The 57,671-nt window shown below is 67.4% G+C and carries 52 protein-coding genes and 1 pseudogene (1 of these 53 running past the window's edge); 20 read left to right on the forward strand and 33 right to left on the reverse strand.

The features are described 5' to 3' along the window. The 3 genes from IEY68_RS19365 to IEY68_RS19375 all read right to left on the reverse strand — a co-directional run. Positions 1-2,370 (reverse strand): WXG100-like domain-containing protein (locus tag IEY68_RS19365; RefSeq protein ID WP_505784238.1); only part of this gene is annotated, 2,370 nt, incomplete at its 3' end. Continuing rightward, entirely contained in the window at positions 2,328-2,681 is a 354-nt protein-coding gene (locus tag IEY68_RS19370) for a hypothetical protein (protein WP_189094389.1), read from the reverse strand. The genes IEY68_RS19365 and IEY68_RS19370, both read right to left, overlap by 43 nt. 484 nt (positions 2,682-3,165) lie before the next feature. Beyond that, positions 3,166-3,345: a hypothetical protein gene (locus IEY68_RS19375; RefSeq protein ID WP_062998133.1), complete on the reverse strand. Its 180-nt coding sequence runs from the start codon at positions 3,343-3,345 to the stop codon at positions 3,166-3,168. Between the two features lie 139 nt (positions 3,346-3,484). Here IEY68_RS19375 and IEY68_RS19380 point away from each other — a divergent pair, with 139 nt between their 5' ends. Further along, complete coding sequence (locus IEY68_RS19380; RefSeq protein ID WP_062998135.1) at positions 3,485-4,195, forward strand: helix-turn-helix domain-containing protein; 711 nt, start codon at positions 3,485-3,487, stop codon at positions 4,193-4,195. On the opposite strand, the gene IEY68_RS19385 is transcribed toward IEY68_RS19380, so the two are convergent. The 3 genes from IEY68_RS19385 to IEY68_RS19395 form a co-directional block, all read right to left on the reverse strand. Next, positions 4,177-4,752 (reverse strand): dihydrofolate reductase family protein, encoded by a 576-nt coding sequence (locus tag IEY68_RS19385; protein ID WP_062998171.1) that lies wholly within the window; start codon positions 4,750-4,752, stop codon positions 4,177-4,179. The genes IEY68_RS19380 and IEY68_RS19385 overlap by 19 nt on opposite strands. 113 nt (positions 4,753-4,865) lie before the next feature. Continuing rightward, positions 4,866-5,270 carry a hypothetical protein gene (locus IEY68_RS19390; RefSeq protein WP_062998137.1) on the reverse strand — a complete coding sequence of 135 codons (405 nt, stop codon included), beginning with the start codon at positions 5,268-5,270 and terminating at the stop codon, positions 4,866-4,868. Continuing rightward, positions 5,267-6,031 (reverse strand): SDR family oxidoreductase, encoded by a 765-nt coding sequence (locus IEY68_RS19395; RefSeq protein WP_062998174.1) that lies wholly within the window; start codon positions 6,029-6,031, stop codon positions 5,267-5,269. Before IEY68_RS19395 ends, IEY68_RS19390 begins: the two co-directional genes overlap by 4 nt. A 300-nt stretch (positions 6,032-6,331) precedes the next feature. Here IEY68_RS19395 and IEY68_RS19400 point away from each other — a divergent pair, with 300 nt between their 5' ends. The 5 genes from IEY68_RS19400 (at position 6,332) to IEY68_RS19420 (ending at position 9,411) form a co-directional block, all read left to right on the forward strand. Then, positions 6,332-6,568, forward strand: coding sequence for a FitA-like ribbon-helix-helix domain-containing protein (locus IEY68_RS19400; protein ID WP_062998139.1), 237 nt, complete (start codon positions 6,332-6,334; stop codon positions 6,566-6,568). After that, a complete protein-coding gene (locus tag IEY68_RS19405; protein ID WP_062998141.1) occupies positions 6,565-6,969 on the forward strand; it encodes a type II toxin-antitoxin system VapC family toxin in 405 nt (134 codons plus the stop codon). The genes IEY68_RS19400 and IEY68_RS19405 overlap by 4 nt, the downstream gene beginning before the upstream one ends. Positions 6,970-7,092: 123 nt before the next feature. Then, positions 7,093-7,599: a DsbA family protein gene (locus tag IEY68_RS19410; RefSeq protein ID WP_062998143.1), complete on the forward strand. Its 507-nt coding sequence runs from the start codon at positions 7,093-7,095 to the stop codon at positions 7,597-7,599. 109 nt (positions 7,600-7,708) lie between these two features. Next, complete coding sequence (locus IEY68_RS19415) at positions 7,709-8,653, forward strand: ATP-binding cassette domain-containing protein (protein ID WP_062998145.1); 945 nt, start codon at positions 7,709-7,711, stop codon at positions 8,651-8,653. After that, a complete protein-coding gene (locus tag IEY68_RS19420; protein WP_062998147.1) occupies positions 8,650-9,411 on the forward strand; it encodes an ABC transporter permease in 762 nt (253 codons plus the stop codon). The genes IEY68_RS19415 and IEY68_RS19420 overlap by 4 nt, the downstream gene beginning before the upstream one ends. Here the strand turns inward: IEY68_RS19420 and IEY68_RS19425 are convergent. Next, on the reverse strand, positions 9,395-12,565 hold the full coding sequence (locus tag IEY68_RS19425; protein WP_062998176.1) for an AfsR/SARP family transcriptional regulator: 3,171 nt from the start codon (positions 12,563-12,565) through the stop codon (positions 9,395-9,397). The two genes, IEY68_RS19420 and IEY68_RS19425, sit on opposite strands and share 17 nt — an antisense overlap. Positions 12,566-12,779: 214 nt before the next feature. Between IEY68_RS19425 and IEY68_RS19430 the strand changes: the two genes are divergently transcribed. The 3 genes from IEY68_RS19430 to IEY68_RS19440 all read left to right on the forward strand — a co-directional run bounded on the left by IEY68_RS19430 (position 12,780) and on the right by IEY68_RS19440 (position 14,986). Continuing rightward, entirely contained in the window at positions 12,780-12,977 is a 198-nt protein-coding gene (locus tag IEY68_RS19430; protein WP_062998149.1) for a ferredoxin, read from the forward strand. A 53-nt stretch (positions 12,978-13,030) separates the two neighbouring features. Continuing rightward, positions 13,031-14,257, forward strand: a complete 1,227-nt coding sequence (locus IEY68_RS19435) for a cytochrome P450 (RefSeq protein WP_062998151.1) — start codon at positions 13,031-13,033, stop codon at positions 14,255-14,257. Positions 14,258-14,341: 84 nt separating this feature from the next. Further along, positions 14,342-14,986 (forward strand): DUF4097 family beta strand repeat-containing protein, encoded by a 645-nt coding sequence (locus IEY68_RS19440; protein WP_062998178.1) that lies wholly within the window; start codon positions 14,342-14,344, stop codon positions 14,984-14,986. Positions 14,987-15,163: 177 nt separating this feature from the next. Here IEY68_RS19440 and IEY68_RS19445 read toward each other — a convergent pair whose 3' ends face one another. Both IEY68_RS19445 and IEY68_RS36335 read right to left on the reverse strand, forming a co-directional pair. Continuing rightward, positions 15,164-15,469 carry a hypothetical protein gene (locus tag IEY68_RS19445; RefSeq protein WP_189094390.1) on the reverse strand — a complete coding sequence of 102 codons (306 nt, stop codon included), beginning with the start codon at positions 15,467-15,469 and terminating at the stop codon, positions 15,164-15,166. Between the two features lie 352 nt (positions 15,470-15,821). Continuing rightward, positions 15,822-16,229, reverse strand: a complete 408-nt coding sequence (locus IEY68_RS36335; protein ID WP_062998155.1) for a hypothetical protein — start codon at positions 16,227-16,229, stop codon at positions 15,822-15,824. An 859-nt stretch (positions 16,230-17,088) separates the two neighbouring features. On the opposite strand from IEY68_RS36335, the gene egtD reads away from it, so the two are divergent. Further along, positions 17,089-18,063 carry an L-histidine N(alpha)-methyltransferase gene (gene egtD, locus IEY68_RS19455; RefSeq protein WP_062998159.1) on the forward strand — a complete coding sequence of 325 codons (975 nt, stop codon included), beginning with the start codon at positions 17,089-17,091 and terminating at the stop codon, positions 18,061-18,063. Between the two features lie 124 nt (positions 18,064-18,187). Here the strand turns inward: egtD and IEY68_RS19460 are convergent, their stop codons facing one another. The 6 genes and pseudogenes from IEY68_RS19460 to IEY68_RS19485 all read right to left on the reverse strand — a co-directional run bounded on the left by IEY68_RS19460 (position 18,188) and on the right by IEY68_RS19485 (position 25,687). Continuing rightward, on the reverse strand, positions 18,188-19,462 hold the full coding sequence (locus tag IEY68_RS19460) for an MFS transporter (protein WP_062998161.1): 1,275 nt from the start codon (positions 19,460-19,462) through the stop codon (positions 18,188-18,190). Between the two features lie 316 nt (positions 19,463-19,778). After that, positions 19,779-20,711, reverse strand: a complete 933-nt coding sequence (locus IEY68_RS19465) for an aldose 1-epimerase family protein (RefSeq protein WP_062998165.1) — start codon at positions 20,709-20,711, stop codon at positions 19,779-19,781. Positions 20,712-20,783: 72 nt separating this feature from the next. Next, positions 20,784-21,071 carry a DUF1330 domain-containing protein gene (locus IEY68_RS19470; protein WP_062998167.1) on the reverse strand — a complete coding sequence of 96 codons (288 nt, stop codon included), beginning with the start codon at positions 21,069-21,071 and terminating at the stop codon, positions 20,784-20,786. 118 nt (positions 21,072-21,189) lie between these two features. After that, positions 21,190-22,200: an adenylate/guanylate cyclase domain-containing protein gene (locus tag IEY68_RS19475; protein WP_062998169.1), complete on the reverse strand. Its 1,011-nt coding sequence runs from the start codon at positions 22,198-22,200 to the stop codon at positions 21,190-21,192. A gap of 593 nt (positions 22,201-22,793) precedes the next feature. Then, a pseudogene (locus IEY68_RS19480) lies at positions 22,794-24,854 on the reverse strand (CocE/NonD family hydrolase); the annotation flags it as partial. Positions 24,855-25,096: 242 nt separating this feature from the next. Next, positions 25,097-25,687, reverse strand: a complete 591-nt coding sequence (locus IEY68_RS19485; RefSeq protein ID WP_058853867.1) for a class I SAM-dependent methyltransferase — start codon at positions 25,685-25,687, stop codon at positions 25,097-25,099. A 92-nt stretch (positions 25,688-25,779) separates the two neighbouring features. Between IEY68_RS19485 and IEY68_RS19490 the strand changes: the two genes are divergently transcribed. Together IEY68_RS19490 and IEY68_RS19495 are read left to right on the forward strand one after the other, a co-directional pair. Further along, on the forward strand, positions 25,780-26,361 hold the full coding sequence (locus IEY68_RS19490) for a helix-turn-helix domain-containing protein (protein ID WP_058853866.1): 582 nt from the start codon (positions 25,780-25,782) through the stop codon (positions 26,359-26,361). 245 nt (positions 26,362-26,606) lie between these two features. Continuing rightward, positions 26,607-27,149 (forward strand): C40 family peptidase, encoded by a 543-nt coding sequence (locus IEY68_RS19495; protein ID WP_058853865.1) that lies wholly within the window; start codon positions 26,607-26,609, stop codon positions 27,147-27,149. A 121-nt stretch (positions 27,150-27,270) separates the two neighbouring features. Here the strand turns inward: IEY68_RS19495 and IEY68_RS19500 are convergent, their stop codons facing one another. Then, on the reverse strand, positions 27,271-28,437 hold the full coding sequence (locus IEY68_RS19500) for a thiolase family protein (protein WP_058853864.1): 1,167 nt from the start codon (positions 28,435-28,437) through the stop codon (positions 27,271-27,273). Positions 28,438-29,091: 654 nt separating this feature from the next. Between IEY68_RS19500 and IEY68_RS19505 the strand changes: the two genes are divergently transcribed. After that, a complete protein-coding gene (locus IEY68_RS19505) occupies positions 29,092-30,006 on the forward strand; it encodes an MBL fold metallo-hydrolase (RefSeq protein ID WP_058853863.1) in 915 nt (304 codons plus the stop codon). Between the two features lie 332 nt (positions 30,007-30,338). Next, complete coding sequence (locus IEY68_RS19510) at positions 30,339-31,205, forward strand: EamA family transporter (protein ID WP_058853862.1); 867 nt, start codon at positions 30,339-30,341, stop codon at positions 31,203-31,205. Positions 31,206-31,291: 86 nt separating this feature from the next. On the opposite strand, the gene IEY68_RS19515 is transcribed toward IEY68_RS19510, so the two are convergent. From IEY68_RS19515 to IEY68_RS19550, 8 genes are all read right to left on the reverse strand, one after another. Further along, a complete protein-coding gene (locus tag IEY68_RS19515) occupies positions 31,292-32,032 on the reverse strand; it encodes an inositol monophosphatase family protein (protein ID WP_373292992.1) in 741 nt (246 codons plus the stop codon). A gap of 56 nt (positions 32,033-32,088) precedes the next feature. Continuing rightward, positions 32,089-32,943, reverse strand: a complete 855-nt coding sequence (locus IEY68_RS19520; protein WP_058853860.1) for a DUF5919 domain-containing protein — start codon at positions 32,941-32,943, stop codon at positions 32,089-32,091. A gap of 21 nt (positions 32,944-32,964) precedes the next feature. Then, entirely contained in the window at positions 32,965-33,315 is a 351-nt protein-coding gene (locus IEY68_RS19525) for a hypothetical protein (protein ID WP_156426074.1), read from the reverse strand. A gap of 219 nt (positions 33,316-33,534) precedes the next feature. Beyond that, positions 33,535-34,299 carry a respiratory nitrate reductase subunit gamma gene (gene narI, locus IEY68_RS19530; protein ID WP_229718874.1) on the reverse strand — a complete coding sequence of 255 codons (765 nt, stop codon included), beginning with the start codon at positions 34,297-34,299 and terminating at the stop codon, positions 33,535-33,537. After that, a complete protein-coding gene (narJ, locus tag IEY68_RS19535) occupies positions 34,296-35,042 on the reverse strand; it encodes a nitrate reductase molybdenum cofactor assembly chaperone (RefSeq protein WP_063916282.1) in 747 nt (248 codons plus the stop codon). The genes narI and narJ overlap by 4 nt, the downstream gene beginning before the upstream one ends. Further along, positions 35,039-36,715: a nitrate reductase subunit beta gene (gene narH / locus IEY68_RS19540; RefSeq protein ID WP_058853858.1), complete on the reverse strand. Its 1,677-nt coding sequence runs from the start codon at positions 36,713-36,715 to the stop codon at positions 35,039-35,041. The genes narJ and narH overlap by 4 nt, the downstream gene beginning before the upstream one ends. Then, on the reverse strand, positions 36,715-40,410 hold the full coding sequence (locus IEY68_RS19545; protein WP_058853857.1) for a nitrate reductase subunit alpha: 3,696 nt from the start codon (positions 40,408-40,410) through the stop codon (positions 36,715-36,717). The genes narH and IEY68_RS19545 overlap by 1 nt, the downstream gene beginning before the upstream one ends. A 202-nt stretch (positions 40,411-40,612) precedes the next feature. Continuing rightward, entirely contained in the window at positions 40,613-41,848 is a 1,236-nt protein-coding gene (locus tag IEY68_RS19550; RefSeq protein WP_229718875.1) for a nitrate/nitrite transporter, read from the reverse strand. A gap of 306 nt (positions 41,849-42,154) precedes the next feature. Here IEY68_RS19550 and IEY68_RS19555 point away from each other — a divergent pair, with 306 nt between their 5' ends. Together IEY68_RS19555 and IEY68_RS19560 are read left to right on the forward strand one after the other, a co-directional pair. Next, on the forward strand, positions 42,155-42,901 hold the full coding sequence (locus tag IEY68_RS19555) for an RluA family pseudouridine synthase (RefSeq protein WP_058853856.1): 747 nt from the start codon (positions 42,155-42,157) through the stop codon (positions 42,899-42,901). A gap of 389 nt (positions 42,902-43,290) precedes the next feature. After that, entirely contained in the window at positions 43,291-44,067 is a 777-nt protein-coding gene (locus tag IEY68_RS19560) for a metallophosphoesterase (protein ID WP_058853855.1), read from the forward strand. Positions 44,068-44,072: 5 nt separating this feature from the next. Here the strand turns inward: IEY68_RS19560 and IEY68_RS19565 are convergent, their stop codons facing one another. Both IEY68_RS19565 and IEY68_RS19570 read right to left on the reverse strand, forming a co-directional pair. Further along, complete coding sequence (locus IEY68_RS19565) at positions 44,073-45,125, reverse strand: AraC family transcriptional regulator (protein ID WP_058853854.1); 1,053 nt, start codon at positions 45,123-45,125, stop codon at positions 44,073-44,075. Positions 45,126-45,166: 41 nt separating this feature from the next. Then, a complete protein-coding gene (locus tag IEY68_RS19570; RefSeq protein ID WP_229718876.1) occupies positions 45,167-46,081 on the reverse strand; it encodes a cation diffusion facilitator family transporter in 915 nt (304 codons plus the stop codon). 212 nt (positions 46,082-46,293) lie between these two features. On the opposite strand from IEY68_RS19570, the gene IEY68_RS19575 reads away from it, so the two are divergent. Then, positions 46,294-48,408: an ABC transporter ATP-binding protein gene (locus tag IEY68_RS19575; protein ID WP_189094406.1), complete on the forward strand. Its 2,115-nt coding sequence runs from the start codon at positions 46,294-46,296 to the stop codon at positions 48,406-48,408. Next, the gene (locus IEY68_RS19580) at positions 48,405-49,139 is read left to right on the forward strand and encodes a CbiQ family ECF transporter T component (protein WP_058853852.1); all 735 of its coding nucleotides are present in this window, start codon (positions 48,405-48,407) and stop codon (positions 49,137-49,139) included. The genes IEY68_RS19575 and IEY68_RS19580 overlap by 4 nt, the downstream gene beginning before the upstream one ends. Before the next feature lie 150 nt (positions 49,140-49,289). Here IEY68_RS19580 and IEY68_RS19585 read toward each other — a convergent pair whose 3' ends face one another. From IEY68_RS19585 to IEY68_RS19610, 6 genes are all read right to left on the reverse strand, one after another. After that, positions 49,290-49,472, reverse strand: a complete 183-nt coding sequence (locus tag IEY68_RS19585) for an antitoxin (RefSeq protein WP_058853851.1) — start codon at positions 49,470-49,472, stop codon at positions 49,290-49,292. Between the two features lie 83 nt (positions 49,473-49,555). Continuing rightward, positions 49,556-51,778 carry an ATP-dependent DNA ligase gene (locus IEY68_RS19590; protein ID WP_058853850.1) on the reverse strand — a complete coding sequence of 741 codons (2,223 nt, stop codon included), beginning with the start codon at positions 51,776-51,778 and terminating at the stop codon, positions 49,556-49,558. 50 nt (positions 51,779-51,828) lie between these two features. Continuing rightward, positions 51,829-52,068 (reverse strand): antitoxin, encoded by a 240-nt coding sequence (locus IEY68_RS19595; RefSeq protein ID WP_058853849.1) that lies wholly within the window; start codon positions 52,066-52,068, stop codon positions 51,829-51,831. A gap of 34 nt (positions 52,069-52,102) precedes the next feature. Continuing rightward, the gene (locus IEY68_RS19600; protein ID WP_156426073.1) at positions 52,103-53,251 is read right to left on the reverse strand and encodes an MBL fold metallo-hydrolase; all 1,149 of its coding nucleotides are present in this window, start codon (positions 53,249-53,251) and stop codon (positions 52,103-52,105) included. Beyond that, positions 53,248-53,973, reverse strand: coding sequence for an enoyl-CoA hydratase (locus IEY68_RS19605; RefSeq protein WP_058853848.1), 726 nt, complete (start codon positions 53,971-53,973; stop codon positions 53,248-53,250). The genes IEY68_RS19600 and IEY68_RS19605 overlap by 4 nt, the downstream gene beginning before the upstream one ends. 405 nt (positions 53,974-54,378) lie before the next feature. Beyond that, a complete protein-coding gene (locus IEY68_RS19610) occupies positions 54,379-55,233 on the reverse strand; it encodes an aldo/keto reductase (protein ID WP_058853847.1) in 855 nt (284 codons plus the stop codon). A 117-nt stretch (positions 55,234-55,350) separates the two neighbouring features. Here IEY68_RS19610 and IEY68_RS19615 point away from each other — a divergent pair, with 117 nt between their 5' ends. Further along, a complete protein-coding gene (locus tag IEY68_RS19615) occupies positions 55,351-55,629 on the forward strand; it encodes a helix-turn-helix transcriptional regulator (protein ID WP_062998219.1) in 279 nt (92 codons plus the stop codon). Then, positions 55,626-56,174, forward strand: coding sequence for a hypothetical protein (locus tag IEY68_RS19620; RefSeq protein ID WP_058853845.1), 549 nt, complete (start codon positions 55,626-55,628; stop codon positions 56,172-56,174). The genes IEY68_RS19615 and IEY68_RS19620 overlap by 4 nt, the downstream gene beginning before the upstream one ends. A gap of 123 nt (positions 56,175-56,297) precedes the next feature. Here the strand turns inward: IEY68_RS19620 and IEY68_RS19625 are convergent, their stop codons facing one another. Next, positions 56,298-57,671, reverse strand: the 3' portion of a protein-coding gene (locus tag IEY68_RS19625; protein ID WP_058853844.1) for a carboxyl transferase domain-containing protein. Its footprint extends 177 nt past the window's final position; only the last 1,374 of its 1,551 coding nucleotides appear in the window; its start codon lies off the right edge, out of view; the stop codon is at positions 56,298-56,300.

The following is a 57,671-nucleotide window of genomic DNA, read 5'->3' on the forward strand; positions in this document are numbered from 1 at the left end:
GATCACCGCGGCCTCCGCCCGATACCGCGCCGCCAACTCAGCCGCGTCCGGCCCCGGATCCTGCCCAGGCGCGGAGGCTCCGGAATCCGACTCATGCCGCGCACCGGCCGATTCGGACTCCGGCGGCACCCGTGAACCAGCGGCAGGATCATCAGCGGTATCAGTATCGGTTTTCGGAGTACCGCCTTCCTCGGCCGCCGGCCTCCCGGACTCGTCGACGGCCGCGGGCGGTTTCGCCACCGAATCCTCGGCCACCTTCGCGGCCACACCGGTCTCGATATCGCCGCTCGACGGCTCCGGTCTCCGCACCGGCGGTGCTCCGGACACATCGGCCGAGACCGGCTTATCCGGATACGCCGACGGCTTTCCGACCGGCTCCGCCCTGTTCGGCGGCGGCTTCGTGTCCTCCGGCGCTTTGGCAGGCATCGTTTCCGCAACATTTCGCGCCGACACCGCCGGTTCGGCCCCCGCCGCGGACGTCTTCACCGCCGCACCGGCGCGCTCCGGGATCACGGCACCGTCGAACTCGGATCGCCGAGGTGCGACCGCACCTTCCGACGACTCCGCGGACTTACCCGCCGCGACCGGCGCATCCTCCCCGTCGGCCGGCAGGCGCGCGGTGGCGATCTCGGGTTTGGGTGCAGCCGAGTTCTCCGGCGTTTCCGCGGGCTTGCCGACCGCGACCAGCGCCTCCTCTCCTCCGGTGGACATGCGCGCAGACCCGCCATCCGGTGACAGCACTGTCCCGCCCACGTCACGTCCACCGGTCGTGTTCGTCTCGGCAGCCATCGAGCCGATCGGCTTGTCCGGCTTCGGTCCAGGACCTTCGGCGAAATGCGCGCGCACACCGGACAGCTCGTCGGCATTCGCACCGACCGCGGCCGCGGACCTGTCCGGCTTGCCGGCCATCGGCTGATCGAGCGATTCGCCCTCGCCCAGCCGCTGAAGCAGACGAGCATGCAATTCCCCGACCGGCTGCGGGCCGAGGTCGCCGACCACCCGAGCAGGTTCGGAACCAGCGCTCGGCTCCATCGCCTGCGCCAGTCGAGCCCCGGCGTCCACCGAGCGACCATTCGATACCGGCACGGATCCGGCGTACGGCGCCAGTGCGTCCGATTTCGCGGCACTGACGTTGTCGGGCGGCACGATATTCTTCGGCTGCCAGTCGACGGAGTTGTTCTGCCGGGTTGTGGGATCCCGCAGCAGCGCCGACAGCAGTTCGTTGAGCTTCTGCTGTTGGCTCTTGGGTTGGGTGTTCGCATCCACAGCCGGGAGCGGACCATATGCGTCGAGCGCCTCACTGAGGGGCCGGCCGACACTGCCTGCCGGGTCACCGGATTCCGGACGGCTCGGTGTCACCCCACCATGAATGTCACCGGACTCGGGGACGGAACCATGAGACACCGCAGGTGGGGCCGCCGCGCGCAGACTCGCCACACTGTGACCCGCCGCCCCGAGAAACCCGCCGGCCACCGCGGGCAGCAGAGATTCGGTGAAACCCTCGACCGTGAATTTCTCCCCCGACAGCCCTATCGCCACTCCGGTCCCGAAAAGCCCGCCGACCAGACCACCGGCCCCACCGGTGAGCAACGCGCCACCGAGCTGGATCATCACCCGCTGTCCCGTAGTGGTGGCGAGTTCCGCACGCGCGAGAGTGGCCGGGGTCACCCAGCGGTCACCCACCCATTTACCCGCCACCGCACCCGCCGCACCACCGGCGCCGCCCGCGATCGCCGCGATCCGGGCTTCCTTCCAGTTCACCTCATCGCGCTGATCATGGGTGACCTGCTTCCACTGCACGGCCAGGTTGATGCCACCGCCCTGCACGGCACCGATAGCCGCCGCCTTACCGGCCAGGACGAAGGTTCCACGCTGCGCGGCCGCCCGCGCGCTCATACCGGCGAAGTACTCCAACAACTTGCGTGAGGCGATCCCCAATGCCGTCCGGGTCCGCATCGTGGCGACATAGGCCTCGATCGCGCCACCTGCCCCGAACATGATCGCGGCATGCAGCAGCGTCCACGCCAAGATCACCGCGAACCCGATCACGGTCCACTTCTGCACCTCGAAGGCATTCGCACCGTCATAGAGCTGCTCGGCTTGACTATCGAAATGATCGGCCTGGGCACGGAACTTCTCCGCCAGCCCCCGATACTGTCCCTCCAGCCGATCGCCGGACTCACCCCTGATCGCAGAATGCCGGCGGTCGGCCTTGGCGTCGAAGTACTCCGCCAACACACGGCACCGCTCGGCCGTATCCGACAGATGATCCGCCTCGCGACGCATGGCATCTTCTCGGGCTTCGGGGAAGTGCCCGGCGACAACCTCTAGTACGGAAGGCGGTAGCCACGGCGGCAACTGCAGTGACAAACTTCACCCCTGCCCGTCAACCCCGTTCCGGTAAGCGACCCGGACTTCGAGACCTCGAACGAATCGATACCTACCCGCGCTGGGCAGATCTCGGCATCGGGAAGGCGTTGCTCTCTCCGGCGTTCGGCCTCGTGGAGGAACGGCGCTCTCAGCTCCGCCGCCGTCCGCGCAACTTCGTCTTCGTCGGCAATCCGGTCCAGTTCCTCCGCGAAGGCGTTCATCTCGCCAGAATCGAGCCACAGTGGCCGAGTCACCCGCTCGCCCTTTCCGCGCAGCAGCCAATTCCGATCAGTGTGCGCGAGGTTGCGCACCAGTGCATCCCAAACCCTTCCTGCTATTGGCAAGAGGGCGCGGACACTGCGCGGCTATGCTCCGGCCTCTGTACGCCGACGTACCGTTCATCGACGCCGGCACATCATCGGCAGGTGGAGAAACACGAACGCTTATGCGAACAGAGTGAGCACCGTGACCTCTGCTCGTGACAGGTTCGATATGAGTCGGCTCGGCGTCGGTTTGCCCGTGGTCAGTCCAGCAGGTTGAAATACTCAGGTGAACCGAGCCGGGCTGTCCTTGCCGACCTCAGTCTTTCCACGAGGTCAGCGGGCTATCAGGTGCAAGACGCAGCCGCCGACCCGGGTTCGGCACGGCTGGAACAAGGGGTGACCGAAGTCGAAACGATCATTGCCGGGCGCCGCACCTGACCACGGATCCGGTCACAATTCGACCGCTGCGACCGGCGCGTGCTTTCGCGTCGCCCCCGATGAGCCGGGGAGACGCGCGGCCGCATTCGCGACGTCAGTACGGGTAGTCCCGGAACGTCATGACGCCGCCGACCAGGACGGCCACCACTGTGAGGATGTAGACCGTGACACGGAACCACATCGGCCCGACGTAGCTGACCGCCAGCGATGCACCGAGCGCGGCGAGAATCATCACCACCCCGTAGAAGGGTGTGCGCTGCTCCCTGTCAACCATTCCCCCAGTGTCCTCCGGCGGCGCCGCGGGTGGCAATCCCGGATCGGTGCAGGCCGGTGCGTTTATTCCGTCCTCCTGCGGCCACCGCAGGCACGAATATGCGGATTGCCGGGTCCCAGCGCGGCCTAGTATCCGAATGGTGGGACTGCTGTTCGAGACGCGCGGATCCGATTCACCGTGGGTCGAATCCGTGTGGACGTGCCGCAGCGAGCACGTCTCGGAGATGACTTCGGTCGCGTCCGAGACCTGGGGGCTGGTGTTCTGGGAGCAGGAGGGGCGACCATACGCGGCGATCACCGGTCCGGAGAGCCGCACCGGCAGCGCGCCGGTGCCCGAGGGTGCCGGTTTCGTCGGTATCCAGTTCGCGGTCGGGACATCGCTGCGTGCGACGGCGATGGCGGCTCTGGTGGACGGCGGGATCGTGCTACCCGATGTGACCGGCCGAAGTTTCTGGCTCGATGGTGCCCAGCGGGAGACACCGCGGCCCGACGATGCCGAGGCGCTCGTCGAGCGGCTCGTCCGTGAGGTAGTCGTGATCCGCGATCCGCTGGTCGCGACGACGCTGCGAGGGGTGCCGTCAGAGGTGACCGAGCGGACACTCGAGCGCCGTTTCCGGGCGGCGACAGGGCTTACGCGGGGTGCTGTCCGGCAGATCGGGCGCGCCCGCACCGCCGCGATTCTGCTGACCTCCGGTGAGACACCCGGCGAGGTCGTCGACAAGCTCGGGTACTACGACGAGCCCCATCTCGCCCGTGCGCTGCGCCGATACGTCGGGCGGACGGCCCAGCAGTTGCGCACCCGGGACGGTGGCGCGATCGCGCTCGATCCCGGTCAGCGCACGACGTCGTAGACGAGTTTGGTCACGCCGTTGGAGTAGGTCGCCGAATCACGCACCCGCAGCGTCTGCTTATCACGATCCGCGCGGCTGAACAGGCTCTTGCCCGCGCCCAGCAACACCGGGAACACGAGCAGGTTGTACCGGTCGATCAGGTCGGCGTCCGCCAGGCGGCGGGCCAGCTCGGCACTGCCGTGGATGTAGATCGCGCCGCCCTCGGTCTGCTTCAGTGTCGCGACATCCTCTTCCGAGCGCAGGATCGTGATCGGACCCCACCCGTCGATCAGAGCGTCGTCGGTCAGGCTCGAAGAAACGACGTACTTGGGCAGGTCCTTGTATGCGGCGTGATCGTCGGAATCGCGCCATATCGGGGCGAACACTTCGTAGCTGCGGCGGCCGAACATCAACGCGGTCGTATCGGCGAGTTCCTCTCCTTTGAGCGAGAACGCCTCGGGCACGAACTCGGTGTCCATCACCCAGCCACCGCTGCGGTGTCCCTCGGCCTGTCCGCCCGGCGAGTCCACGACGCCGTCCAGCGATACGAAGCCCGTGTAGACGAGTTCGCGTGTCATCAGTTCCTCCTGGGTGTCGGGCACCGGATCATGCCTGTGGTCAGCCTAGGAACCGCTTCCGGCGCTGTCTTGTACGAAACCGACACGACCCCCTTGGGCACACCGACTCTCGATCAGTCCGGCGGTCCCGGCGTCGTCCGCAGGGCGAGCACGAGCAGTCCTGCCGGCAGGACCACCGCGAGACCGAGGAACGTGAGCAGTAACGCGGCGGTCCGAGGCGCCAGGTGGCCGACCATGGCGACATGCACGAGGAAGTGCGGGACGGCCCAGACCGAATACATGATCAGCGCGGTGCGAGCGAGCCAGGGAATCGTGCGGATCGTGGCCGCGCCCAGGACCACGGCACTGGCCAGAGTCATGGCGCCGTAGTCACGCATCAGGTGCTCGTTGTAGGCCATACCCATACCGACGACCTCGAGGGCGAAGAAACTCACCGGGAAGAACAGCGCCCACACACCGACCACGAGCTGGGCCGCGGTGAGGAACCCCAGGCCCGCGCGGAGCCATCCGATCGTCACCGGCCGTGTTCCCGATCGGCGAGGAATTCCTCGAAGGTGATCCGCCCGTCCGCATGGTCGGGTGTGAGATGAAGTCCGGCACGGAAATCGCGCATCGCTCTGCCCGGCAGGGGAACAGACAAGATGGGTCGGCGGCGCCCGACAGCCCGCAGATACGCGCGGCCCAGGTCGGTGGCGGCGCGGATCTGCGGGCCACCCAGGTCCGGTACCCGTTGGCTCGCGGGGCCCTCCGCGAGCATGACGAGGCGGGGGGCAACCTCGGTCACATCGACCGGCTGGAACGACACCTCGGACGGCATCGCGAGGAACGGCAACAACCGCTGGGCGTCGCATATCTGGGCGATCAGATCGTGGAATTGCGTGGCCCGCAGGATCGTCCACGGTAGTTCTGATCGCTGGATCAGGTCTTCGCACTCCGCTTTCACGCGGTAGTAGCCGAGCGCATGGTCGTCGATTCCGACGATCGACAGATACACCAGGTGCGGTCGCCCGGACGCCTGTGCGGCCTGGATCAGGGCACGCGTCGCGGTCACATCACCGCGACCGTTGGTCGTGGCCAGATGGACGATCACATCGTTACCGGCGACCGCCTCGCCCAGCCCGTTTCCGGTGCTCAGGTCCCCGACCGCCCAGCGGTGGGCCTGCGGCGCACGTTCGGAACGTGTCAATACCCGCACGTCGTGTCCCGCGTCGAGCAACCGGGGCACCAGTACGCCTCCGAGCCGGCCGGTGCCGCCGGTGACCAGTATCCGTTTCGTCATCAGTACCTCCGTCGTGAGGAACGAGTTCGCCTCGCACGACCGGGAACCGGACAGCCTTCCCGAACAGCCGATCCCGAACTTCGAAGAACCTGAGCTTATCCGGCCGGCGATGATCCGGATGTCGCCGCACGAACTCCGCGACCCGGTGCCGCCCTCCGACGGGTGGCTCATCGACACATCCTCCGACGACGCTACCGGCTTCTGCGCCTATCGGGCGTTCACCCACGGTCCCCCTCGTCGGCCCGCGTTCGGGTATCGAAGCATGAACATGCGCATGACATGCGCATGTAAGCTGAGGCCATGAGCGTAGCTATCCAGATCAAGGACGTCCCCGAGGAGGTCCGTGATGCCATTGCCCGACGAGCCGCCGCCCGGGGACAGTCCACCCAGACCTACCTCCGTGCCCTGCTGGAACGGGAATTTCGCGCCGAACGCAACAGGCAGCTGATCGAGAGCCTGGTAGGACGACGTTCACTGGCCATGGATGCCGACGCCGTTGTCGCGGAGGTCCGCGCCGGCCGTGAGGACGACGAATGATCGTCGTCGATGCCAACGTCATGGTGATGGCGCTTGCCGGACCCTCCGACCGCGGGGAGGCGGCGCGATCGGCGCTGTTCGCGGACGACGAGTGGGCCGCGCCCGCCCATATGCCCCTGGAGGTCGTGCGCACCCTCCACAAGGCCGCGCTGACCAACCAGCTCGCCACCGCCGACGCCGAGGCCGCCTTCCGCGCAATGGCTGCTATGCAGATCACCTATGTCGAGACAGATTCGCTTCTGCTGCACACCGTATGGAAGCTGCGCCACAATGTGTCCATTTATGATGCCGCGTATCTCGCGGTCGCCGCCCTGCACGATGCACCGCTGATCACTTTCGACTCGCGGCTCGCGAAGGGAGCACTTCAGGTGGTGCCCGAGGTCGACGTCACCGTCCTCTAGGCAGCGTCTCAAAGTGATAGATGGTTGGGGATCGCCGCTGTGCGGCGATCCCCAACTCATGTGGTGAGAAGAATTGCCTGCGTTGGTGTGTCGATGGCCCGATGCGAGCGAGGTCTCCGGTAAATGGTGACCGTCCGGGTGGTCATGGACCTGCAGTGCCCCGCCTGCAAAGCCTTTGAAACGGCCAACGGCAAGGTGCTGGAGAACGCGGTCCGCGACGGTACCGCCGCAGTCGAATACAGCGTCATCACCTTCCTCGACCGCGCCAGTACCACCGAGTACTCCTCCCGAGCCGGCAACGCAGCGTTCTGCGTCGCGAACTCCGGCGTGGACGACTACCAGGCCTGGCTCTCGGATATGTTCGCCGAACAGCCCGAAGAGGGCGGCGACGGCCTGCCCGACAGCGCGTTGATCGATATCGCCGAATCCGCGGGCTACACCGATTCCGCTGTGGCCCAGTGCATCACCGACCGTCGGTACGACACCTACCTGCGCACGAAGACCGATGAGGTGTTGAACAGCGGCGTGAACTCGACCCCGACCGTCACCGTAGACGGCGAGCAGATCACCGACGCCGACACTCTCATGAGCCCGAACGGTCTCGCCGCCGTCATCGACGCCGCGCGCTGAGCAACCGTCACGAGTAGGCGCGGTCACGCCGGACCGGCCGAATGCTGTGTCAGTAGCCGTGTCAGCTCGGCGTCAGGCCCGTATCAGCCGCCCGGCCGACAGTACTTCCATGAGCAATACAGCCATCGCGGCCTCGGGGCTGCGGAAAGCGTACGGGGACAGGACCGTCCTCGACGGAATCGATCTGAGTATCGGTGCCGGCACGATCTTCTCCCTGCTCGGCCCCAACGGCGCGGGCAAGACGACCACGGTGAACGTGCTGACCACCCTGTTGCAGGCCGATGGCGGAACGGCGCAGGTCGCCGGGCACGACATCAGCACCGAGACCGAGGCGGTGCGGGCGTCGATCGGGGTCACCGGGCAGTTCGCGGCAGTGGACGATCTACTGACGGGTGCAGAGAACCTGGAGCTGATGGCGGATATCCACCGGTTGAAGGGCGCCGAGCGTAAGCGGGTGATCGGGGAACTGCTGGAGCGGTTCGATCTCACGGATTCGGCGCGGAAGCGGGCGGCGACCTATTCCGGCGGTATGCGCCGGAAACTGGATCTGGCGATGACGCTGGTGACCCGGCCGGAGATCGTTTTCCTGGACGAGCCGACCACGGGGCTGGATCCGCGGAGCCGGCGCACCATGTGGGAGATCGTGCGAGATCTGACGGATTCGGGTGTAACCATCTTCCTCACCACCCAGTACCTGGAGGAAGCCGATCAGCTGGCCGACCGGATCGCAGTGCTCGACCAGGGCCGGATCGTCGCGGAGGGCACTCCCGACGAACTCAAGCGCCGGGTACCGGGCAGCTATATCCAGCTGCGGTTCGCCCAGGTCGCGGAACTGGATACAGCGGCGCGGATCCTACCCGGCTCCGCCCGCGACGACGAAGCGCTGACCTTGCGGGTACCCGGCGATGGTGGCTCGAAATCGCTTCGCCACCTGCTGGATCGGTTGGATGAGCATTCGCTCGAGGCCGCCGCCGTCTCGGTCCACACCCCCGATCTCGATGATGTCTTCCTTTCTCTCACCGGCCATGCGACCACGGAGGTCACCGCACCATGAGCACCATCACCGCACCGCTGGCCGATTCGTCGATCATGCTGCGCCGCAACTTCAAACACATCGCCCGAAATCCGGTCACCGTGTTCAACGCGGCCTTCATGCCGGTCATGATGATGTTGACCTTCGTGTACGTGTTCGGCAGCGCGTTCGCTGTCGGCGGCAACTACATCGACTACGCGACACCGGGAATGCTGCTGCTGGCCATCAGTTACGGGTTGTCGGGCACCGCGGTGGCGGTGAGCTCGGATCTGTCGAAGGGCATCATCAACCGGTTCAAGGTCATGGACGTCTCGCGCAGCGCGGTGCTGACCGGCCATGTCGTGGCGACCATCCTGACCAATGCGGTGGCCGTGGTGGCCATCGTCGGCGTGGCCTTCGCGCTCGGGTTCCGGCCGCCGGCGACCGCGGTCGACTGGCTCGGCGCGATCGGCGTCCTGGCGGCGACATCGTTCGCGGCGTCCTGGCTCACGGTCGCGCTGGGTATGGCCGCGAAAACGCCGGAATCCGCGGGTATGGGCGTGGTGCCGCTGATCATGCTGCCCTTCCTCAGTACCGCGATCGTGCCGGCCGAGAAAATGGGTCAGGGTGTCCGGCAGTTCGCGCAGTATCAGCCGTTCACGCCGATCATCGAATCGCTGCGCGGCTTTCTCACCGGTAACCCGTCGGGCGGCTACACGGCCGCGGCACTGGCCTGGTGTGCCGGATTCGCCCTGGTGGGGTACCTGTGGTCGCGTGCCACGTTCAGTAAGCGAGCGTAGTCGCGGCCAGTTCCTGCCAGTCCGCCTGCGCACCCTCCCGCATCGCCTCGGTGAAGTCCGCTTCACCGAGGCGATCTCGTGCTGTCCGCTCCACCCGGGCCGCGTCCGGCTGGGAACGGTCGGCCAACCCGTGGACGGCGGCACTCACCGCGAGCAGCCGCGCGGCTTCGGCGTTGTGGTCGCCGCGCAGCGCCAGATCCGCGATCCCGACGATCACCTGGGCGACCAGGATCGCGTGCCCCGCCTCGGTCGCCGCACGGAAAGCCGCGGCATGGTGTTCCCGGGCCTCCCGGAGATCGGTGGCGAGGTAACCGAGCAGCGTGTGGATCGCCGCGGCGAGTTGCGGCATCTCGGCTTCGCTGCCCAACAGGTTTGTCGCTACACCGATCTGCTCGTAGGCCTGCGCGGTATCACCGCGCCACCGAGCCAGTTCCGCTTGCGCCAAGGCCAGTTCGGCCAGTGCGACCGGCCAGGCGACCCGGCCCGCGTACCGTTGTGCCTCGGCCACGGCGGCCGCACTCGCCTCGGTATCGCCTGCCAGCCAGTACAACTGGGCCTGCCGCGAAAGCAATCCGACGATATCTTCCGCCGCACCGATCTCGGTGACCACGGCGATCGCCTGCCGGAAGAGTTCGCAGGCGGCGGCGAATTCACCGCAGCTGGCGAGCCGGTTGGCCCGTTCGGTCAGCGCGAACGATATTCCCCACCGCTCGCCGAGGGCCCGGAACTCGGCCAGCGCGCCCACGAGATACGTGTCCACCTCCGGGCCGTCGCGCCCCAGCACGATCCGCATCTTGCCCATCTGGAGCCGGGCCAGGGCACGCACCCAGGGGTCGTCATCGGTGAGCAGCGGTTCGAAGGCGGTCGGCATCGCTTCCGGCCCGTGCAACAGGCTTTCCAGCGCGGGCACGAACGCCAACGCCGGATGGCCGGCCCCGTCACCCCGGCTGAACCGGTACGCCTTGCGGATCCACTCCTCCAGCTGGTTCGCGTCATTGCGCCCGGAACTCAGGAAATGCACGACCAGCGCGTACACCAGAGCCCGGGTGTCGTCGTCCACATCGGCGGGTAGGTCGGCGACCGCGGTGACGAATTCCAGCCCCTCGGCCTTGTACCCGCCGAGCCACCAGTACCAGCCGCAGGCCGCGGCGAGCCGCAACGCTCCGGTGGCGTCGCCGACCGCGAGCGCGCCGCGCATCGCGCCGGCGATGTTCTCGTGCTCGGCCCCGAGAACGGCGAGCCACTCCAATTGTTCGGCGCGACGCAGATGCGGTTCGGCGGTTGCGGCGAGGCCGGTGAAATACGCGAGATGCGCCCCGCGCGCCGGATCCGACTCCCCGGATTCCGCGAGCCGCTCCTCGGCGTACTGCCGAATCGTGCCGAGCATCCGATACCGCGGCCCGCTCTCCCCCACGGTGACCAGCAGCGATTTCTCGGTCAGCGTGGTCAGCAACTCGAGCACCTCCCACTGCTCGACCGCCGGAGTCTTCCCGCCACCCTGTCCTTCGGGGCCAGGATCCGCGCAGACCTGCTCGGCCGCCTCGAGACTCGCGCCACCGGAGAACACCGCCAGCCTGCGAAGGACCATCCGTTCGGCGTCGCTGAGCAACTCCCAGCTCCAGTCGACCACCGCGCGCAAGGTCCGGTGCTGCGGAATCGCGGTGCGGCTGCCGCCGGTCAGCAGGCGGAACCTATCGTCGAGGCGGTCGGCGAGCTGATCGAGGGACATGGTCCGCAGCCTGGCCGCCGCCAGTTCGATCGCCAGTGGTATCCCGTCGAGCGCCCGGCAAACGCGAGCCATGGTCGCCGGTGCGCGGTCATCGGCGGCGAGATCCTTACGCACCGCACCGGCACGGTCGCGCAGCAATCGCACGGCCGGGGAGGCCTCGATTTCGGCGGGTTCCGCGTTCTCGGCGGGCAGCGCCAGCGGCTCGACCTGCCACAACGCCTCACCGGTGATACCGAGCGACTCCCGGCTCGTAGCGAGGATCCGCAGCCGCGGGCACTCCCCGAGTACCCGGTGGGCGAATGTCGCCACGGATTCGATCACATGCTCGCAGTTGTCCAGGATCAGCAGTGTTTCGCGATCGCGGAGCGCCGCGACGAGCCGATCCATGGGTTCCGCGTTCGGGGCCCCACCGAGCAGCGCGTCCCGGAAGCCGAGCGCGGCGATCGCTGATTGCGCTACATCACCGTTCGCACCGACCGACGCCAGCTCGACCAGCCAGGCCCCGTCCGGCAGGTCGTCGAGCAGGGTCTGCGCGGTTTCCAGGGCCAGCCTGGTCTTTCCCGAGCCGCCGGGCCCGGTCAGCGTGGTGAGTCGATGGTTCGCGATGAGGTCGCGCACAGCGGCGATATCGGCGTATCTGCCGATATATCCGGTCAGCTCGGCCCGCAGGTTGGTTCTGCGCTCGGCGTTCTCCGCTCCCACTTCACCGCGCAACAGCGCGACATGCAGCGCGGACAATTCCGGTGAGGGATCCACACCCAGCGTCTCGGCGAGCGCCTCCCGTGCGTTCTGGTACACCATCAGCGCCTCGGAACCGCGGCCCGCGGCGGCGAGCGCACGCATCAGCGCGACGACGAGTCGCTCCCGCACCGGGTACCGGGCCACCAGATCGGTCAGTTCGCCCACCTGCTGCGCACCCCGGCCGAGGTGGAGCTCCGACTCGTACAGGTCTTCGGCCGCGGCCAGGCGAAGCCCCTCGAATCGGGTGACCACGGCATCGACGGCCTCGCTGTCGCGCATATCCACGTCCTGCGCGGGCGCACCCCGCCACAGGCCGAGGGCTTCGCGCAGCAGCCGGACCCGGTGCGCGTCGTCACCGCCGCGGGCTCGGTCGAGGAGCTGTTCGAAGCGCACCGCGTCGACCGCGTGGGGTTCCATTGTGAGTCGGTATCCACCCGCCTGTCCCTCGAGCGACCCCTCCGGCAGCAGCCGGCGCAGCCGCGAGACCAGCGCCTGCAAGGCGTTCGCCGCGTCGGCGGGTGGCTGCTCACCCCAGATCCAGTCGACCAACGCCGACTTCGGGACCGTGCGCCCTGGTTCGAGTGCCAGGGCGATCAGCAGTGCCCGTAACCGGATACCCGGTACCTCGACAGGTCCCCCGTCGTCTGCTCGGATGTCGAGCGGTCCAAGCAACGCGATTCGCACCGGACCATTCTGCCGCAGTCGGTCGCCGGACCGCCGGGTCACCTCTCCGCGAGCGGCGGTCATGCCGTTGAACAGGACGAACACGGTGTCAGCGGATATGTCAGCGCGGTATCAGGCCGGTATCAGGCCACCCGGCGAAAGTTCTCGTATGCACAGCTCAGCACTCGCGAGGCCCGGCCCGGCCGGACCGCCCGCCCGATCGGAAGGGAAGCCGTTGGAACTCAGGGTCGACCGGGAGCGCTGCATCGGCGCCGGTATGTGCGCGCTGATCGCGCCAGAGGTGTTCGACCAGGACGACTCGGACGGCCGGGTACGGCTGCTCGACCCCGCACCACCGGCCCCCCAGCACTCGACAGCCCGCGAAGCCGCCCACAGCTGCCCGGCGGCGGCGATCAGCCTTCTCGACCGATAACCCCGGTGTTCCGCAGCCCGGACACCGACCGACCACCACGAACAGGAAATACGATGAGCGACACCGCCTCCGTCCCCCGCGGCCTTCCCACCGACCGTGACGCCGGCCCCTTCGACCCGCCCCGCGAGATCACCCGGCTGCGTGAGGTCCGCCCGGTCAGTCCGCTGATCTTCCCCGACGGCCATGAGGGCTGGCTCGTCACCGGCTACGAGGCGGCCCGTGCTCTTCTGGCCGATACCCGCTTCAGCTCCCGTCAGGACATCGGCGTCCTCCACGCGCTGGACGCGAGTCCCGGTATGCCCGTCCAAACCGAGCCGTCCCCGCAGATCCCGGGTCTGTTCATCGCCATGGATCCGCCGGACCACACCCGGCTGCGGCGCAAACTCATCGGGGCTTTCACCGTTCGGCGCATGAAGGAGCTCGAAGAGCACATCGCCGAGATCGTCGAACGGCGACTCGACGACATGGAGCGGATGGCACCCCCGGTGGACCTGGTGCAGGCGTTCGCGCTGCCGGTGCCGTCGCTGGTGATCTGTGAACTGCTCGGCGTCCCCTACGCCGACCGGGACACCTTCCAGACCAACTCCGCCAAGTTCCTGCTCAGGGACCAGCCGCTGGAAGAGAAAATGGGCGCCTACGGCGCGATGATGGGCTATCTGGCCGAGCTGGCCACGGCCAAACGCGCCGAGCCCGGCGACGACATCCTGTCCGACCTCGCCCGCGACGAGGACCTCGGCATCGAGGAACTCACCGGTATCTCGTTCCTGCTGCTGCTCGCCGGCCACGAGACCACCGCCAATGTACTGGCGCTGGGCACTTTCGCACTCCTGGAGAACCCCGGTCAGCTGGCCGAACTGCGCGCGAACCCGGAACTGATGCCGGACGCGGTCGAAGAACTCATGCGCTATCTGTCGGTCGCCGATATCTTCTACCGCTACGCCACCGAGGACATCGAACTCGGCGGCGAAACGATCCCCGAGGGATCCACCGTCGTCGTCTCGCTGCTGGCCGCCAACCATGACCCGCTGCGCTTCGACAACCCGGACGCCCTCGATATCCACCGCAAGGCCCGCGGTCACCTGTCCTTCGGTCACGGTGTGCACCAGTGCCTCGGTCAGCAACTGGCCCGAGTCGAGATGCGTGCCGGTTTCGCGGGACTGGTGCGCCGCTTCCCGACCCTGCGGCTCGCCGTCGCCCCCGGCGATGTGCCACTCCGGACCGATATGAACATCTACGGCGTCCACGCACTCCCGGTCACCTGGACCGAATCGGCCCGTTAGACCGTCCGCGGCCGCGCGAACCGCCCGGCCGCGTGAATCCAACCCCCACAACCGAACCCCGTTTCACACCCGATGGAGACAGCCATGCCCACCTACCAGACACCGGACCCGATCGCCGTCACCGTCGACGTACTCTCCGGCGAAGTCGTCGTCATCGCCTCCGAACGCACCGATACCGTCGTCACGGTCCGGCCCTCCGACGCGTCCAAGAAGGGCGATACGCGGGCCGCCCAGCAGACCCGGGTCGCTTTCGCCGCCGGCGCCCTGACCGTGACGACGCCGAAGGACTGGCGGACCTACACGCCCTTCGGCGGCAATCCGTCGATCGAGGTGACCATCGAGGTACCCACCGGTTCCCGGTTGAAGGGCACCGCCGCGGTGGGCCGGTTGCTCGGCACCGGTGGACTGGGCCGGTGCGAGCTGGAAGTGGCCGCGGGCGACATCATCGTGGAAGACCCGCGTGATTCGGTGATCGCGAAAGTCGCCCAGGGCGATATCCGCGTCCGTGAAGCAGCACGCGGCGAGCTGCGACTGGAGACGTCGACGGGCGAATTGGAGGTGGGGATCAGCGCGGGCAGCGCGGCACAGCTGGAATTGAACGCCCTGGACGGCACCGTGCGCAACGAGATGCAGCCGGGCGACAAGTCGTTGTACAACGGGGAAACGGTGCGCGTGCGGGCACGTAATTCGTGCGGCGACATCGTCATCCGGCACACCGCCGCCGTCTGATCGAACGCTGCGCCTCGGCGGCGGGCGGTCGGGCGGGCCGATCGAATCGTCTGCTGGTCAGGAGGAGAACCGTGGAGGAGGGTGGTCGAGGAACTGTCGCGGCGCGGGGGGTGCTACGCCGACTTCTGGATTGTTTCCGCCGCACCGGGCGTGGGGGATCAATCCGGCGGTAGGGGCCTAGTCGGCCGGGCGGATCGACGGCCGACAGCCCCGGGTCATCATGACGTGCTCGGCGAGTTCCTCGATGTTCATCATCTCCGGATGGCTGTAATAGATCAGCTCGAACCGGCTGTGCCGCCAAGATGCCGGATCCAATCGGCCGGCATCACTCGTATCGCACAGCGCTTCGAGCCGGCTCAGATCGAACGGCTCCTTACCGCGGGCGTGTGCGTCCGCCTTGACGGCTGCCAAGCGTTCTGTACGTGTCAGATCCGCCCTGCCCCACACCCCCGCCGCAAAACGGCGTGCTTCTTCGAGGTCCACTGACGCTCTCCTACCTGCCCGCGGGCCCGGTCCAGCCGGAAGGCTGGTTTAACCACGAGAAGTTCTGGGTACGAGTCTAGGCCGTCAACCACCGGTCTGCATCGCCGAATCCCTTGTGTGCTCCGAAACCCCTCGCACACTGGGCATTCTACGAATCGGCGACGGTTGTGCCGACGAATTCGGCACAACCGGCCGAGAAGCCTCTTCCTCGGGCTGGGAAGCGGGTTTCTCATCGCCGTTCGACGCGGACCTCGTTCCACGGGGGCGGCCCGTCGAGCAGCGGCGCGCGGTCACCGCTGCGATCGCGTTCGAGCAGGATGGAACCGGCATCGCGGGTCAGCCACATACTCGGCTACCGCAGACCGTCGCGGACCACATCCCGGGTCATCGCGGCATCCATCATCGAGCAGGCGTGCAACCGTGAGTCGGCGTGACATGCCGCACCGACCGTCATAACCGTTCCTTCCGGCGCAGCGGTGACCTCCGTGCCGGGAGCACCCGCCGGAGGGATCCCATTATCGGACGGCCGGTCTCGCCCGATCCAGCAAGAATGTTCCCCACGCCCGGTGGCGGCGCTCGGAGTGAGACCGCGCCGGCTGTCCGAGCCGTCGACGGTCAGCCCACTACCCCCGAACTCGATCACGACGGTGACCGCCGGGATATCGGCGACCCGCAGGTTCAACCCGTTGTCGCCACGGTGCCGGAAGCCGATCATCGCGGCGCGCCCCGCCCGGCACTCGCCGGGCGGCCGAATTCCCATTCGGCCTCGGAATCGCTGTCGAACCCACTCGCCGCCACGTACCCGGGCTAACCGGGCATTACGCAGGCGAGGAGCCGGTAACCGGACACTCCGGACACGGGGGCAACGTCGTGGACCGGCGGGTCGGCAACCGTGAGCCGACCCGCCGGTCGCGGGCAGTCGGCGGGCGCGCGCCGGGTGCACCCGAAGTCCACCCGGGCCTCCGAGCCGCCGAAAGGGTCCAGTTCATCGCGGTAGTAGCGCTGATCCGTATCGCGCACGGGGTCGACCGGTCCCAGTGGCGCGGGGCAAGCGCTTATCGACGGCGGCATCACAGCGGCGCCCGGAGAATCCCGGCGAGAAAAGCGGCATCCGTCTCTCCTGTCCAGGAACGGTGGTGGCAGTCGGCGTCGCCATATCGAATGTTGCCGACAAATAGCCAATATCCCGCCATCGCTTTCGGGTGTCAAGCAGCGGCCAGGTTGCAGAACGGCTACAGCTCGACCGGACATCATTCTTTAGTGGTCATATAGAAGTGAATCACCCCTATCGCAGCTCGCAGCAAGGGCGGCGCATCGAATTTGCTCAAGGGATGCGGGAGAGCTTTTTCGGGTGGTGACGGAATAGATTCCGACCAAGCGTCATGCCGAGTGACCCTTATCACAGACAGTGGCCTGGACGCACGGCGGTATCGACCCTCCGGAACATCGGTATTCCACCTGTCCCGGCGGGCGGCCGGCGCCGACCCTGCGGTCCCGGACCCGGGCCTTCTACATCCCGAAATGCGGAAAGTGCGGATATTCCGCTCGAGATGGCGGATGTCCCGCCGTCGCGGTTGCCATACGTTTTCCGGCGACAGCCGCGGAAAGAGAGGGATCCAATGGCTATCGCACCTACATTCGATATTCAGCTCACGGAGGCCGATTTCCGCGAGCAGTTGCGCACCGATGTGCTCTGGGGATTGTCCGGTCGCCGGAAATGGTTACCACCCAAATGGTTCTACGACGCCCGCGGTAGCAAACTGTTCGACCTCATGGCCGGACTGCCGGAGTACTACCCGACCCGCACCGAACGGGCACTTCTGCGCGTCTCCGTCGATGAGATCGCGCGCCGTGCCTCGAGTGCGACCGAATTGGTCGAACTGGGTTCACGCTCCTCGGTGAAGACGCGACTGCTGCTGAACGCGCTCACCACCCACGGGTCGCTGTGCTCCTACATACCCCAGGACACCTCGGAAAACGGGTTGCGCGCCGCGGCCGATTGGACCAGCCGCGAATTCCCGCATCTGTCCGTACACGGGATCGTCGGCGATTTCACCACCGTGCACCCGGCCCTGCCGCACGGCGGCCGCCGTCTGGTCGCGTTGCTCGGCGGCGCCCTGGGCAATCTGCCACCCTTCGAACGCACCGCGTTCCTCGGTGAACTACACCAGGCCCTCAGGCCAGGCGAACAGTTGCTGGTCGGCGTCGGGCTGGTCACCGATCCCGCTGTCATGATCCCCGCCTACGACGACGCCGCGGGGGTCACCGCGGAGTTCAACCGCAATGTGCTGCACGTGGTGAACGACCGTCTCGGCGCCGATTTCGATCCCATCGAATTCGCCCATATGGCGGTATGGGATCCCGATCTCGAATGGATCGAAATGCGGCTGGCCGCAACCAAACCGATGCGCGTCACGATTCCGGACCTGGATCTCGTAGTCGATTTCGCCGCCGGTGAGCAGATGCGTACCGAGATCTCGGCGAAGTTCCGGCTGCCCGCTTTCCGTACCGAACTCGCCGCGGCCGGTTTCCGGCTGCGCCACGCGTGGACAGATCCCGAACACCGATTCGCGCTGGTGCTCGCCGACAGATGAACCTCCCGCCGGCCCGGCATCGACGCGCCGGACGAATTGCTACGGCCGCGTGGCGGTTCCGCCGCTCCGGGCCGGTCGGGATCGCCCGCATCCCGCTGACCGATTCCGCGGCATTCGGATCCTGCTACCCGGTAACGGTGTGGATCTGCTCCGGACGCTTCCCTGCCGGTGCACTCTCACCCCGGCCGGGACCGCGCCCGCGGAAGCGTCCGATCACCGCGACGGTTGCCGAAACCACGCCGATCACGATGCCCATGCCGAGGAAGGCGCCGGAATACCCGGTCGTGCCGACGAACCAGCCGAGAGTTGTGGCCCCGAGCCCGAGCCCACCGTCGTAGGCGATATTCCAGAGCGTGCTCGCGGTAGCACTGCGGGCCGGTCCGAGGCGCTGCACAGTGAGTACGAACGAATCGTTCTGGCAGGCCCCGAATCCGGCCCCCAGCAGGGTGGTCCCGCCGAACAGCAGGACATGGTGACCGGTTGCCAGCGCAACGGCGGTCAGCACCGACCCGGCCGCGCAGCACAGCACCGATACCAGGAGCAGGTGCCCGGCACCGAGCCGACCGCCCGCCGGCCCGGCCCCCAGCCGAGCCGCGACCAGCGCGATCGATGCGGAGAGCAGCGCCCACGAGGCGGCACCGGCATCCGGTAGGGCGACCGGGAGGAAGGTGGTGACCGCGCCGAACGAACCGGCGGTCAAGGCGAAGAGCGCGATCGGTGCCGCGATATTTCCGGCCTCGGCCGTAGTGGCGAAGCGGAAGGTCGCACGGTGTCCCCGCGGTAGCAGCACCGCCAGCGCCGCGCCGGTCAGGCAAGCGAGCGTCGAGCCCCAGAAAACTATCGGAAAGCCCCAGGTCCGGGCAATCCAGACCCCACCGGCGAGAGCACCGAGGTTCGGCAGCGCGGCCGCGACGCCGAACAGGGAAGCCCGGGAGGACAATTGGCGCGGCGTGGACAGATCGGCGACGAGGGTGGCGCCCGCGATCACCACCAGGGCCAGCCCGATCCCCCGGACCACGGTGATCACCAGAACCGGGCCGATATCGGCGGACAGCAGGTACAGCGGTGTCGGCGCCCCGAGCAGGACCGCGCCGCCCACGATCATGGTCCGCAACGCGAGCATCCGGAAGAGCCACGGCGCGGCCAGCTGGGCCGCCACGGTCGCCGCCATCATGACGCCGGTCGTCGCCCCCACCGCGACACCGTTCGCACCGCCCGCGGCGGACCACAGCGGGACGACCGACAACAGTGCGGCGTAGTCGACGAAGGCGAGGAACGTCACCGCCAGCAGCACCGCGAAGGCGCCCGGCCCCGTGGTCCGGACGGGCGGATCACCGGTGTCCGAGGCTTCCCCGGGTAAACCTCTCGCGGCATCGGCCGGACCGGTCGGTGTGGTCATCGCGTCACCCCTCTCCGGCACCGGGTCGCCGGAGCGCCCGTGGCCGTTGAAACCGAGATCGGACCGGCGAACTGAACGTGCTCGACGGCCCGTACTGCCCGACTGCGATATCCGCCTCGTGACCCACCCGCACCGCCACCGCAGCCCCGCGTTCGATATCGTCGCGCAGGAGATACGCCGGACCCGGCAGCGCCTGTGTGGGCACGATCAACTCACCCGATGGCAGCCGGAGCCGAGCCGTTCCGCGACTCGCTACCACCGGCGAACGAAGGTGGACCGGCCGGCGATCAGGCGCTTCGCACCGCGCCGAGCCTCCTCATCGGCCGGACGAGGACCCGGACGTATAGCGGATCCGCCATCGGCCCTCCCAGCGTTCCCCGGGTGCCAGGTGCCGCAATCCGCGACCGGAGTTCAGAGCGTTCGGCGGGGCGGTCATCGGCTCCAGTGCGACCGCGAGACCTCGGCCGTCCGGGCGCGGGAACTCCCGGGGCGTGAAGACCTGCAGGTATTCCCATCCGGCGTCCTGGACGAGTTCGACCGTCGCGCCGTCGGGTGCGGTCAGCCGGGCCGCCGCCGCGGGCGTCACCCCACCGAACGGCGTGTCCAGGTCCAGATCCGCGAGCGGCACTCCGGCACGCAGGTCGTAACGAGTGCCCTCGACCGGATGTTCGGCCACCGGATTCATCCGGGCGTCGATCTCGTAATAGGTGCTCGCGGCCACCGTGAGCACCAGATCCTCGATCGGGTTCGCGCCGATCCGGAAGTACGGGTGCGCACCCACCGCATACGGCGCGGACCGTGCGCTGTGGTTGACCACTCCGTGGGTCACGGTGAGCCCGTCGGAGTGCAATTCGTAGCGCACCCAGGTGTCGAGCAGGAACGGCCAACCGTGCTGGGGCGGTATCAGCGCACCCAGTGTCACCGCACCGGCGGACTGCTGCCGCACCTCGTATTCGGTGTTGCGCAGCAGACCGTGGATCGCGTTCGAACGCGCCACCTCCGTGATATCGAGTTGCTGCGGCAACCCGTCGAGAATCCAGATACCGTCGCGGACCCGGTTGGGCCAGGGTGCCAGGACGATACCGGCGCCCATCGGCGGTGCGGTATCCACCGGAACCGGTTCGGTGACGGCGACACCGTCGACAGTCAGACCACGCAGTACAGCGGCCACCGTGCCGATCTCGGCGCGGGCAACAGGGGTCTCCAGAACGATCGAACGGCCGGTCGGGGTGCGGTCGGAGAGGGTCACCTCGCCAGCCTAGGTTCCCGATGCGACCACAATTCGCAACGCGGCCACCGAGTCGCCCGCGCGGAGCGGCCCCTACAGCCCGTTGACGATCACCGCGTTGCAGTCCGCGGCCGCCTGCCGCAGCGGGATCGCCGCCTGGTATTCCTCGGACTCGTACCAGGCGCGGGCAGCTTCGGGAGACTCGAATTCCAGTACCACCGTCTGGGTGGCGGGCCATTCGCCTTCGAGGACCTCGAACTCGGTATCGATTGCCAGGACCTTCACCCCGGCGGCCATCGCCTTACCGGCCGCTTTGCCGTATTCGGCCATCCCCGCCGGGTCCTTGATCAGCTCGGTCACGATGACATAACCCTTGGCCATACCGGATCTCCTTTTCACGCATGAACCGCAACCGGCTCCTCGACGACCCTACCCAAATGATCATTTACGTTGTCAGAAATCTCATATGCTGAAACCAAGAATTATGATCCGTGGGCGGTCAGGATTCGGCTTTACCGTTGCGCCGGAGCAGATGCGGCCGCAGCCGGTTGAACCCCCGCACCCGCACACTGCGCAGGTGCCGGATGTTCAACTCCTTCTCACCGTCCAGTTCCGCCGCGGCGCCGTCGTCCACCAGGATCGTGCCCGGCCGGGCGACACCGGTGAGCCGGGCGGCGATGTTCACCACCGAGCCGTACAGGTCTCCGAAACGCTGCAACACCGGTCCGTAGGCGAGAGCCACCCGTAGTTCCGGCGTGGTGCCCACGGTCATGGTGGATTCCTGAAGCGCCAGCGCGATCCGGGCTGCGGCCAGCGGCGATTCGGCCGCGAACATCACCTCGTCACCGACATTCTTGATGACCCAGCCGCCGTTCTCGGCGATGGCGTCGTTGGTGGTGGATTCGAAGGCCTCCAGCAGCGTGGACAGTTCGTCGGGATGCAGGTGCCGGGTGAGCCGGGTGTAGCCGACCATATCCGCGAAGCCGACGGCCAGCACGCGGGTCGAATCCGCGGCCGGTCCCGACTCTTCCAGGTTCCGCGAGAGCGCCGCGTCGAGATGACGCCGCCAAGCGTAGGACAGCAGGCTCTCCAGCAGTGCCACCGTTTCGGCGGTCGCGGTGCGGGTGATCTGATCGCGGTCCCCGTCCGCTCCGGCCGCGGCGACGCGTCGATCGATCTCGTCGAGCACCAGGTCGACCTGCCATTCCGCCAGGCGCGCCATGGTCTGCCCGATGGTGCGGGCCGTGGCAGCCTGCTGGCGGGCATCGGCCCCGGCGAGGATGCCGACCTCGCGGAATCGCTGGATGGCCACGATATCGGCGTCGGTGTAATCGCACGCGCTGTCGTCCGCGCTGGCCGGGAAACCCAGGGATACCCACAGCCGCCGGGCCAGTTCCGGCGATACCTCGGCCTTTTCGGCTACCTCGTTGCGGTTGTAGCGCCGACGGCCGGCCAGCAGGCTCGCCTCGGCCGCCGACCGCACCGATTCGGCTCTCTCGTGCGACACCATGGGCGAAACCTTACGACGCCGCGGCGGCCCCGCGACCGGACCGGGCGAATCGCTCGGTGATCTGTGTCATGGTGCCGGAATCCCGGACGGCTGCCGAGCGAACGGCTACCAGGATCCGGACCGCCGGAGCGAGTTGCGAGTATCGGCCGGTCCGCACGGGACTGTGGTCGCGGCGGCCGCAGGGACGGCGAAGAGCAGGGTGTCGCCGACCGCGCAGACTACGGGCCCGCGGCCGGGACGGCGTGCGGCGCCGCGTCCGCGGGTCGCTCCGCGGGAACAGGCGCGGGCACCTCGGCGGGAGGAGCCGGCGCATCGACTGGAGCGGGCGGCTCGACGGGGGCAGGCGGCTCGACGGGGGCAGGCGGCTCGACGGGAGCGGGCGCCTCGGCAGGCGGAGTCACGGGAGCCGGGGGCGCGGCCGGAGCCGGCGCGGTCGTCACCGGCTGCGGCTCGGGGACGGCGGGCGGTTCCGGGGGAGGGACCGTCTGCGGGGTGGTGGGGACCGTGGGCGGATCGGGAGTCTGCGCCGGTCGCGGCGCCGGAACCGGTGCCGAGCGTGGGGCCGCCCGGCCGGGTTCGCCCGGCGAGACGAACAGCGGCCGGTCGGTCGGGAGATTGATGAAACTGGGCGCTGCCGGATCCAGCGCCAGATGCTGCGGTTTGAGCTCGCTGTTGTTCAGCATGGGCCGGAAGGCCAGCGCCTTGGGTGAGTTACCGGCGAATACATCGAGCCGCAGCCGGTGCCCCGGTGCCAGCACCGCCTGGATCGGAATCACCGCGATATCGAGCGTGACCGGCTCATCGGGCACCACCTTCTGCACACTGTCCAGGGTGAGCGGGTTGTGCGGCGCGGTGAGATCACCGCTGGGTGATCGGGTACTGCGGGCCTCATCGATCGCCCGCAGCGACGCGGTGAGCTGGCCGGTGCTCAGCACGGTCGAGGTACCGTCCGGCGCCACATCGTTGACCGTCACGTTCCAGTAGCCGTCCTCGGCGTCGTGGACCGTGTTGAGGTGCACATTGATCGGACCGGACACGATCGTGCGTTCGGCGATCGGCTCGGTGGTGAAGGTGAGCGCGTTGCGTTCGGCTATCCGGGAATCCTTGGCGCACATATCCAGTACCGCGCCGATACCCGCGGAACCCTGCGCCATATCCCGCGAACACAGGTTCGTCATCCCGGGCGCCACCGTGAGCCGGTGGGCCGCACCCGGCTGCCCGACGAGTGAACCGTCGTGCACGCTGTCCTCGGTGGTTCCGCTGGGAGCGCCCGACAGATAGACCCGCCGGTGTGTCATCCCCGGCTGCGGGAACTGGTCCAGCACCACCCAGCTGCCACCCTGCTCCCACACGATCACCGGGCCGTAACCGGCGATCCCGTTGTCGATATCTTTGAGCCAGTGGTCGAACCACGCGCGCTGCAACACATCCAGTCGCGGCGGGGACCCCGCCCGGCCCGTTCCGGAACCGGGATTGGCGTGGTAGGTATCGCCGACGATGAGCTGCTTACGCCCCGGCGGCAGCGGGATGTCGTTGTAGAGGGTGGTCGCGCTGTTGGCGAAGATATCGTGCCAGCCGCCGTAGACGAAGGTCGGCACAGTGATCTTCTCGGGATGGCCCATGATGCCTCGGCGGAAGGCACTGTTCTCGTCCAGCGCGTCGGCCAGCGCCGGCGGCATATTGCGCAGCGACGGTGTGAGAAGCGCCTGGGCCAGCAGATCGTAGTTCGTCGCGGGATCGGCCATCCGGTCGCTGAGCCACTGCCAGTCGAAGGTGCCGTTGAGCATGGCCTTCACATCCGGCATGAGTTTCGCCTGGTTCACCTGGTTCAGCCACAGCGGCAGGAAGGTGACGCCCACGCCGCCGCCCGGCGCTACGACATCGCGCATGAGATCGCTGCCCGGTTCGACGGGGAAGATGGCCTGCAACGGTTTCGGCGCGTTCTCCGCGGCGCGCAACTGATTGATTCCGGCGTAGGAACCGCCGCTCATAGCGACCCGCCCGTTGGACCACGGCTGCCGCGCCGACCATTCGATCACTTCGCGGGTATCGAGTTGTTCCCGTTCGCCGAGGGTGTCCCACAACCCCTGTGACTGCCCGGTACCGCGCACATCGACCGAGACCACCGTGTATCCGGCACGGACGAGCTGACTGTCGAGCCCGAGCACGGTCGCCACCGTGCCGCCGTCCAGGGCGTGCAGCAGATCCTCGAATCCGCTGATCGGGGTGCCGGTCAGATTGATCCGGCGCACCAGGTCCATCGTCCACTGCCGCACTCCGGGATCACCCAGTGCCGAATCGATGAGGCTCGACATCATCTTCGAGTACGGCGTCATGGTGACGATCGTGGGCAGCGGCCGGTTCTCGGTCGCCCCGCCGGCCGCCGCGGGCCGGTACACATCGGCTTTGAGCACGACACCGTCACTCATGGTGATGAGTACGTCTTTGTCGATATGTGTTTCGGGATACGGCTGGGGGCCGTCGTGCAGGGCGGTCCACTGCTGGGCGAGTTCGGCCGGCGATACGGCGGGCGCGGTATCGCGATGTACCGGGTGGCGTGCGGATTGTGCTGCCACCACCAGGATCACGGTCACTAGGACGACAACGGTGACGGCCGAAGCAGCCGCGAGCCCGTGAACCCGGTACAGCCGCATGAACAAACCCTCCACCTCGTGGTTCCGGTTTCCGCGCACAGGTAGCGCCGGCAAAAGTTTCCGCGCACAGGTAGCGCCGGCAAAAGTTTCCGCGCACAGGTAGCGCCGACAAAGTTTCCGCACACAGGTGGGGCCGACAATAGCAATCAGCTCTGACCGGATCGGGTTCCGACGCGCGGTCCCGGTCGATTACCGGAATTCGAGGTGGAGGGTGTCCGCGCAGGTGAGGCGCGTGCTGGGCGTCAGCCCGCGCGGCGGGCCCGCAGCACGAGATCTTTGATCTGATGTCCGGCGGCGGGCCGGTTGCGATCGCGACGGTCCTCGACCTCGACGGTCCATTCGTCGCCCAAGAGTGCCACGATCTCGGACGGCTGATAGAAGTCGTAGGGATCGAAGTCGTGCGAATTCTCCTCCCGGGGCGGGAATTCGGTGGGATCGTGCGTGACGAACAGCAGGGTTCCGCCCGGGGCCACGGTCTCGAGGAGTCCACGCAGCGTGGCGTGGTCGGATTCGTGCGCGATCGGGAAGTAGTGCGCCGACACCAGATCGAACGAGCGCGCCGGCAGCGGCGTGACGGTGATATCGGCCCGCTGCCACGCGATCTCCGGATGCCCGGCCGCCGCCCGGTCCAGCGCCACCTGCGAGATGTCCACCGCGGTCACCCGCCAGCCGTGTTCGGCCAGCCAGTACGCGTCCGCGCCCTCCCCGCAACCGAGGTCGAGGGCCTGCCCGGGTGTCATACCGGTCACTTCGGTGACCAGGGCATCGTTGGGCAACCCGCTGAAACGCTGTGCGCTGCCGCTGTACATATCGTCCCAGAACTGCTGGTCCATGCGTTTTCTCCTGATGTCGTCGAGGTGCGTCACCCAGCATCCGGGCAAACCCTCGGCTTGACAAATTTATTTGCTATATCTGCAATAGAAGTATGGATCAGGAGTTCGGCGAGGTCATCGATGCGATCGGCCCGCGACTGCGCGAGTTACGCCGCCGCAACGGCACCACGCTGACGGCATTGTCCGAGGTCACCGGAATACCGGTGAGCACACTGTCGCGCCTGGAATCCGGCCAGCGCAAACCCAGCCTCGAACTGTTGCTACCCCTGGCCAAGGCCCATCAGGTGCCGCTCGACGAACTGGTCGACGCACCGGAGACCGGTGATCCCCGGGTGCATTCCCGGCCGGTCACCCGGCACGGTCAGACCTTCATCCCGCTGACCCGCAGACCCGGCGGGCTACAGGCCTACAAGCAGATCCTGTCCGGTCGCGATACCGCCGAGCCCGATCCGCGCACACACGAGGGCTACCACTGGCTCTACGTGCTCAACGGCAAATTGCGGCTGATCCTGGGCGATCAGGACATGATTCTCACCCCCGGCGAGGTCGCCGAATTCGATACTCACCTGCCGCACTGGTTCGGCAATGCCGACGAGCATCCCGTCGAGTATCTGAGCATCTACGGTCCGCAGGGCGAGCGGTTCCACATCAAGGCCAGATATCGGCCCGAGTGATATCGACCAGCCCGTACGCTGCGGGAATGCATTTGGTTACCGTTTCGTGATGCGCGGCGCCCGTGTCGTTTCCGAATCAGCGCGCGATTAGGCGAAATATGACTCCCCGGGTTTGCAGGACCGACATATAGCTGTGGTGTATTTCCAACGCTGTTCGAGCAGTCGGTGATGTCCTCACCGCGTACTTTGCGGTGAAAGTCGTTGCGATCCACCGGCTCTCGACCTGAGCACGGAGGACCGCAATTATGGATTCTGTACCGATACGTCAGCGCTGCGCCGCACTGGTTCTCCTGACCGCCGCGGCCGGCGCCATCCTCGGAACAACGGCACCCGCCCAAGCTCAGCCGATAACCGTTCCCGGTATCGGCACCTTCGAAATTCCCGATCAGATCCCTTTGCCTGCCGGGATCCCCGGCATCGGCATACCTGCCCCACAGATATCGCCCGCCCCGCCCGTCGGTGATGTCGCGGTCGCGGCGGCGCGCAGCAAGCTCGGGGCGCCCTACGTCTCCGGCGGCACCGGACCGAACGTTTTCGACTGTTCGGGTCTGGTGCAGTGGGCATATCAGCAGGCCGGGGTGCAGGTACCACGCACCAGCTGGTCTCAGCTGTCCGCCGGTACCCCGGTCGCACTGGATCAGCTACACGTCGGCGACGTGATCTCCTACAGCGGCGGCGGTCATTCCGCCCTGTACCTCGGTGACGGCCAGGTGATCCACGCCGCGACCGACACCGTGGAGATATCCCCGATGGCGTATTCGCCCGTGGTCGGAGCGCGCCGCTTCTGACTCTGGCCGCGTCGTGGTCCCGGCCGAACGGCAGCAAGCCCGGACCACAGCCTCGGGCCCACGACGCACCCGTACAGCACGGCCCCGGGACGGATTTCCGTCCCGGGGCCGTACCGGCGGATCAGAGACGTTCGATGATCGTGGCGTTGGCCAGGCCACCCGCCTCACACATCGTCTGCAACGCGTACCGGCCACCGGTCTGCTCGAGGTGGTTGACCATGGTCGCCAGGATCCGCACCCCGGAGGCACCCAGCGGATGCCCCAGCGCGATGGCCCCGCCGCGCGGGTTCAGTTTCGCGGGGTCGGCGTTCAGTTCGTGCTGCCAGACGAGCGGCACCGGCGCGAACGCCTCGTTGACCTCGTAGGCATCGATATCGTCGATCGTCAGCCCGGCCCGCTCCAGCACCTTCTTCGACGCCGGCACCGGCGCGGTCAGCATGAGCAGCGGATCGTCGCCCACCACCGCGAAGGAGTGGAAACGCGCGCGCGGCCGCAGGCCGAGCTTCGCGGCCGCCTGCTCGCTCATGATCAACGCCGCCGAGGCTCCGTCGGTGAGCGGCGAGGAGTTGCCCGGCGTGATGGACCAGTTGATCTCCGGGAACCGCCGCGTGTACTGCTCGTCGGCGAACGCCGGCTTCAGGCCCGCGAGCTTCTCGGGGGTGGACCCGGCCCGGATGGTCTCGTCCGCGGTCAGCTCACCGGCGGTGACCAGCTCTCGATCGAACCCACCGGCCGCGGCCGTCTCCGCCGCCAGCCGATGCGATCGCGCCGCGAACTCGTCCAGCGTGGCCCGGTCGAGCTTCCAGCGAGCGGCCAGGATCTCGGCGGCTACACCCTGCTGCACCAGACCTTCCGGGTACCGGTGCGCGATGGGCCCGCGGTTGGCGTCCTGACCCTGCGCGTTGGAGAACATGGGCACCCGGCTCATCGACTCCACACCACAGGCGATGGCGATATCGTAGGCGCCCGCGATCACGCCCTGAGCGGCGAAATGCGCGGCCTGCTGGGAGGAACCGCACTGCCGGTCCACGGTGGTGGCCGGTACCGATTCGGGGAACCCGGCGGCCAGCACGGCGGTCCGGGAGATATTGAAGGCCTGCTCCCCGCTCTGGGTGACGCAGCCGCCGATCACATCGTCGACCAGTGCCGGATCCAGCTCGTTGCGCTGCAACAGTTCGGTCAGCACCCCGGCCAGCAGGGTCGCCGGATGCACCCCGGACAGCCCACCACCGGCCTTACCCTTCCCGGACGGCGTGCGAACCACATCGACGATGACTGCGGACTGCATAGTCCCTCCTGAAATGCTCGTTCCGGCCGGTCGAGTTAATGACCGTTCATAGCTAAGTTAACACGGATTCGCAGCGGGCGGGCCCGCCCTCCGCCGAAGGCCACCCACGATGACGAGCAGGACGACTCCGGCGCCGGCGGACTCGCCCATTGAAGGTAACCACACAGTCGCCCCATCCCTCGAAATCCGCCGCGACGCCGTAGCGACAGCGATCTGAACATCGCCACCATCCGACCGGCCTTCCGGCTTACTCTGCGCGAACCCTGGTCATATGTAAGATCATGCCCCGGGGAGGGCATCCGAGGAGGCGCCCGTGCCAGCACCGACACCGGCCGCGATCATTCACGGGTCGCGGATGCTGATCAGTAGCTGGAACAATCGGCGCGACCTCTTCGACGACGCACGCTGCCGAGCGACTCACGTCGGGGCGGCCCGGCGACGTCGGTCCCTGATCCCCCCGGGGACAACATCATTTCGCCCGTCGCGGCACCGACCGCAGTCAGCGGCGCCGGCACGGGCCGCGTCCGCGCGATCACCGAAGTGCTCGTCGGCGCAGGCCGGACCACAACAACTGCAAACAGTGATCAGCTACACCCCACGCCCCGAGCATCCAGAGCATGGACCCCGGATACATCCGACCCCAGGGAGACGATCATGAGCTCGGACAACCCCTCACATTCCGGCAGGCCGGGGCTCGACGAGTTGGTCCCGTCGCGCTACGCGGTGCAGGTCGGCGATATCGAAGTGCTGGTGATCAGCGATGGGGTGCTACCGATCGGAGCCGAGACGCTCGCCTACAACGCCGACTCGGCAGACCTGGCGGCCTGGCTGGACGATATGTTCCTGCCACCGGATGTACTCGACTGGCCGCTGAACGTCGTCGTGGTGCGCAGCGGCGAGCAGACCGTGCTCATCGACGCCGGGCTGGGATCGGAGTTCCCGGACTTCCAGCAGGCCGGGCGGTTGGCCGTGCGACTGGAGGCCGCCGGTATCGACACCGCGTCCGTGACCGACGTGGTGCTGACCCACCTGCACATGGATCACATCGGTGGGCTGCTCGGTGACGGGTTGGGGCGCGGGCTGCGTCCGGACCTGCGGGTCCACGTGGCCGCCGCCGAGGCCGAGTTCTGGGAGTCGCCCGATTTCTCCCGCACCTCCATGCCGGCGGGAGTGCCGGACGCGCTCCGGTCGGCCGCCACGCGTTTCCTGGAGGAATACCGCGGGCGGCTGCGACCGTTCGAGACCGAGCACGAGGTGGCGCCGGGGGTGGTCGCCACGCGCACCGGCGGGCACACCCCCGGGCACAGCGTGGTCCGCCTGGCGTCCGGCGGCGACCGTCTGACGTTCGCCGGAGACGCCGTGTTCCAGGTCGCGTTCGACCGCCCCGACTGGTTCAACGGCTTCGAACACGATCCCGAGGAGGCTGCCCGCGTCCGCGTCCGTCTCTTGCAGGAGCTGGCGGCGAACCGTGAGGCGCTGGTGGCCACCCATTTGCCGTTCCCGTCCGTCTGCCACGTCGCGACCGCCGGCAACACCTTTCGTTGCGTTCCGGCCGTCTGGGACTTCTGACCGGCTCCGGTGTCGAACGGGGGCATCGAGCCCACCATCATTTTCTCCGATGGTTCCTTTGCCGAAGCATGCGCTGGGGCCGATCCACACGGGGGCCGGCGGGTTAAGGAATTGCGCGGAATTGTCAATATTTCGTGAACCGTACGTTCGGAAACACCGGAAAGCCGCGCATTCCCCGCCTGCGGGAAAAACTACGGATGCCTATTGGTAGTTTCGACCATTACTGTGACGCCGTGTCACTCTCCCCCACAGTCGACCCCGTCCTACCGAGCAGGTCAGGACGTGGATATCGAGCCCCGGGCCTTCCGGTCCACGCGCTCGTCATCGCCGCGATGATATGCATTCATCTCGGCTCGGCCACGGCCAAGAATTTGATCGAAATCGCGGGCGCCCAGACAACGGTCTGCCTGCGTATCGCCCTCGCCGGACTCCTCGCGATGCTCATCTGGCGACCGTCGCTGCGAATCGACCCCCGCGCCGTTCCCGGCATCGTCGCGCTCGGCGCCGCCATCGCGGGAATGAACCTCTGCTTCTACGCCGCCATCGAGCACATCCCGCTCGGTATGGCGGTCACCATCGAATTCCTCGGCCCGCTCTGCGTCGCCCTGCTCACCTCCTGGCGCCCGAGCAACCTGATCCTGGCCGCGACCGCGGGCGTCGGTGTACTCCTCCTGACCGATTCCGCCGGAACCGCCTCGTGGACCGGGATCGGCTTCGCGCTGCTGTCCGGACTCGGCTGGGCCGGCTACATCGTCTTCGGCAAAGCGGTCGCCCGCCACACCGCGACCAACGACGCCCTCGCCCTCGCCCTGGGACTCGGCACCCTGGTCACGGTCCCGGTATTGCTGACCCGCGCCGAGGACCTCCCCCTCGACCCGTGGTTCCTCATCGGAGCAGTCGCCGTCGCCGTCCTCACCTCACTGGTCCCACACGCCATCGAACTCAACGCGCTACGCCGCATGGAGGTCTCGACCTTCGGCGTCATGATGAGCATGGGGCCCGCGGTGGCCGCCCTGGCCGGGCTCCTCCTGCTCGGCGAGACATTGCGGCCGGTGCAGTGGTTGGGTATCGCCGCGGTGGTCGGCGCGAGCGCGGGCGCGACATTGCTCGCCGACCGGCACACCCCGGCTGCACCCGAAACTCCCGGGGAGCACCAGCCGATCCGGCCGACCCCCAGCGAGGCAGTTCCGGTTCCATGATCCAGCGCCATTATCCGTAAGGGCCGGGCGCCAGCGACCGTCTTCCCGCAGAAAGTCGCTGGCAACCGGCCCATCGATGCCGGGCCTCATCCGAGAGCTCGGCTTATGAGACGCAGGAGTTCCGAGGAGATCATCGGGTTCGCGGCGACGGTATGCCGAGAGACCGCACTGTGTTCTCTTCCGTCGGAATCGGTCACCACAGCACCGCTCTCCCGAGCAATCACCACTCCGGCCGCCATGTCCCATGGCTTGTTGGACAAGATGATGCAACCGTCGGTGCGTCCCTCGGCAACCCACGCCAGATCAACAGCAGCAGACCCGAACATTCGGACACGCTCGACGGATTCGGCGAGGGCGCGAGTAAGAGCGAACCGCTCCCGATTCGCGGCGTCGGCACGGTCTCCGACGGCATAATCACCGATCGAGACAATGGCATCTCCCAGCCGCTGCGCCGTGCCGGTGGTGATGAGTTCATCGTTGACGAAAGCTCCCATGCCTTCACCTGCGTAATACTCGAGCCCGAGAAATGGCGCTCCGATGACCCCGATCTTCGGCTTTCCATCGTGCAGCAGAGCCAGCGAGACGGCACACAGCGGCAGGCCGTGTATGAAATTGGAGGTCCCGTCGATGGGATCGAGCGTCCACACATACTCTGTGTCCGACTCCGAGGTCGCCTGACCTTCGGTCTCTTCACCGAGAAACCCCGCCCACGGCGTCGCCGACTGGAGATGAAGGCGCACCGTGCGCTGGATCTCCAGATCCAATTCGGTCACGAAGTCGCGGTCGCCCTTCGTATGAACTGCGCCGGGGCTGATGCTGGACAACAGATCGGCACCCTGGGCAACAGCTCTCCGCGCGATGGCCAGCAGAGTGACGGAATCGGTCACTGCCGAAGCTCCTTTCCGCGCACCCACATCCCCTCGAACACTGCGGCAAATGTATCGAAGATTCCCGATGTCCCCGACCGACGTGCGACGAAAGTGGGCGAATCCAGGCCGCGTGCGAGTGGGAGATAGGGCTGCACAACACAGCGTACGGAGTTGACGATGACGATGTTGAATCGAGCGATCTCGTCATAGGTTCGAAGGCGCAGGAAGCCGTGTGGCGTCGGGGAAGAGCTACCGATCCGCTGCAAGGCCCGCATATTCAGCGCAGTGAGACCGGAGAGCGAACCGGCTTCCTGCCCTTCCTCCGATTCACGCTGCTTGATCTGCACGCCCGCAGGATCGAGAAACAGGCACCTGATCTCAGCACCGGACTCCAGCAACCGATAGATCTCGTGTTCGGGATATTGCTGGCACATGAGGTTCAGCGAGATACCGACCATATCTATGGTGCGCGCGCGCTCGAACAACTGTTGGGGCGGCATTCGTTGCGTGAAGGCGGCGCGGCTCGGGAAGACCGATTCGACATCGGCAGTGGGAGACTCGACCCCCGGAGTCGGCTCCGGAGCGACCACGATTCTCGGAAGCACCGGGTCCGGATCGGCTCCCGCGTGATGCTGGAACAGCTCCTCCATCGACCAGCCCGGAAACATGTCCTGCAGGATGCGGCGATGGTGCGGATAGGGCAGGCCGCTGATATCCCCGGACAACCATCGGTAGAACTGCGCTTTCTTCGGGCCGCAACCCACGATCGCTGGATCGATCTTCAGCGCATGCCGGTCGTACTCCCTGTTGAACGCCGCGACCGTTTGCAAGTGGCGTTGTTGCAAGAGCACTTTCAGGAAGGTCGCCATGTCCCATCTCCAGGGGTGTGGTCAACGCGGGCAGCCGAGAACAGAAGAGACGCAGAAGATATCACCGCGATGAAGCGGGGACACAGAGAGCGACGAGACGAGACCGCCCTTCCGGAGACGCTCGGGCAGTAGTTGTTCGCTGCTTTCGACAGGAGTGATCCGGTTGGTCTCCATCAGGCAATACCCTGCCCGTCCAGAATCATTTTCAGGACGCCACTGTTCCGCATGGACGAATAGGGCGAACCGCTGATGCCGCATGCCATCGTGTTTCTGAAGCGTTCGCTCTGTGGCGTCGGCCGAGTGTTGCTCGAAACCGAATGCGGGTTGCTCGCCGCTGCGCACGGGTTCCATATTCAACGCGTCGCGGTCCACGATCCGAGCGACCCGGTCCCGTGGACCTTGGACGAAGTCCTGAGATCGGGCCCCAGCGGAATCATCGTTCCGTCCCTGGACCACATCGATTTCCGCGCACGTCACGTGTTGACGCGTTGTTCACTTCTGGTTGGGCGACCATACGGTTGGTATCACCGGGGCGGACTGAACCGGTACATCACCGGCTTACCGCCCGAAGACCACAGCTAGGAAGTCGGATTACCGAATCCGCTCCCACCCCCGCCGCTCCGGCCGGGAACCCAGTTCCCGGTCGCGGCTGCGGTAGACGATATAGGGCCTGGTCAGGTATCCGAGCGGCATCGAGAACACATGGACCAGCCGGGTGAACGGCCAGAACGCGAACAGCAGCCAGGCGGCGAGCGCATGGAGCTGGAATCCGATGGGGGCGGCGAGGATCAGATCGGTGTCCGGGCGGAAGGACAGGATCGAGCGGAACCACGGGGAGACCGTCTGCCGATAGTCGTGGGGATGATTGTCGGCGTTGTTGACCACGGTGGTGCCGAACCCCAGGAGCAGTGTGCCGATGAGCAGCACATACATGATCTTGTCGTTGGTGGTGGTCGCGGAGAACACCGGGCCGATGGTGCGGCGGCGGTAGATGAGGATCGCGGCTCCCGCGAGGGTGGCTACTCCGGCCAGTATCCCGAGGATGGTCGACGCGGCGTGGTACACCCCCTCACCGATACCGATGCCCTCGGTCCAGCCCTCGGGTATCAACAGGCCGACGATATGGCCGAGGATCACCAGCAGGATCCCGTAGTGGAACAGCGGGCTACCCAGCCGGAGCAGCCGGTTCTCGTAGAGCTGGGAGGAACGGGTGGTCCAGCCGAACTTGTCGTAGCGGTAGCGCCAGTAGTGGCCCACCAGGAAAATCGCGATGGACGCGTAGGGCAGTGCGACCCACAGCAGAGTATCGCCGGCGGTGAGGTTTTCGCCCGGGGCGGCGAGCATGGTGATGTTCATCGACGCGCCTCCGTGTTCATCTGCCCGGCCTCCGGCGGGGCGGGTGATCCGGAGTAGACGGAGGAGGTGTCCGGACCGGCGCGGCCGGTTCCGGGGCGGGCCACGACCGGATCGGGGAGGTACTGCGGTGGGGTGAACGGGGCGAGGCCGACGGCTTCCTCGGGTGGGCCTTCGGCGATGAGCCGGGCGACGGCGTCTTCTTCGGAACCGGCCAGTGCGGGCAGGGTCGCGGTGACCGATTCGAGAATGTCCGCCCAGGGCGAGCCGGAGTCGCGCAGACCCCGGCGCATCACTTCCAGGCCGGCTCGATGCTCGATGAGCAGGCGTAACCCGGTTTCGGCGTTACCGGACGCGGCGAATTCGAGTACCACGGACAGGTGGTCGGGTAGTTCCTCGTCGGAGAGTTTCAGCCCGGCTTCGCGGTACGCCTGTTTGAAACGCAACAGCGCGACGCCGCGTTTGCGGGTGTCGCCGTAGGCGAAATAAGTGAGGTAGGGGCTGAACCGTTTGCGGTGATCGAAGGTCGCCACATAGTCGGCGGCGAGTTCGAACACCGACCGGGTGCGCACATGACTCAGGAACCGGGTGAGCGGAGCACCCACCGGCGAGGGCAGTGTCGCCGCCACCGTGCCCAGTAGATCCATGGTGCGGCGCAGTGATTCGTCCGGGTAGCCGAGCAGCAACGACTGCACCTGCCAGGCGGCGGCGCGGGCGGCCGGGTCCAGACCTCGGGCCGCCTTCATCGCTCGTCGTCCGCGTCGACGGATGCCGGACTGCCCTCGGGCGGGAAGAGCCCGTCGGGGACCTTTCCATCCCAGTTGAGCAGGTTCACCCGGCCACGTCCGCCGACGCTGGTGGCGGTTTCGGCGGTCTGCCGGTTGCGCAGCATGCGGAAGTTCTCCACCGCGATGGGCGATACCCCGCCCGAACCCTCCCCGAACGGGCCGGAATCGGTCATGCCCGGACCGCCTTCATAGTCCAGGCTGCATTCGGTGGCGAGTTCTTCCAACCCATGCGCCGATTCGGTATGCGCGGGCGGAATCACGTAGCGCTCGTCGTATTTGGCCAGGGCGAGCAGCCGGAACATATCGTAGATCTGCTCGCCGGTCATACCGACCGCCTCCGCGATACGTTCCTGCGGTTCGCGGCCGAGATTTATATCGCGCATATAGCTGCGCATGGCGGCCAATCGGCGAAGTACCGCGGTCACCGGTTCGGGGTCCCCGGCGGTGAACAGCTGCGCGAGATATTCCACCGGAATACGCAGGGCCTCGATCGCGGCGAAGAGATTGCCGTAGTCCTCGGCATCGTGACCGGTATCGCGGACGATATCGACCACCGGCGACAGCGGCGGGATGTACCAGACCATCGGCATGGTGCGGTATTCCGGATGCAGCGGCAGTGCGACCTTATAGGTGTTGATCAGCGCATAGATCGGCGAGCGGTCGGCGGCCTCCACCCAGTCCCACGGGATACCGGCGCGTTCGGCCGCGCGCCGCACCTCGGGATCGGCGGGATCGAGGAAGACCTCGCGCTGCGCTTCGTAGAGTCCCTGTTCGTCGGGTGTGGCCGCCGCTTCGAGTACCCTGTCGGCGTCGTAGAGAACCAAGCCGATATAGCGCAACCGGCCCACACAGGTTTCGGCGCAGACCGTCGGCAACCCGACCTCCACCCGCGGGAAACAGAACGTGCATTTCTCGGCTTTCCCGGTGCGGTGGTTGAAATAGACCTTCTTGTAAGGGCAGCCGGAGACACACATCCGCCAGCCCCGGCACCGGTCCTGGTCCACCAGGACGATTCCGTCCTCACTGCGTTTGTAGATCGCTCCCGAGGGGCACGATGCCGCGCAGGACGGATTCAGGCAGTGTTCGCAGATCCGCGGTAGATAGAACATGAAGGTCTGCTCGAATTCGAAGCGCACCCTCTCGGTGAGTTTGCGTAACAAGGGGTCGCGATCACCGAATTCGGGCGCGCCACCGAGATCGTCGTCCCAGTTCGCCGACCATTCGATTTTCGTGTCCTCGCCGGTGATGAGCGATTTCGGGCGGGCCACCGGGGTATGCCGCTGGGCGGGTGCGGTGGTGAGGTTCTCGTAGTCGTAGGTCCAGGGTTCGTAGTAGTCGCTCAACTCGGGCAGGATCGGATTGCTGAAGATCGTGAACAATTTGCGCAACCGGCCGCCGCCCTTGAGTTGCAGCCGGCCCCGGCGGTTCAGATCCCAGCCGCCGCGCCACCGGTCCTGATCCTCGTAGGTGCGCGGATATCCCTGTCCGGGCCGGGTCTCCACATTGTTGAACCACACGTATTCCACGCCCGACCGGTTCGTCCACGCCTGTTTGCAGGTGACCGAACAGGTGTGGCAGCCGATACATTTGTCGAGATTCATCACCATCGCCATCTGCGCCATCACCCGCATCAGTAGCTCACCTCCTGGCTGCGACGGCGGATCACGGTCACCTCGTCGCGTTGATTACCGGTGGGTCCGAGATAGTTGAACGCGAAACTGAGCTGGGCGTAGCCGCCGATGAGATGGCTGGGTTTGACCAGCAGCCGGGTCAGCGAATTGTGGATACCGCCGCGCTGCCCGGAGGTCTCGCTGATCGGCACATCGATGAGCCGGTCCTGCGCGTGGTACATGTACACGGTTCCGGCCGGCATCCGGTGCGAGACCACCGCCCGGGCCACCACCACACCGTTGCGGTTGACCGCCTCCACCCATTCGTTGTCGGCGACACCGATCGTCGCCGCGTCCCGTGGCGATATCCAGATGTTGGGTCCGCCGCGCGACAGACTCAGCATGAACAGATTGTCCTGGTATTCGGAGTGGATGGACCATTTGCTGTGTGGGGTGAGATAGCGGACGGTGACACCCAGTTCCCCCGTCGATCCCAGTACCGGTTCCCCGAACAGCGCCGCCATGTTCAGCGGCGGCCGATACACCGGCAGTCCCTCGCCGAGTTCGGTCATCCAATCGTGGTCGAGATAGAAATGCTGGCGGCCGGTGAGGGTATGCCAGGGTTTGCGGCGTTCGACGTTGATCGTGAACGGCGAATACCGGCGGCCACCTGTTTCCGACCCCGACCATTCCGGTGAGGTGATCACCGGGACCGGCGCGGCCTGAGTATCGGCGAAAGTGATCTGTTTGCCCTCGTGCTCGGCGGCCAGATCGGCCAGCCGGACCCCCGTGCGCTGCTCGAGTGTCCGGAAACCCTCGGTGGCCAGACGGCCGTTGGTGGTGCCGGACAAGGCCAGGATCGCCTCGCAGGCCTGGATACCGCGCTGCAACGACGGCCGCCCGTCGGCCGGGCCACCGCGGATCACTCCGTTCTTGTGCCGTAGATATTCGACCTCGGGACCGAAATCGAAGGTGACGCCCTTCGTGGTGCCGCCGAGCTTTTCCGCCAGCGGGCCCAGCGCGCTCATCTTCGCCGCGATCGCGCCGTAATCGCGCTCCACCACCACCAATTTCGGCATGGTGACCCCTGGGACCGGTTCGACATCCCCGGTCTTCCAGTCCGCGACCCGGCCGTGCGGTGTGGCGAGCTCGTCGGGAGTGTCGTGCAACAGCGGCACCGCCACCACATCCTTGCGGACCCCGAGCCGGGGACCGGCTAGTTCGCTGAATTTCTCCGCGATCGCCCGGAAGGCGTCCCAATCGGTGCGGGTCTGCCACGGCGGTGCGATGGCCGGGTTGAACGAATGCACGAAGGGGTGCATATCGGTGGTGTTCAGATCGTGCTTCTCGTACCAGGTCGCGGCGGGCAGCACGACATCGGAGAACAGCGTGGTGCCGGTCATCCGGAAATCCAGGGTCAGCAGTAGGTCCAGCTTGCCGCGCGGAGCGTCGGGCCGCCACACCACATCACGCGGGCGGGCCCCCGCCGGAGTCTGTTTGGCGCGCAGCGAGGATTCGGTGCCCAGTAGATGTTCGAGGAAGTATTCGTTGCCCTTGGCCGAGGAACCCAGCAGATTGGCCCGCCACACACTCAGCACCCGGGGGAAGTTCTCGGGTGCGTCCGGGTCCTCGCAGGCGAAGCGCATACGGCCGGAACGCAGTTCGGACACCACATACCCGGCCAGCGACCCGCCCTGAGCTTCGGCGGCTTCGACCAAATCCAGCGGGTTGCGGTCGAAGGTGGGATAGGACGGCATCCAGCCCAGCCGCGCGGATTGCGCGATCACATCGGCGGTACTCATCCCCCCCAGCCGGCCGGCGCCGGGCGTGGCCGAGAGCTTGTCCGCGCCGAACCAGTCGTAGCGGAACTGGTCGGAATGCAGGTACCAGAACGCGGTCTGGATCATCTGGCGCGGCGGCCGCGACCAGTCCAGCCCCGACGCCAGCTGTGCCCATCCGGTGACCGGACGGCATTTCTCCTGCCCCACGTAATGCGCCCAGCCACCGCCGTTCACGCCCTGGCATCCGGTGAGCGTGGTCAGGGCGAGAAACGCACGGTAGATCGTGTCGGAGTGGAACCAGTGGTTGGTGCCGGCGCCCATGATGATCATCGAGCGGCCGTGGCTCTCCTCGGCGTTGCCCGCGAACTCGCGCGCGATCCGCAGTACCGCCGAGGCCGGAACACCGGTGATCGATTCCTGCCAGGCAGGCGTGTAGGGCTGGGAGGGATCGTCGTAGTCGATCGGCCACGACCCCGGCAGGCCCTTCCGGTGCACACCGAACTGCGCCAGCATCAGATCGAACACGGTGGTGACGAGGTGACCGTTCACCCGGCGCACCGGCACACCGCGCAGCGTCGTGGTGTCGTCACCGCCCACCGTGTCGAACCGGGGCAGCCGCACCGGGACCGCGGTATCGCCGAACAGTGTCAGCCGCGGCACCACGCCTCGGAGATCGAGATTCCAGTTCCCCACCCCGGCTTCGCCGTAGCGATGGCCGACCGAACCGTTCGGGACGACCGGACGACCGTCGGCGTCGAGCACCACGGTTTTGAACGCGGCATTCTCCACCCCGGCGTGTTCGTCGAGATCCGCCGCTGTCAGGAACTTGCCCGCGACGTAGCCGTCCGCGGTCTCCTCCACCCGCACCAGGAACGGCAGATCGGTGAACTGACGGACGTAGCTGGTGAAATACGGCACCTCACGTTCGACGAAGAACTCGCGCAGCACCACATGCCCCATGGCCATGGCCAGCGCGCCGTCGGTTCCGGGATGCGGGGCCAGCCATTCATCGGCGAACTTCACATTGTCGGCGTAATCCGGGGAGACCGCGACGACCTTCTGCCCGCGATAGCGAGCCTCGGTCATCCAGTGCGCGTCCGGAGTGCGGGTCACCGGCAGATTCGATCCCCACATGATCAGATAACCGGCGTCCCACCAGTCCCCCGATTCCGGGACGTCGGTCTGGTCGCCGAACACCTGCGGTGAGGCCACCGGCAGATCCGCGTACCAGTCGTAGAAGGACAGCATCGTCCCGCCCACCAGCGAAACGAACCGGGCACCCGACGCGTGCGACACCATCGACATCGCCGGAATCGGCGAGAATCCCGCGATCCGGTCCGGCCCGTACCGGGCGATGGTGTAGATATGGGCGGCCGCGATCATCTCGGTCGCCTCGTCCCAGGTGGCCCGCACCAAACCGCCCTTACCGCGCGCGGATTTGTAGCGTCGCGCCGATTCCGGGTCTTCGACGATGGTCTCCCACGCGGTCACCGGATCGCCGGTCGCCGCCTTCGCGGCCCGGTACATCTCCAGCAGCACGCCGCGGATATACGGATAACGCACCCGGGTGGGCGAATAGGTGTACCAGGAGAACGCCGCGCCACGCGGACACCCGCGCGGCTCGTACTCGGGTTTGTCCGGGCCCACCGACGGATAGTCGGTCTGCTGGGTCTCCCAGGTGATGATCCCGTCTTTGACATAGATCTTCCAAGAACACGATCCGGTGCAGTTCACCCCGTGCGTGGACCGCACCACCTTGTCGTGACTCCAGCGGTCCCGGTAGAACTCGTCCGCCTGCCGGCCACCGACCTCGAACATCGAACGCCGGTCCGCGGACACTTTCGCGCGGGTGAAGAACCGCCGGGTGCCCACCAGCGCGTCGGTCAGCCCGTCGTCGAGCCCCGCGTGCCCCGAGCCACGGCGGTTGTGGATCATAGAGTCTCCTTCGAAAGGTGTACATGCGGTCCGCGGAGGCCGTAGCGAAGGCGGAGGTATCGCACCTCCTTCGAAGCAGTTTCATGCGGTCCGCGGAGGCCGCAGCGAAGGCGGAGGTATCGCAAATGAAGCCTCCTCCCGAGCAGTGTGATGCGAGCCGCGGAGGCCGCAGCGAAGGCGGAGGTATCGCAGTATCGCAGCATCAGGTCTGGTTCTGATCGACCTGCCGCCGTACCACGATCACCGTGAACAGCAGCGCGACGAGTGCCACGACCGCGAGCGCCAGCAGACCCGGCCCGTAATCCTCGGTGGCCTCGTAGATGGTGCCCATCACCAGCGGCGGCACGAATCCGCCCAGCCCACCGGCCGCCCCCACGAACCCGGTGACCGCCCCGACCTTGCCCGGTGGCGCGATCAGGGCGACCAGCGCGAAGGTGGCGCCGCTACCGGCCCCGAGGGCGGCGGCCAGTGCGAGGAAGGCGATGGTGCCGATGGGCGCGAGATCGGGAGTCGCGGCTTGGACGGAGGCGGCGATCACGACGACACACAGCGTGGTCGCGAGGACGGTCGGAGCGTCGAACCGATCCGCCAGCCAGCCGCCGACCGGTCGCATGATCACCGCGAGCAGGACGAACCCGGCCATACGGTTGGCCGCGTCGGTCTGCGACAGGTCGTAGGCGGTGCGTAGATAGGAGGGCAGATATACGGAGAACGCCACGAAACCACCGAACGAGACGGCGTACAGGGCCGAAGCCGCCCAGGTCACCGGTAATCGCACCGTCTCGTTCAACCGGGCGGTGATCGACTCGGCCGACGGTGTGCGACCGGGCGCGTCACGCAGCAGGTACCAGGCGACGATCGCGTAGATCACCAGCGCGGCCGCGCACAACAGAAAGGGTGTGGCGGTATCGACCGCGTCCACCAGTCGCACCGTGGTCAGGGCGCTGATCGCGGTACCACCCATACCCATGCCGTACACACCGATCGCCAGCCCCTGTTTCTCCGGCGGAAACCACGCGCTCACGAACGGCACCCCGACCGCGAACACCGTGCCGGCGACACCGAGGAAGAACCCACCGATCAGCAGCGCCGCCAGCGCGGAATGCCCGACGAGCCCCAGGAACAGCACGGGGACCACGGTGATCAGCGAGACCACCGGGAACATCAGTCGGCCGCCGTAGCGGTCGGCCAGCGCGCCGATCGGGATCCGCCCCAGCGAACCCACGATCACCGGAACAGCGACCACCAGCGACTCCTGGACGGAGTTCAGCCCGAGCTCGTCGCGGAATCGCGGCGCCAGCGGACTGAGCAGGGCCCACGCCCAGAAGTTGAGCGCGAACCCCACCGTGGCCAGGATCAGCATCAGGGTCCGCCCACCGGTCACGACCCGGTCACCGGCCGTGGACCGGCCGAAATTGCGCGGAGTCGAAGAGGCCACCATCACTCCTGGGGAGATCGGTCCGGCTAGCTCTCGCGCCCGATGGACACTGGTCCACGACGAACCCGCTCGACGGGCGATTCGATCATCGAACGCGGCCGGAAAGGCGAAGCCCTCCCGAACCGCCGTCTGCGATATCACTGACTCACGGCCTACTGTCCGCCATTGTGCCTCTACCGGCCCCGACTCGCGGCCCTCCCGGGATCCCGGGAGTTTCGTGATATCACCGGTACCGGCACACATGTCGACAGTCGCATCTCGACAGTCCAGACAGGCAGCGGTCTGTTGTGGGCCTAGGCTCGTCCGGTGGATATCGACTGGCCCGAGCTGCGCGCCCGCAGCCTGCTCACCGAGGACGAGGCGATTCTGGCGCTGAACAAACCGGCCGGGATCTCGGTCACCGGGGAGCGCCACGACAGCGATATCGTGGCCGCCGCCGAGGAGCACGGCGAGAAGCTGTATCCGGTCCACCGGATCGACAAGGTGACCTCGGGCCTGATCCTGTTCGCCCGGGACCTGTCCGCGCACGGCCCGCTGACCCGCCAGTTCAACAAGCAGACAGCCGAGAAGGTGTATCTGGCGCTCGTCGCCTCCGGCTCGCACGGACTCCCGGAGTCCGGCACCATCGAACTCCCGCTCAGCGTGGGCCGCAAGAACCGCGTCCGGGTCGCCGCCCCCCGCGAAACCATCCGGCGCGACGGCGATCGCTGGTCCGTCGCCGAATCGGACCTGCTGAACACCAAGAACTATCCCTCGACCACCGAGTTCACCGTCCTGACCCGCCACCCCGACCACACCGTCGTAGCGTTGCGCCCGATCACCGGCCGCCGACACCAGCTGCGCGTACACCTGGCCTGGATCGGCCACCCGATCCTGGGCGACCCACTCTTCGACCGCTCCGGCGCCACGGCGCGCGCCCATCTGCACTCCTGGCGCCTGACCCTGGCCGCCGACTGGCGCCCCAACGGCCTGCTGTCCCTGGAAGCGCCACCCGGTGACGACTTCTGGTCGCCGCTGCCGGGCCCACCGCCGGTCCTACCCGGACCCCGGTGACTTCCCGGATTCCGGGAAACGACGCGGGCAGCTGCCGAAGCCGGCGACTCCGCGCGGGCGCGGCAGCCTCGGGTGAGCCCCGGCCGGATCCCGCGCCGGGAAGCCTCGCGACCGAGTCCACATCTCGCACACCTCGCGACGGCGGTGTCCTCCCTCATACCCACGCTGTTCATGCCGGTCACCTCCCCTAAGCTGGCTGATGGACCCAACGCCGGACAGGGACCCCACGCGGTGTCGAGTCTTACGAGACCCTGAAAGGGGCGAGGCCGTCCCACCGTTGCGCCCGCGAAGCGCATGCGCCGCAGGCGCGAGTCTCGCGGGCGCAACGGTGGGACTTCGGGGCCTCGGCCCCGCGCGCCGGAGGCGCGCAATTGAACACAGGAGGCCCGATGATCCTGGTGGCCCAGGTCAGCGATACACATTTCGATCTCGGTACCCGTAACGTCGAACGCGCGCAACGGGTCATGGCCTATCTCGCGGACCTGCGGCGGCGGCCCGATGTGATCGTGGTGACCGGCGATATCACCGATTCCGGGAAACCCGAGCAGTACGCCGAAGCCCGGTCGGCGCTACAGGCCGATCTCCCGGTTCTCGCGATTCCGGGTAATCACGACGAACGCGCCGCATTCCGCGAGGTGCTGCTGGGCGCTCCCCCGCTCACCGACCCCGTCAATCACGCCCACCGGGTCGGCAGCCTGACATTGATCCTGCTGGATTCCAGTGTCCCCGGTCAGTCCGGTGGAAGGCTGACCGAAGAGACCTACGACTGGTTGCACGCCACCCTCGCCGAAACCCCCGCCGACGACGCCGTTCTGCTGGCGCTGCACCATCCGCCGGTTTTCCTGCACAGCCCGATCGTGGACTCCATCGCCCTGGCCGGCCCGGAGCGCCTGGCCGCCGTGATCGCCGGGGACGAACGGATCATCGGGACCCTGGCCGGGCACGCGCATACGGCCGCGGTCGCCACATTCGCGGGGCGTCCGCTGCTCATGGGTCCGAGTACGGCGTCGGTGCTGGGCGGTGAATGGGAGCTGGCGCCGCCCGAGCGGGTGATGGATTACGCACCGGATCCAGCGATCGCATTGCACGTGGTCGACGATCAACACCGGCTGATCACGCATTTCCGCACCGTCCCGATGGGGGGCTGGATCGGTACTCCGTTCTGATCGGGTCAGTACCGGCGGGCGTGGGCGCGGCGATAGGCGGCGGGAGTACCGCCCGTCCAGCGCCGGAAGGCGTAGATGAAAGTCGATGCCTCCGCGTAGCCGAGCCGGATCGCCACATCGCTCACCGACAGAGGTGTCGTGGTCAGCATCTCCTCCGCCAGAGCTTGGCGGACCTCGTCGAGTAGCGCGCGATAGCTCGTACCGGCCGCGTCGAGATGGCGGCGCAGGGTGCGGGTACTCATGTTCAGATCGGTGGCGACGGTATCGATACCGGGGGGCGCGGCAAGACGGTCCAGCCCGCCGCGCGGCACCAGCCGGGCCCGCACCTCCGCGGCGATCCCGGTCCGTGCCCGCCGCCGGTGCACCAGGTCCCGGCACTGGGCCAGGCAGATGGCCAGGGTGTGCTCGTTGGCCTGCGGCAGCGGCTGATCCAGGATCGCCGGATCGATGGCCACCAGGTTGTGCGGCTGCCCGAACCGCGGCCGGGCCACGGTCACCTCGGCGATCAGGTCGGCGTAGGGCGGTTCGGGGAACCGGAATTCCGCGCGCAGCAGGGCCAGATGCCGGCCCAGCAGATCGCTCATCACCTGATGCATGGCCGTCACATCGCGTTCCACCAGGAACCGGCGTACATCGGCGGGTACCGATTCGTCGTGGATGCGGCCGATGAATTCCCCGTGCTCCCACTGGGTGACCGGCAGGCAGAAGGTGAAGCTCAGCTCGAGATAGCGCAGGGCGAAATCGATGGCCTCGGCCAGCGTCGGACTGCTGACACAGGCGAATCCGAAGATCCCGAAGGTGGTGATGCGGTAGCGCCGGCCCACCTCGATCCCCATTCCGGGGCGGTCCAGTTCGCGGACCAGGTTGCGCACCACCGCGAGTTCGGTATGCGCGTCGATCTGGGCGTCCGGGTCGTGTAGCCGGGCTTCGGTGAGATCGGTCCCGCGTAGCAGCGCCACCGTGGGGACCCCGTGCTCGGCCCCGTACGCGGCCATGAGCGCGACGCTGGCGACTCCACGGGGAAAGTCCCAGTCCCGGATCGACGGACGCTGCACCATCCCGACATTATGGCCGAATATCTCGATTGATCGTTACGGGGTCACCAGGACAGCTCGGCACAGCGGCGGGCGCTATCGGTGGTCTCGACCTGGAGGGTCGCGTGCTGGATATGGAACCGGTCGGCCAGCAGCCGCTGGGCCGCGCGCAGGATCTCGTCACCGGAATCGGAGCCCGTGGTGGTGATATGAGCCGAGGCGACCTCCATTCCCGAGGTCAGCGTCCAGACGTGGAGATCGTGGACATCACAGACCCCGGGGACGGCGGCCAGTTCGTCCGCCACCTTCTCGACGTCGAGTTCTTCGGGGCTGTGCTGGAACAGGATGCGCAGCGACCGCCGGGCCAGCAGATAGGTCCGGGGCAGTACCCAGAGGCCGATCGCGACGCCGACGACCATATCGGCGTAGAGCCAGCCGGTGGTCAGCGTGATCGCGGCGGATACCAGGACACCGAACGAACCGATCATATCGGCCAGTACCTCGAGATAGGCCCCGCGCACATTGAGGCTCTCCTCGGCCCCGCGACGCAACAGCAGGAAGGCCGCGATATTGGCCACCAGACCGATCGCACCCGCGGCGAGCACCGGACCACCGGGCACCTCCGGCGGCTCCCCGAACCGGCGCGCGGCCTCGATCAGTACGTATCCGGCGACCGCGAACAGCAGTACGGCGTTGGCGAGCGCGGCGATCACCTCGGCACGGTAGTAACCGAAGGTGCGTGTATAGCTCGGACGGGTGTTGCGGGCCAGCATGATCGCCGACAGCGCCATGGCGATACCCACCACGTCGGTGAGCATATGGGCGGCATCCGAGAGCAGTGCCAGCGAACCGGTGACCACTGCGAACACCAACTCGATCAGCATGAATCCCATGCCGATGGCCAGTGCCAGAGCCAGACGGCCGACATACTTCCCGGAGGCGCTCTCCGGTGATACGTGATGCGTATGATCATGTCCCACCCGACAAACATATGCGTCAATGCGCATGCTTGCAACACCTTCGATTCGCGCCCACCGCCCCGGCTGGCAGACTTGACTTCGTGAGTGACCAGTCCGCAGCCACCCGCCCCGGCGAACCGGACCGAGGCCCCGGCGCCACCGCGCTCGGCTCGCGCGGGCCCGACGCCACACCGGACGGGACCGAGCAGAGCGGACTCGAGCGCGGTACCGCCCTGCGCCCGATCGAGCTCGCCACCGGGGCCGTACTGGGCGGAGTCACCGTCGGGCTGGTGACCATCGGCACCGTCGTACCCTTCGCGGCCGCGCTCCAACTCGTCGCGGCGGTGCCCATGGGCCTGCTCGCGCACCGCTACCGCTTCCGGGCCGTATTCACCGCCTCGGTATCGGCCGCCCTGGTCACCTTCGTGGCGGCCGGGCTCACCGCCGCCATGGCGATGGTCGCCACCGCCACCATCGGTGGCATCGTCGGCACGGTCAAACGCCGCCACGGTGGCCTCGTCGCGGTCACCGGGCTGTCGCTTCTCGCGGGCGTCGCCTGGGGAGCGTTCTCGATCGGGTTCTTGCTGACCTTCTCCGCGACCCGCAACCTGCTCTTCGACACCCTCCGCAATACCGCGACCGGCCTGAACGAGCTCACTTCCCGCCAGCAGCACCTGGAACCCCTGGGCCGCGGCGTACTGCGTCTCACCGAAACGATCCTGCAGTGGTGGTGGGTCTATATCGGCGGCACAGTCATGGCCGGGACCGTGGTCACCGCCCTGGTCTCGTGGTTCGTACTCGGTTCCGTCCTGGACCGGCTCGCCTGGCTGCCCGGCACCGACCGGCTCGACGCGCCCGCCGACCACCGCCCGATCGCACCGCTACCGGTCGCCCTGCGCGCCGCCGCATACCGGTACCCCGGTGCCCCCGCGGACGCGCTGACCGGTATCCATCTGCGGGTCGAAGTCGGCGAGTTCGTCGCGGTGGTCGGGCACAACGGTTCGGGCAAATCGACCCTCACCCGGCTGCTGGCCGGACTGCCGCCCAGCAGCGGCACAGTCGACCGTCCCGGTTCCGCGGGACTGGGCCACCGCGGCGGAACCGCGCTGGTCCTCCAGCGACCGGAGAGCCAGACACTCGGTGTACTGGTCGCCGACGATGTCGTCTGGGGTCTGCCGGCCGCGCCGGCGGCCGAGGTGGATATCGACGCCCTCCTGCACGAGGTCGGCCTGGACGGGATGGGCGACCGGGAAACCGCGACCCTGTCCGGCGGTCAGCAGCAGCGGCTGGCGGTCGCGGCGGCCCTCGCCCGCCGGCCGGCCCTGCTCATCGCCGACGAAGCCACCTCGATGATCGACCCGGACGGTCGCCGCGAACTGGTGACGCTGCTGGCCGCGCTGCCGAAACGGCATGCCATGGCGGTGGTGCTGGTAACCCATCACGAAGCCGACGCCGACGCCGCCGACCGCGTGGTGCACCTGGCCGCGGGCCGGATGGTCGACCATCTCCCGGCCTGGCCGAAACCGGCCCGTGCGCAACGCCGCCGTCCCATGGGCGACACACTGCTCGAACTACGCGGAGTCCGGCACACCTACAACCGCGGCACGCCCTGGGAGGCGCCCGCGCTGCACGGGGTCGATCTGTCGGTGCGACGCGGCGAGGCGTTGCTGGTCGTCGGCGGGAACGGGTCCGGAAAATCGACGCTGGCCTGGATCATGGCCGGGCTCATCGCGCCCAGCACCGGGCGCTGCGATCTGGCGGGAAAACCGGTCAGCAAACAGATCGGCCGGGTGGAACTGGCCTTCCAGCATTCGCGGCTGCAGTTGCAGCGGCACACCGTCGGTGAGGAGGTCGCCGACTGGGGTGGTGACGGCACCGGATCGGGCACCGTGGGCAAAGCTCTCGACGCCGTCGGCCTGGACCGCGCACTGACCACCCGGTCCATCGAAGAACTCAGCGGCGGTCAGGCGAAGCGGGTGGTGCTGGCGGCCATCGTCGCCGCTCACCCGCAGGTGGTGGTCTTGGACGAACCGCTCGCCGGGCTGGACCCGGAGGGCCGGGCCGATATCGTCGAACTGCTGGCACGCCTGCGTGATTCGGGCCTCACGCTGATCGTCATCTCACACGATGTCGAGGATGTGGCCACCATCTGCGACCGCATAGTCCACCTGCGCGCGGGCCGGATCCCGGAAACCGAGGCCGCACAGGTCCCCGTTCCCGGAACGGAAGCCGATACCGCGCCCGCCCCGCCCGACCCACCCGGCCCGGCGCGCCACCCGGCCCCGGGCCCCGCCTGGCGGTTGCGCGGTGGCGACGCCCACGGTATCGATCGAGGAGGTGCGCGATGAGCACCGTACTGCTGCGCCGGGTCCCGGTGACCAGCCCGGTCCACAACCTGTGGGCCGGAACCAAAATGATCGCCGCGTTCCTGATCAGTCTGCTGCTGATGGTCCTGCCGAGCTGGCCGATCCTCGGCATCATGATCGTGTTCCTGATCGCGATCGGCCTCGTGGCGCGGCTGCCGCTCGGGGTGGTGCCCCGGCTGCCGTTCCTTTTCTGGCTGTTGATCGGATTGGGCGCATTGATCAATGTGCCCGTCGGCGGCGCCGCCGTCCTGCGCTACGCGCAGGTGGTGGTGTTCGGACTGATCCTGGTGGCGGCGTCCATGCTCATCGCCTGGACCACCCCCATGAGCGAGATCGCACCGGCACTGGCGACTCTCGGCCGTCCGCTGCGCGCACTGCGTGTCCCGGTGGACGAACTGGCGGTGGTAGTCGCCCTCACCCTGCGCGGTCTACCGTTACTGCTGGAGGAGATCCGTATTCTGCGTGCCGCCCGCCGGCTACGCCCCAAACCCGATCTGCTGCACCGCACCACCGACCCGGTGATCGATATCCTCACCGCCGCCATGGCCGTCTCCACCCGGCGAGCCGGGGAACTGGGCGAGGCGATCACCGCGCGGGGCGGGACGGGTCAACTCACCGCACGCCCGGCCACCCCGGGCCGCAACGACGCCCTCGCCCTGGCAGTGGTCGTGGCGGTATGCGCCGCCGCTCTGACGCTGGAAATACTGTTGTGAGGAATCGGCGCCACTGGTGAATTCACCGGGCGCCGGATCGGTTCGAGATGGTCTCGCGCATCGCCGCGACGATGTGCCGTCGCGGCGTGCCGAGATCGACTCTCCCGTACTACCGAAGCGGTCGACCGGATCGATCCGATCCGTGCTCGCTCACTTCTTCTGGTCGCGCACAGCTTTCCGTGCCGCCTCCTGTGCTTTGTCCACCTGCCCCGCGTACTTACCGCCGGTCTTCTTGTCGACCGCGTCGCCGACCTTTTCGATCAGCGGGTCCACCTTGTCGGCGTTCTTGCGCGCCAAACCCAGTGCCTTGTTCGCCAAGCCCTTGAAATCCATCGTCTGCTCCTTGCTCGAACTCGCTCGGACATCACAGTACCCAGCGAATTCGGGACACGGGCGCAGCGAAGACAGGACGGCGCTCACAGTTCACCCAGCCAAGCGGGATGCCAGAGCCGGCCGGTCTCGGTCCAATCCATGTACCGCACAGTGCCCTCGACCTTCGGCGTCACCCAGATCGCGTCGCGGCGTTCGTCGGCCGACATCTCGTCGACGAACGGACTGGTCCTGCGTTCCAGCCGGTGCAGCCGCGCGGCCAGCTCACGCATACCCGCGTCGCCGAACCCCGTACCCACCCGGCCCGCGTACACCAGACCTTCTTCGGCCGGGATCCCCACCAGCAGGGATGCGAACGGGCGGGCGCGGCTGCGCCGCATCCCACCGACCACCACCCGCTGAGTCCGCCAGTTGCGCTGTTTCACCCAGGCGTGACCACGGGTCCCGGGCAGATACACCGAATCCAGCCGTTTGGCGACGACCCCCTCCACCCCGCCCTTCTCGCTCTGCCGCACCGCGTCCGCACCGCTGCCCTCGTACGGCGGTGGCACCCGCAGCGCGGGCGCGGTGGCGGCGAGCGCCTCCAGTACCCGGCGGCGGTCGCTGTAGCGTTTGCGCAGCAGGGAGGTGCCGTCGAGGTAGAGCAGATCGAACGCCACGAATTCCGCGCGGCGCGGGTTCGCCTTCAGCAGCGCGATATTCACCGCACCGTCCGGGCCGCGGACGATGATCTCCCCGTCCAGCACCACCTGATGGGCGCCCAGGTCGGCGGCCAGTCCGGCGAGCTGGGGGTAGCGGGCGGTGACATCGTTGCCCGCACGGCTGCGCAACCGCACCGCACCGAAGTCGATCTCCACGATGAGCCGGAAGCCATCCCATTTGCGCTCGAAAACCCAGTTCGATTCCGGGAGTCCGGCCACCTCACCACTGGTCGCCAGCATAGGCGTCAGTCCGCGCGGCAGCTCGCCCGCGGGCGCGGGCTGCTCCTTCATCAGATGCATGAGCCACTGGTCGCCCTCGGTGCGGATCAGCGCGTACCGCCCGTTCAGCCGGTTGCCGCGCAGCACCACGATCACTTCGTCGTCCCGCCATTTCTCGGCGCGGTATCTGCCGGTATCCCAAATCGACATCTCGCCGCCGCCGTACTCACCCGCCGGGATGGTGCCGTGGAAATCCAGGTATTCCAGTGGATGGTCCTCGGTGTGCACAGCGAGCCGGTTCTGACGGGGACTGTCCGGTGGTCCCTTGGGCACCGCCCACGAGACCAGGACGCCTTCGCGTTCCAGCCGGACATCCCAGTGCAGACGGCGCGCGTGGTGTTCGTGCACCACGAACCGGTCTCCGGTACCGGGCAGCGGCGACGCGGCGGGCACCGGTTCGGGGGTCCGCGCCGGATCCCGCATGGACCGGTACTTCGTCAGGGCGTCGTCGAGCGGCGGGTCCAGACCCGTGAGCAGGTCACCGTCCGACCGGTACCGGCGCAATACTTCGCCGAACCGCAGCTGCCGCAGATTCGCGCCGTCCTCGATCTCGTCCCAGCTGCGCGGCGCCGCCGCATTCGGTTCGGCGCGACCACGCAGCGAGTACGGAGCGATCGTGGTTTTCGACGGATTGTTCTGACTCCAGTCCAGGAACACCTTGCCGGTGCGGACCTTCTTCGCCATGGTGGCCGTCACCAGATCGGGCAGTAGTTTCTCCAGATTCTCGGCCACCTGTTTGGCCACCGTCGACGCCCCGCCCGGACTCAGCGCCCGATCCAGCGGAACGTAGAGGTGGATACCTTTGCTGCCGCTGGTCAGCGGGTACGCGCGCATCCCGATCTCGCCGACCATATCCCGGATCCCGAGCGCCACCCGCGCGCATTCGGCCAACCCGGCACCCGGACCGGGATCGAGGTCGAACACCAGCCGGGTCGCCGGACCGCGCTCGTCGCCGTCGAACCGCCACTGCGGCACATGGATCTCCAGCGCCGCCTGCTGACCCAGCCAGACCAGTCCGGCCTGGGACGAGATGACGGGGTAGGTCACATCGCGGTCGGAATGCCGCTGGGTGCGGCGCGGCACCCAGGACGGGGTGCCGGCGGGAAGGTTCTTCTCGAAGAACGAGGACGCGCCGACACCGTCCGGCCAGCGTTTACGGGTGACCGGCCGACCCGCCAGATGCGGCAGCATGGCCGGAGCGATCTCGGCGTAGTACTCGATCACCGCGCCCTTGGTGGTACCGGTCTCCGGATACAGCACCTTGTCCGGGTTGCTCAGCCGGACTTCGATATCCGGCCGGCCGGGCTCACCTTCGAAACTCCGGCGCACCCCGGATCACATCCGCGGGCGGACAACCCCGTTCGGCGGCCCGCCGCGGATCACGGACGCGGATCCGGGCCCGGCCCGCCGGCCTGTCCGGGACCGCCCGGCTGCTCCGGCGGGACCACTTTGCGGGCGGCCTCCTTACCCTTCTGAATCTTGTCCGAGTACTTGCCCTTGGTCTTCTGGTCGAGGAAATCCCCGGCCTTGTCGACCGCTTGGTTGATCTTGTCCGAATTCTTCGCGGCCGTTTCCTGGCCCTTGCCGACCAGATTCTTCAGGTTGTCCATCAAGCTCATAGCCGATTCCTTCCCTGTCGCCGTGCGGAAGTGTTCACTGCATATCTTCCCACCAGGGGCGCCCGGGCGGGAGGTCACGAATATCGAGCCGCTGACCGGGCAGCGGTACCGCGATCTCGGTATCCGCCGCCGCGGCCGCATCCACCAGCCGGTGGACCGGTTCGGCCCAGGGATGGGGTGCGAGGTTGAACGTCGCCCAGTGGATGGGGACCAGAACGCCGTGCTCCGGTTCGCCGAGGCAGAGGTCGGCGTGCGCGCGCACCGCCTCTTCCGGGTTCATGTGGATATCGGCCCAGTGCGAGTCGTAGGCGCCGATCGGCAGCAGGGTCAGATCGAACGGACCCCATTGCGCGCCGGTCGCCGCGAACGCCTTGGTGAATCCGGTGTCACCACCGAAATATGCCCGGTGCTTCGGGCCCACGAGAGCCCAGCCCGCCCAGAGCGTGGTGTTGCGGACCAGACCGCGCCCCGAGAAGTGCCGGGCCTCGGCGCAGATGATCGTGAGTTCGGGACGGTCGTCACCGGGTGTTGACAGTGAATACGAGCAGCCCCAGTCCAGTTCGACGATCCGAGCCTCCGGCACGCCCCAGTGTCGCAGATGCGCGCCGACTCCGATGGGCACCACGAAAACCGCCTGCTGGGTGCGCGCCAGGATGGCGATGGTGTCGGCGTCGAGATGGTCGTAGTGGTCGTGGGAGATGACCACGGCGTCCACCCGCGGCAGATCGTCCAGGGCGACCGGAACGGGGTGGATCCGGGACGGGCCGACCAGCCGGGACGGCGAGACCCGCTCGCTCCACACCGGGTCGGTGAGCACCCGGTACCCGTCGACCTCGATCAGCGCGCTGGCATGCCCGTACCAGGTGACCGCGAGGTCCGCGGCCGCATTCGGCTGTTCGGGTTCGGCGAGCGGCACCGCGCCCTTCGGGCGGCCCGCCCGCATTCCGGCCACCAACGCCAGCAGGCCGGTCGGGTTCTCGCGCACGACGATCGGCGAGGCGGGCTCGGTGTTGTGGAACTGACGGTCGCGGTAGCTGCGAGCGCCGGTGGCGGTGGGTGCGATCGCGGAGACCGAGGCGCCGAGTGCGGCCGGTAACCCGTCCAGGGCCCGCGCCACCCAGCCGAATACGGTCATCCCGGCCAGACCGGCCGCGGCCGCGGCGACAGCGCGTGGCCTCATCATTTGCCCACGAACTTGGCGGGACGCTTCTCCTGCCGGGCCTGCCTGCCCTCTTCGGCGTCCGCGCTGGACCATGCTGCCTCCAATGCGGCCTGCTGTTCGTTGTTGGCCGGTTCCCGAGTGCCGTCGTCGTTGAGTTCCAGTTTCAGATGGCGCAGCGACAGCGGCGCCAGTTCGCCGATGGACTTCGCCCAGCCCTGGGCGTCGGCCAGGGTGCCGAGCCGGTTGGCGAATCCGAAGGTGTAGGCGTCGGACGCCGAGATCGGCTCGGCGCCGAGCAGAACGGTACGCGCCGGGCCGCCGCCGATCAGCGAGACCAGACGCCGGGTGGTCCAACGGTCCACGGAGATACCGAGTTTCGCGGCCGGTATGGCGAGGTAGGAGTCCTGGGCCATGACCCGCAGATCCGCCGCCATCGCCAACTGCACACCCGCGCCGAGCGCGGGACCGTTCAATGCGGCGATCACCGGAACCGGCATGGCCTCGACCTCGTGCAGCATATCGAGCAGGGCGTCGAGGAATTCGGTGGAGTACACCCCGTCCAGGTCCGCGCCGGCACTGAACACCGGACCGCGACCGGTGATCACGATGACCCGGGAATCACGGCGGGCATTGGACAGCGCCTCGCGGAGCTGGGCGACCAGCTCCAGGTTCAGCGCGTTACGCCGCTCTTCGCGCTGCAATTCGATGGTGACGACATCGCCGTCACGGCTGACCCCGAGCATGTCTGTCCTTCCCCGCTGAACGAATACCGATACAACCGCCGATAACGATGCGTTACCCCACTCTGCCACAGAAGCGCGACCTGCCCGGGAAGGCTGTCGAGGTCCTTCCCGGTCAGCGGCGCGCCCCGGTTCTGGAGCGTCGTACCGAAGCAGCCCAACGATCGAACCCGTAAACAGGCCGTCGAAGATCAGCGACCGACAAGCCGTGCCCCCACCACCATTACCCGACCGAGGCACACCTTTACGGACACCTTCCACCTATCCGGATGGTCCACCTCAGCAGGCGGGGCCCGCCCCGGTTCTGGAGCGACGTAGCGAAGGAGCGCAGCGACTGAGCGAAGGAGTGAAGAACCGGGGTTAATAGGGCCCCGCCCGCCCCGCCGAAGGCGGGGCAAATAAACACAGCTACTCCAGGCCCACGGCGAAGGTGTCCGGATCGGCACCGGTGCGGGTTCCGTCGTCCAGGCCCGAGATCGCCTGCATCTGCTCGGCCGACAGCTCGAACCCGAGGACGTCGAAGTTCTCCACGATCCGCGCGGGTGTCACGGATTTCGGGATCACCACGTTGCCGAGTTGCAGATGCCAGCGGATGATCACCTGCGCCGGGCTGCGGTCCACCTCGGCGGCGATCCGGGTGATCACCGGATCGCCGAGCAGCGTCCCCTGTCCCAGCGGGCTCCAGGCCTCCGTGGCGATGGCGTGTTCGGCGTGGTAATCGCGCAGTTCGCGCTGGGCCAGCCGGGGATGCAACTCGATCTGGTTGACCGAGGGAGTTTCCCCGGTTTCGCTGATGAGCCGATCCAGGTCGGTGCTCCGGAAGTTCGAGACGCCGATGGAACGGACCCGGCCGTCTACCTTCAACCGCTGGAACGCACGGAAGGTGTCCACGAAACGATCGGCGGACGGCACCGGCCAGTGGATGAGATAGAGGTCCAGGTAGTCCAGGCCCAGCCGCTGCAGGCTCGCGTCGAATGCGCGCAGGGTGGAGTCGTAGCCCTGGTCGGAGTTCCACAATTTCGTCGTGACGAAGATCTCGTCACGAGGTAGCCCGAATTGCCGGATGGCGCGTCCGGTGCCCTCTTCGTTTCCATAGATCGCCGCAGTGTCGATGCTGCGGTAGCCCGCGTTCAGCGCGGCGGTGACAGTGTCGAACACCTGGCCCTCCGGCACCTGGAACACCCCGAAGCCCAGTTGCGGGATGAGGCTTCCGTCGTTCAACACGATCGGAGGCACTACACCGGTCTCACGTCTAGTGGTCACGGCCTCGACGGTAGAAGCGCTTCGGCGGCAGGTCAACGAACGCAGGGTTCGTGTCCAGCTGATAAAGATGCATGTAAATACTTGACAGATCATTGTGTTTTTACAACACTTGATTGCATGAGCCCAGTAAGACGCGGGGAAACTCTACCGATATTCAACCGGATCGCCGTACTGCGGGCCGAACACCGGATGTCCCGGGTCGCCCTGGCCGATGCGGTGAACGTCAACCCCCAGACCATCGGCGCGCTCGAACGCGGCAATCACTATCCGAGCCTGGATCTGGCTCTGCGGATCTGCGAGGTGTTCCAGCTGCCGGTGGAGGCGGTGTTCGCCAGAACCGAGTTCACCCCACTGTCGGCCGAGGTGTACTCCCGTGAGAAAGGACAGCAGTCATGACCACTGCCATCGGACCGAAAAACCTGCTCGAGCGCTACGAGGCCTATCGCATCCGGCGCTGGCTCGTCCGGGAGAAGCAGATCGCCGGGATGCTGCCGGGGTGGCGCACGACGCGACGCCGACGGGCCCTCGTGATCACGGTGGTCGCGGCACTGACCCTGATCTTCGTGGCCGGCGTACTGTGCGCTTTCGGGCTCGAATGGGCAGCGCTGCTGGGCGGGGCCGGCGCACTGATCTTCCTGCCCTCCTGGGTCATGGTGCGTATCGTCGCCGACTCCCAGGACAACGCGCCGGCCGAGACCTTGGACGAACTGGAACTCGCCCGGCGCGAGACCGCCCGTTCACTCGGGCTGACCATCACCCAGGTCCTGTCGGTATTCCCCATGATGTACCTGGTGTGGAGTGGCGCGCTGTTCCCGGAGACCGATGCCTTCCGCACCGCCTACGCGGGCGGGGTGATGATCCTGGCGACCCTGCTGGCCGGTGGCTGCGCGCCCGCGATGATCCTGGCCTGGACGCGGTCCGATCCCGAGCCGGAGAACTGAACCAACCCACAGCTACGGGCCGGAGCCCGGCAACCTCACGCGGAGTCGGCGGGCCTCGGCAGCAACCGACTCCGAGTTCTCACCGGCACTCCCGAGATCCCACTCAGGACAAGCCCCGAGACCTCACTCGAGACCGGTCTCCGGATACCCGTCGGGTCCGGCGTTCCGGGTCGGGACCCCCAACCGGCGATAACGGCGCTGCCTGGTCGCCCGCAGCCCAGCCGGCGGCTGCGCGCTCAGCACGGCGAGTTCGCCGGCGATCGCCTCGACCATCCGGCGGGTGAAGTCGACCGGTTCGTCCGCGGCATCGGGGCACTCGGGCACGATACGGTCCACGATCCCGTCGGCCAGCAGATCCGCCGACCGGATACGTTGCGCCGCAGCCAGTTCCGATGCGTGCTCGGTATCGCGATGGACTATGGCGCTGGCACCCTCCGGCGGTAGCGGCGCGAGCCAGCCGTGCGTCGCCGCCAGCACCCGGTCGGCAGGCAGCAGTGCGAGCGCACCGCCCCCGGTCCCCTGGCCGAGCAGAACCGAAATCGTGGGGGTCCGCAATGTCACCAGATCGGCCAGGCACCGGGCGATCTCGGGAGCCAGGCCGCGCTCCTCGGCTTCCTTGGACAGTGCGGCGCCGATCGTATCGATCACCAGCACCAGCGGTAACTCCAGTTCGGCAGCGAGTTGCATACTGCGGCGCGCTTCGCGGAGCGCGGCCGGACCCATGGTGTGCTCGGGATCCTGGTGGGCGCGATCGTGCCCGAAGACCACGCACGGCCGGCCGTGGAAGCGCGCGAGGGCCAGCACCACGGTCCGATCCGTCTCACCCTGGCCGGTACCGCTGAGCGGCACCCGCTGCGTGGTCCGGCGCAACAGTTCGCGCAGCCCCGGCCGGTCCGGCCGCCGGGAAGCCAGCACCGACTCCCAGGCTTCGGCGGCGGGACCGACGGGCCGGACATCCTGGGCAGCAGTGGTTTTCGCTTCATCGGGCAGCCGTACGACCCCGCTGAGAACACTGAGCGCGCGATGCGCGATCCGCCGGAACACCGCGACCTCGACGACCCCGTCGATCACCCCGCTGCGGTAGAGGTTCTCCGCGGTCTGCACTCCCTCCGGGAACGGATGACCGTAGAGCGCCTCGTACACCCGTGGCCCGAGAAACCCGATGAGCGCGCCCGGCTCGGCGAAGGTGATGTGCCCGAGCGACCCCCACGAAGCGAAGACGCCACCCATGGTCGGATTGCGCAGATACACCACATAGGGGTGGCCGGCCGATTTGTGCGCCGTCACCGCCCCGGCGATCTTCACCATCTGCACGAAGGCGAGAGTGCCCTCCTGCATTCTGGTGCCGCCCGAGGTGGGTGAGGCGACCAGCGGCAGCCCCAGTTCGGTGGCCCGCTCCACCGCGGTGACGATCCGCTCGGCCGCGGCCACCCCCACCGACCCGGCCAGGAAGCCGAACTCGCACGCGATGACCGCGATCCGCCGTCCGCGCAACAG

It is taken from the genome of Nocardia jinanensis (genome assembly GCF_014645735.1).
Classification (GTDB): domain Bacteria; phylum Actinomycetota; class Actinomycetes; order Mycobacteriales; family Mycobacteriaceae; genus Nocardia; species Nocardia jinanensis.

Excerpts from the sequence above, each read along its gene's own strand:
- IEY68_RS19375 (WP_062998133.1), bottom strand. The coding sequence starts at position 3,345 with ATGGTTGACAGGGAGCAGCGCACACCCTTCTACGGGGTGGTGATGATT.
- IEY68_RS19385 (WP_062998171.1), bottom strand. The coding sequence starts at position 4,752 with ATGACACGCGAACTCGTCTACACGGGCTTCGTATCGCTGGACGGCGTC.
- IEY68_RS19395 (WP_062998174.1), bottom strand. The coding sequence starts at position 6,031 with ATGACGAAACGGATACTGGTCACCGGCGGCACCGGCCGGCTCGGAGGC.
- IEY68_RS19400 (WP_062998139.1), top strand. The coding sequence starts at position 6,332 with ATGAGCGTAGCTATCCAGATCAAGGACGTCCCCGAGGAGGTCCGTGAT.
- IEY68_RS19405 (WP_062998141.1), top strand. The coding sequence starts at position 6,565 with ATGATCGTCGTCGATGCCAACGTCATGGTGATGGCGCTTGCCGGACCC.
- IEY68_RS19410 (WP_062998143.1), top strand. The coding sequence starts at position 7,093 with ATGGTGACCGTCCGGGTGGTCATGGACCTGCAGTGCCCCGCCTGCAAA.
- IEY68_RS19415 (WP_062998145.1), top strand. The coding sequence starts at position 7,709 with ATGAGCAATACAGCCATCGCGGCCTCGGGGCTGCGGAAAGCGTACGGG.
- IEY68_RS19420 (WP_062998147.1), top strand. The coding sequence starts at position 8,650 with ATGAGCACCATCACCGCACCGCTGGCCGATTCGTCGATCATGCTGCGC.
- IEY68_RS19435 (WP_062998151.1), top strand. The coding sequence starts at position 13,031 with ATGAGCGACACCGCCTCCGTCCCCCGCGGCCTTCCCACCGACCGTGAC.
- IEY68_RS19440 (WP_062998178.1), top strand. The coding sequence starts at position 14,342 with ATGCCCACCTACCAGACACCGGACCCGATCGCCGTCACCGTCGACGTA.
- IEY68_RS36335 (WP_062998155.1), bottom strand. The coding sequence starts at position 16,229 with ATGGGAATTCGGCCGCCCGGCGAGTGCCGGGCGGGGCGCGCCGCGATG.
- egtD (WP_062998159.1), top strand. The coding sequence starts at position 17,089 with ATGGCTATCGCACCTACATTCGATATTCAGCTCACGGAGGCCGATTTC.
- IEY68_RS19460 (WP_062998161.1), bottom strand. The coding sequence starts at position 19,462 with ATGACCACACCGACCGGTCCGGCCGATGCCGCGAGAGGTTTACCCGGG.
- IEY68_RS19470 (WP_062998167.1), bottom strand. The coding sequence starts at position 21,071 with ATGGCCAAGGGTTATGTCATCGTGACCGAGCTGATCAAGGACCCGGCG.
- IEY68_RS19475 (WP_062998169.1), bottom strand. The coding sequence starts at position 22,200 with ATGGTGTCGCACGAGAGAGCCGAATCGGTGCGGTCGGCGGCCGAGGCG.
- IEY68_RS19485 (WP_058853867.1), bottom strand. The coding sequence starts at position 25,687 with ATGGACCAGCAGTTCTGGGACGATATGTACAGCGGCAGCGCACAGCGT.
- IEY68_RS19490 (WP_058853866.1), top strand. The coding sequence starts at position 25,780 with ATGGATCAGGAGTTCGGCGAGGTCATCGATGCGATCGGCCCGCGACTG.
- IEY68_RS19495 (WP_058853865.1), top strand. The coding sequence starts at position 26,607 with ATGGATTCTGTACCGATACGTCAGCGCTGCGCCGCACTGGTTCTCCTG.
- IEY68_RS19500 (WP_058853864.1), bottom strand. The coding sequence starts at position 28,437 with ATGCAGTCCGCAGTCATCGTCGATGTGGTTCGCACGCCGTCCGGGAAG.
- IEY68_RS19505 (WP_058853863.1), top strand. The coding sequence starts at position 29,092 with ATGAGCTCGGACAACCCCTCACATTCCGGCAGGCCGGGGCTCGACGAG.
- IEY68_RS19510 (WP_058853862.1), top strand. The coding sequence starts at position 30,339 with ATGATATGCATTCATCTCGGCTCGGCCACGGCCAAGAATTTGATCGAA.
- IEY68_RS19520 (WP_058853860.1), bottom strand. The coding sequence starts at position 32,943 with ATGGCGACCTTCCTGAAAGTGCTCTTGCAACAACGCCACTTGCAAACG.
- narI (WP_229718874.1), bottom strand. The coding sequence starts at position 34,299 with ATGAACATCACCATGCTCGCCGCCCCGGGCGAAAACCTCACCGCCGGC.
- narJ (WP_063916282.1), bottom strand. The coding sequence starts at position 35,042 with ATGAAGGCGGCCCGAGGTCTGGACCCGGCCGCCCGCGCCGCCGCCTGG.
- narH (WP_058853858.1), bottom strand. The coding sequence starts at position 36,715 with ATGCGGGTGATGGCGCAGATGGCGATGGTGATGAATCTCGACAAATGT.
- IEY68_RS19545 (WP_058853857.1), bottom strand. The coding sequence starts at position 40,410 with ATGATCCACAACCGCCGTGGCTCGGGGCACGCGGGGCTCGACGACGGG.
- IEY68_RS19560 (WP_058853855.1), top strand. The coding sequence starts at position 43,291 with ATGATCCTGGTGGCCCAGGTCAGCGATACACATTTCGATCTCGGTACC.
- IEY68_RS19565 (WP_058853854.1), bottom strand. The coding sequence starts at position 45,125 with ATGGTGCAGCGTCCGTCGATCCGGGACTGGGACTTTCCCCGTGGAGTC.
- IEY68_RS19580 (WP_058853852.1), top strand. The coding sequence starts at position 48,405 with ATGAGCACCGTACTGCTGCGCCGGGTCCCGGTGACCAGCCCGGTCCAC.
- IEY68_RS19585 (WP_058853851.1), bottom strand. The coding sequence starts at position 49,472 with ATGGATTTCAAGGGCTTGGCGAACAAGGCACTGGGTTTGGCGCGCAAG.
- IEY68_RS19595 (WP_058853849.1), bottom strand. The coding sequence starts at position 52,068 with ATGAGCTTGATGGACAACCTGAAGAATCTGGTCGGCAAGGGCCAGGAA.
- IEY68_RS19600 (WP_156426073.1), bottom strand. The coding sequence starts at position 53,251 with ATGATGAGGCCACGCGCTGTCGCCGCGGCCGCGGCCGGTCTGGCCGGG.
- IEY68_RS19605 (WP_058853848.1), bottom strand. The coding sequence starts at position 53,973 with ATGCTCGGGGTCAGCCGTGACGGCGATGTCGTCACCATCGAATTGCAG.
- IEY68_RS19615 (WP_062998219.1), top strand. The coding sequence starts at position 55,351 with ATGAGCCCAGTAAGACGCGGGGAAACTCTACCGATATTCAACCGGATC.
- IEY68_RS19620 (WP_058853845.1), top strand. The coding sequence starts at position 55,626 with ATGACCACTGCCATCGGACCGAAAAACCTGCTCGAGCGCTACGAGGCC.